General features: G+C 74.4%; 40 protein-coding genes (1 of these 40 only partly in view). 16 read left to right on the top strand and 24 right to left on the bottom strand.

The window, feature by feature from the left end; translation table 11 throughout:
* Positions 1 to 433: 433 nt before the first annotated feature.
* Positions 434 to 1441, bottom strand: coding sequence for a stage II sporulation protein M (locus tag LPA54_RS17930; protein ID WP_228978885.1), 1008 nt, complete (start codon positions 1439 to 1441; stop codon positions 434 to 436).
* A gap of 122 nt (positions 1442 to 1563) precedes the next feature.
* Here LPA54_RS17930 and LPA54_RS17925 point away from each other — a divergent pair, with 122 nt between their 5' ends.
* Positions 1564 to 2556: an RDD family protein gene (locus tag LPA54_RS17925; RefSeq protein WP_228978856.1), complete on the top strand. Its 993-nt coding sequence runs from the start codon at positions 1564 to 1566 to the stop codon at positions 2554 to 2556.
* A gap of 55 nt (positions 2557 to 2611) precedes the next feature.
* Here LPA54_RS17925 and LPA54_RS17920 read toward each other — a convergent pair whose 3' ends face one another.
* From LPA54_RS17920 to LPA54_RS17885, 8 genes are all read right to left on the bottom strand, one after another.
* Positions 2612 to 3226 carry a hypothetical protein gene (locus tag LPA54_RS17920; RefSeq protein ID WP_228978854.1) on the bottom strand — a complete coding sequence of 205 codons (615 nt, stop codon included), beginning with the start codon at positions 3224 to 3226 and terminating at the stop codon, positions 2612 to 2614.
* A 186-nt stretch (positions 3227 to 3412) separates the two neighbouring features.
* A complete protein-coding gene (ahcY, locus tag LPA54_RS17915; protein ID WP_228978852.1) occupies positions 3413 to 4870 on the bottom strand; it encodes an adenosylhomocysteinase in 1458 nt (485 codons plus the stop codon).
* Between the two features lie 463 nt (positions 4871 to 5333).
* Positions 5334 to 6251 (bottom strand): cation diffusion facilitator family transporter, encoded by a 918-nt coding sequence (locus LPA54_RS17910; RefSeq protein WP_228978851.1) that lies wholly within the window; start codon positions 6249 to 6251, stop codon positions 5334 to 5336.
* 96 nt (positions 6252 to 6347) lie between these two features.
* Positions 6348 to 7526 carry a mannose-6-phosphate isomerase, class I gene (manA, locus tag LPA54_RS17905; protein WP_228978849.1) on the bottom strand — a complete coding sequence of 393 codons (1179 nt, stop codon included), beginning with the start codon at positions 7524 to 7526 and terminating at the stop codon, positions 6348 to 6350.
* Positions 7527 to 7750: 224 nt separating this feature from the next.
* Positions 7751 to 8893: an SIS domain-containing protein gene (locus tag LPA54_RS17900; RefSeq protein WP_228978847.1), complete on the bottom strand. Its 1143-nt coding sequence runs from the start codon at positions 8891 to 8893 to the stop codon at positions 7751 to 7753.
* A 54-nt stretch (positions 8894 to 8947) separates the two neighbouring features.
* Positions 8948 to 9130 carry a Trm112 family protein gene (locus LPA54_RS17895; protein ID WP_228978845.1) on the bottom strand — a complete coding sequence of 61 codons (183 nt, stop codon included), beginning with the start codon at positions 9128 to 9130 and terminating at the stop codon, positions 8948 to 8950.
* A gap of 364 nt (positions 9131 to 9494) precedes the next feature.
* Positions 9495 to 10859: a phosphomannomutase/phosphoglucomutase gene (locus LPA54_RS17890; RefSeq protein ID WP_228978843.1), complete on the bottom strand. Its 1365-nt coding sequence runs from the start codon at positions 10857 to 10859 to the stop codon at positions 9495 to 9497.
* Between the two features lie 153 nt (positions 10860 to 11012).
* Entirely contained in the window at positions 11013 to 11441 is a 429-nt protein-coding gene (locus LPA54_RS17885; RefSeq protein WP_228978841.1) for a DUF3499 domain-containing protein, read from the bottom strand.
* 292 nt (positions 11442 to 11733) lie between these two features.
* Between LPA54_RS17885 and LPA54_RS17880 the strand changes: the two genes are divergently transcribed.
* Positions 11734 to 12162 carry a metallopeptidase family protein gene (locus LPA54_RS17880; protein ID WP_228978840.1) on the top strand — a complete coding sequence of 143 codons (429 nt, stop codon included), beginning with the start codon at positions 11734 to 11736 and terminating at the stop codon, positions 12160 to 12162.
* Positions 12163 to 12412: 250 nt separating this feature from the next.
* Here LPA54_RS17880 and LPA54_RS17875 read toward each other — a convergent pair whose 3' ends face one another.
* The 3 genes from LPA54_RS17875 to LPA54_RS17865 form a co-directional block, all read right to left on the bottom strand.
* Positions 12413 to 14020: a DUF5719 family protein gene (locus LPA54_RS17875; protein WP_228978838.1), complete on the bottom strand. Its 1608-nt coding sequence runs from the start codon at positions 14018 to 14020 to the stop codon at positions 12413 to 12415.
* The gene (locus tag LPA54_RS17870; RefSeq protein ID WP_228978836.1) at positions 14017 to 17772 is read right to left on the bottom strand and encodes a glycosyltransferase family 2 protein; all 3756 of its coding nucleotides are present in this window, start codon (positions 17770 to 17772) and stop codon (positions 14017 to 14019) included. Before LPA54_RS17870 ends, LPA54_RS17875 begins: the two co-directional genes overlap by 4 nt.
* 654 nt (positions 17773 to 18426) lie before the next feature.
* Positions 18427 to 18690: a WhiB family transcriptional regulator gene (locus LPA54_RS17865; RefSeq protein WP_023588371.1), complete on the bottom strand. Its 264-nt coding sequence runs from the start codon at positions 18688 to 18690 to the stop codon at positions 18427 to 18429.
* Positions 18691 to 19378: 688 nt separating this feature from the next.
* Between LPA54_RS17865 and LPA54_RS17860 the strand changes: the two genes are divergently transcribed.
* Genes LPA54_RS17860 through LPA54_RS17850 form a run of 3 tightly spaced genes read left to right on the top strand, consistent with a single transcriptional unit; the run spans position 19379 to position 22167 of the window.
* Positions 19379 to 19897 carry a cysteine dioxygenase family protein gene (locus tag LPA54_RS17860; RefSeq protein ID WP_228978834.1) on the top strand — a complete coding sequence of 173 codons (519 nt, stop codon included), beginning with the start codon at positions 19379 to 19381 and terminating at the stop codon, positions 19895 to 19897.
* Between the two features lie 12 nt (positions 19898 to 19909).
* Positions 19910 to 20866, top strand: coding sequence for a 2-phospho-L-lactate transferase (gene cofD / locus LPA54_RS17855; RefSeq protein ID WP_228978832.1), 957 nt, complete (start codon positions 19910 to 19912; stop codon positions 20864 to 20866).
* Positions 20863 to 22167: a coenzyme F420-0:L-glutamate ligase gene (locus tag LPA54_RS17850; protein WP_228978831.1), complete on the top strand. Its 1305-nt coding sequence runs from the start codon at positions 20863 to 20865 to the stop codon at positions 22165 to 22167. Before cofD ends, LPA54_RS17850 begins: the two co-directional genes overlap by 4 nt.
* Before the next feature lie 106 nt (positions 22168 to 22273).
* Here LPA54_RS17850 and LPA54_RS17845 read toward each other — a convergent pair whose 3' ends face one another.
* From LPA54_RS17845 to LPA54_RS17835, 3 genes are all read right to left on the bottom strand, one after another.
* Entirely contained in the window at positions 22274 to 23149 is an 876-nt protein-coding gene (locus LPA54_RS17845) for a DNA-3-methyladenine glycosylase (protein ID WP_228978883.1), read from the bottom strand.
* A 350-nt stretch (positions 23150 to 23499) separates the two neighbouring features.
* Positions 23500 to 24582: an NDP-sugar synthase gene (locus tag LPA54_RS17840; RefSeq protein ID WP_308112869.1), complete on the bottom strand. Its 1083-nt coding sequence runs from the start codon at positions 24580 to 24582 to the stop codon at positions 23500 to 23502.
* 159 nt (positions 24583 to 24741) lie between these two features.
* Positions 24742 to 26418, bottom strand: a complete 1677-nt coding sequence (locus tag LPA54_RS17835) for an N-acetylmuramoyl-L-alanine amidase (RefSeq protein WP_228978829.1) — start codon at positions 26416 to 26418, stop codon at positions 24742 to 24744.
* Between the two features lie 149 nt (positions 26419 to 26567).
* On the opposite strand from LPA54_RS17835, the gene LPA54_RS17830 reads away from it, so the two are divergent.
* The 4 genes from LPA54_RS17830 to LPA54_RS17815 all read left to right on the top strand — a co-directional run bounded on the left by LPA54_RS17830 (position 26568) and on the right by LPA54_RS17815 (position 32951).
* The gene (locus LPA54_RS17830; RefSeq protein WP_228978827.1) at positions 26568 to 27341 is read left to right on the top strand and encodes a TIGR03089 family protein; all 774 of its coding nucleotides are present in this window, start codon (positions 26568 to 26570) and stop codon (positions 27339 to 27341) included.
* Positions 27342 to 27382: 41 nt separating this feature from the next.
* Positions 27383 to 28852, top strand: a complete 1470-nt coding sequence (locus LPA54_RS17825) for an LCP family protein (protein WP_228978879.1) — start codon at positions 27383 to 27385, stop codon at positions 28850 to 28852.
* Between the two features lie 269 nt (positions 28853 to 29121).
* Positions 29122 to 31020, top strand: coding sequence for an LCP family protein (locus LPA54_RS17820; RefSeq protein WP_228978826.1), 1899 nt, complete (start codon positions 29122 to 29124; stop codon positions 31018 to 31020).
* Positions 31021 to 31049: 29 nt separating this feature from the next.
* On the top strand, positions 31050 to 32951 hold the full coding sequence (locus LPA54_RS17815) for an LCP family protein (protein WP_228978824.1): 1902 nt from the start codon (positions 31050 to 31052) through the stop codon (positions 32949 to 32951).
* Between the two features lie 12 nt (positions 32952 to 32963).
* Here the strand turns inward: LPA54_RS17815 and LPA54_RS17810 are convergent, their stop codons facing one another.
* Positions 32964 to 34235 carry an LCP family protein gene (locus LPA54_RS17810; protein ID WP_228978821.1) on the bottom strand — a complete coding sequence of 424 codons (1272 nt, stop codon included), beginning with the start codon at positions 34233 to 34235 and terminating at the stop codon, positions 32964 to 32966.
* 119 nt (positions 34236 to 34354) lie between these two features.
* On the opposite strand from LPA54_RS17810, the gene LPA54_RS17805 reads away from it, so the two are divergent.
* Positions 34355 to 34888, top strand: a complete 534-nt coding sequence (locus tag LPA54_RS17805) for an acyl-CoA thioesterase (protein WP_228978820.1) — start codon at positions 34355 to 34357, stop codon at positions 34886 to 34888.
* Positions 34889 to 35038: 150 nt separating this feature from the next.
* On the opposite strand, the gene LPA54_RS17800 is transcribed toward LPA54_RS17805, so the two are convergent.
* The gene (locus tag LPA54_RS17800) at positions 35039 to 36676 is read right to left on the bottom strand and encodes an LCP family protein (protein ID WP_228978817.1); all 1638 of its coding nucleotides are present in this window, start codon (positions 36674 to 36676) and stop codon (positions 35039 to 35041) included.
* Positions 36677 to 36832: 156 nt separating this feature from the next.
* On the opposite strand from LPA54_RS17800, the gene LPA54_RS17795 reads away from it, so the two are divergent.
* Positions 36833 to 37843 (top strand): glycosyltransferase family 2 protein, encoded by a 1011-nt coding sequence (locus tag LPA54_RS17795; RefSeq protein ID WP_228978815.1) that lies wholly within the window; start codon positions 36833 to 36835, stop codon positions 37841 to 37843.
* A gap of 26 nt (positions 37844 to 37869) precedes the next feature.
* On the opposite strand, the gene LPA54_RS17790 is transcribed toward LPA54_RS17795, so the two are convergent.
* Together LPA54_RS17790 and LPA54_RS17785 are read right to left on the bottom strand one after the other, a co-directional pair.
* Positions 37870 to 38046 (bottom strand): DUF397 domain-containing protein, encoded by a 177-nt coding sequence (locus LPA54_RS17790; protein ID WP_228978813.1) that lies wholly within the window; start codon positions 38044 to 38046, stop codon positions 37870 to 37872.
* Position 38047: 1 nt separating this feature from the next.
* On the bottom strand, positions 38048 to 38965 hold the full coding sequence (locus tag LPA54_RS17785; protein WP_228978812.1) for a Scr1 family TA system antitoxin-like transcriptional regulator: 918 nt from the start codon (positions 38963 to 38965) through the stop codon (positions 38048 to 38050).
* A 133-nt stretch (positions 38966 to 39098) separates the two neighbouring features.
* Here LPA54_RS17785 and LPA54_RS17780 point away from each other — a divergent pair, with 133 nt between their 5' ends.
* From LPA54_RS17780 to LPA54_RS17770, 3 genes are all read left to right on the top strand, one after another.
* Positions 39099 to 39539, top strand: a complete 441-nt coding sequence (locus tag LPA54_RS17780) for an ATP-binding protein (RefSeq protein WP_228978810.1) — start codon at positions 39099 to 39101, stop codon at positions 39537 to 39539.
* A 277-nt stretch (positions 39540 to 39816) separates the two neighbouring features.
* Entirely contained in the window at positions 39817 to 40680 is an 864-nt protein-coding gene (locus LPA54_RS17775; protein ID WP_228978808.1) for a helix-turn-helix domain-containing protein, read from the top strand.
* 52 nt (positions 40681 to 40732) lie between these two features.
* Positions 40733 to 41329, top strand: coding sequence for a Uma2 family endonuclease (locus LPA54_RS17770; RefSeq protein ID WP_228978806.1), 597 nt, complete (start codon positions 40733 to 40735; stop codon positions 41327 to 41329).
* A 67-nt stretch (positions 41330 to 41396) separates the two neighbouring features.
* On the opposite strand, the gene LPA54_RS17765 is transcribed toward LPA54_RS17770, so the two are convergent.
* Both LPA54_RS17765 and LPA54_RS17760 read right to left on the bottom strand, forming a co-directional pair.
* Positions 41397 to 42044, bottom strand: a complete 648-nt coding sequence (locus tag LPA54_RS17765; protein ID WP_228978804.1) for a hypothetical protein — start codon at positions 42042 to 42044, stop codon at positions 41397 to 41399.
* A gap of 122 nt (positions 42045 to 42166) precedes the next feature.
* Positions 42167 to 43324, bottom strand: coding sequence for an acyl-CoA dehydrogenase (locus tag LPA54_RS17760; RefSeq protein WP_228978802.1), 1158 nt, complete (start codon positions 43322 to 43324; stop codon positions 42167 to 42169).
* Positions 43325 to 43520: 196 nt separating this feature from the next.
* On the opposite strand from LPA54_RS17760, the gene LPA54_RS17755 reads away from it, so the two are divergent.
* Entirely contained in the window at positions 43521 to 44864 is a 1344-nt protein-coding gene (locus LPA54_RS17755; RefSeq protein ID WP_228978800.1) for a UDP-glucose/GDP-mannose dehydrogenase family protein, read from the top strand.
* Positions 44865 to 45174: 310 nt separating this feature from the next.
* Here LPA54_RS17755 and LPA54_RS17750 read toward each other — a convergent pair whose 3' ends face one another.
* Genes LPA54_RS17750 through LPA54_RS17740 form a run of 3 tightly spaced genes read right to left on the bottom strand, consistent with a single transcriptional unit; the run spans position 45175 to position 48069 of the window.
* On the bottom strand, positions 45175 to 46371 hold the full coding sequence (locus tag LPA54_RS17750; RefSeq protein ID WP_228978797.1) for a dipeptidase: 1197 nt from the start codon (positions 46369 to 46371) through the stop codon (positions 45175 to 45177).
* Positions 46368 to 46901, bottom strand: coding sequence for a 5-(carboxyamino)imidazole ribonucleotide mutase (gene purE / locus LPA54_RS17745; RefSeq protein ID WP_228978796.1), 534 nt, complete (start codon positions 46899 to 46901; stop codon positions 46368 to 46370). Before purE ends, LPA54_RS17750 begins: the two co-directional genes overlap by 4 nt.
* Positions 46894 to 48069 carry a 5-(carboxyamino)imidazole ribonucleotide synthase gene (locus LPA54_RS17740; protein ID WP_308112868.1) on the bottom strand — a complete coding sequence of 392 codons (1176 nt, stop codon included), beginning with the start codon at positions 48067 to 48069 and terminating at the stop codon, positions 46894 to 46896. Before LPA54_RS17740 ends, purE begins: the two co-directional genes overlap by 8 nt.
* A gap of 126 nt (positions 48070 to 48195) precedes the next feature.
* Between LPA54_RS17740 and LPA54_RS17735 the strand changes: the two genes are divergently transcribed.
* A protein-coding gene (locus LPA54_RS17735; protein ID WP_228978793.1) for a GtrA family protein crosses the window boundary here: on the top strand, position 48196 shows a 1-nt sliver of it. It continues 554 nt past the right edge of the window; a 1-nt sliver of its 555-nt coding sequence is all that appears in the window; only part of the start codon is in view: it crosses the right edge, with 1 base visible at position 48196; the stop codon falls past the right edge of the window.

Genomic DNA, 48196 nt, shown 5'->3' with positions numbered 1-48196 from the left:
CTTCGGTCTTTCGTGTCTCCAGCCTAGCAGATCCGATTTCCTTCTCTGCCACCCGCTGGAGCGGGCTGCCGGGCCGTTCTCCGCTTTCGCGTTTCCCTTTCCGGCGATTCCGACTCTATCAGATCCGTTTTCCGTTCCGTTTCCGGTCCGGATTCTGTTTCCGATGGCCATCGGGGGCCTTTTGCCTTTCGGCTTGATCCGACTTTATCAGACTGATCTCCGCCGATTTCACGGCCGGGATCCGGATAAAGGGAATCGATTAGCTCCGGCGAGAACCTGACCGGTTCCGTCTCGAAGCAAGAGAGAATCTACCCGCTGCGCTCGAACTTGTCCAGTCCGACGCAACCGTTTGAATCTACCTCCCCACCGCTCCTGTGTCAACAGGTTTGGCGGGCGAAGAGGACAGTAGCAGGTCGGCGGGGTGCGACGCACATCAGGCGGCGGTCGGCAGCTCCGCGCTGCGGTCGGCGGCCTCCACGTCGCCCGCCTCACCGGCCCTGGCCGCGCGGCCGCCGAGGACGTACACGTACAGGAGGAACGCGGCCTCGGCGGCGACGCCGATGGCGATGCGGGCCCAGGTGGGCAGGCCGGAGGGGGTGACGAAGCCTTCGATGACGCCGGCCACGAGCAGGACCAGGGCCAGGCCGACGGCCATGCCGACGGCGGCCCTGCCCTGTCGGGCGACGGCCGTGCGGCGGGAGTACGGGCCCGGGTCGATGAGCGTCCAACCCAGGCGCAGGCCGGTCCCGGCGGCGACGAAGACGGCGGTGAGCTCCAGCAGGCCGTGCGGGAGGACCAGGCCGAGGAAGGTGTCGAGGCGGCCCGCGGACGCCATGAGGCCGATGCCGACGCCCAGGTTCAGCATGTTGACGAAGAGGATCCACAGCACGGGGAGGCAGAGGAAGGCTCCCAGGACGAGGCACAGGGCGGCGGCGCGGGCGTTGTTCGTCCACACCTGGGCGGCGAAGGAGGCCGCGGGGTGGCTGGAGTAGTAGGTCTCGTAATCGCCACCGGGGCGGGTCATCTGGCGGAGTTCGTCGGGGGCCGCGATGGCGGACTGCACCTCGGGGTGGGCGCCGATCCACCAGCCGATGAGTGCGGCGAGCAGGGTGGAGAGGACGGCCGTGGGGATCCACCAGTGGCGCGAGAGGTAGACGGCGGCGGGGAAGCCGGCGGTCAGGAAGTGCGCGGCGTCGCGCCAGGAGGCCCGGCGGGTTCCCGTGACGGTGGCGCGGGCACGCGCCACGAGCTGGGTGAGCCGTGCGGTGAGCGCGGGGTCCGGCGCCGTGGTCTGGATGACGGAGAGGTGGGTGGCGGTGCGCTGGTAGAGCGCGACGAGTTCGTCCGCTTCGGCGCCGGTGAGGCGGCGGCCGCGGCCCAGGAGGTGGTCCAGGCGGTCCCACTCGGCTCGGTGGGCGGTGACGTAGACGTCGAGGTCCATGATCGGCTGCGGCTCCTGGGCACGGGGGTGCATACGGTGCGTACTCCTGCGGCGCGTTGTCGGCCAGCTTGGCAGACTGGCGTGGGGAGCGGTCGGGCGAGGTCGGAGAAGGGGTGGGCGGCGTGAGTGAGGTCGTGACGGGGGACGCGGTCGTCCTGGGTTTGCGGCCGGCGCGGCTGCCGAGCCGGGCGTTGGCCCTGCTCGTCGACCTCGTGGTGGTGTGGGTGGCGTTCCTGCTGGTGTCCATCGGTCTCGCGTTCGCCACGGCGTCGCTGGACGAGGCGGCGGCGATGGCGGTGTCGGTCGCGTCGTTCCTGCTGGTTCTGGTGGGCGGGCCGATAGCCGTGGAGACGTTGAGTCACGGGCGGTCGCTGGGGAAGCTGGCGTGCGGGTTGCGCGTGGTGCGGGATGACGGGGGGCCCATCCGGTTCCGGCACGCGCTGGTGCGGGGGTTGATCGGGATGGTGGAGATCCTGATGAGCTTCGGGGTGATCGCGTGTATCGCCTCGCTGGTGTCGGCGCGCGGGCGGCGGGTGGGTGACGTGTTCGCGGGGACGCTGGTGGTGCGGGAGCGCGTGCCGGTGGGGCGTACGGCGCCGGTGCCTCCTCCGCCGCCGTGGCTGGTGGGGCGGTTCTCGCAGCTCGACCTGTCGGCGGTGCCGGATTCCCTGTGGCTGGGGATACGGCAGTACCTGACGCGGATGGGGCAGTTGGACCCGGCGGCGGGGCGGGTGCTGGCCGAGCGGTTGGCGGACGAGCTCGTGGCGCGTACGGGGGCGCCTCCGCCGCCGGGGGTGCCGGCTGCGGCGTTTCTGGCGGCCGTGGTGCACGAGCGGCAGGCGCGGGACGCGCGGCGTGTGGCGCCTGCGGCGGGTGTGGGTGTCGGGGCGGCAGCGGGTGTAGGGCCGGCGGTGGGTGCGGGGGTTGCCGGGTCGGGTGGTTCGGGGTTTGGCGGTGCCAGCGGGTTTGGCGGTGCCAGCGGCTTTGGTGGTGCCGGTGGGATTGATGGTGCCGGTGGTGTGGGGGTGACTGCGGCCGGGCGCGGGGCGGGTGGCGGTACGGGGCGGGGGGCGTCTTCGTCCTCGTCCTCCAGCGGGTTCGCGCCGCCCTCGTAGGTCGGTTCCCGGCAGGCGGGGCGGGCAGCGCGGGCTTCGGCGGCCTCGGGGCGGGTCAGGCGAAGGTGGAGGGCGGGCTCTGCAGGTCCTCCAACTCGATGCCGGGAGCGGCGAGGACGACGTCGCCGGCGATGTGGACGGCGTGCCGTTCACCGGTGTCGAGGGTGGTGACCTGGTACTCGTCCACTGTCAGGGGGCCGTTGTCAGTGGGGTGCGCTTCACTTCTCAGCAGTGCCCAGGACTGGTCGACGGTGAGGGGGGCGAGGACCGGGTCCGTGAGGGCGACGAGGCGGACGCGGGTGGCGCCGGACCCGGGGGCGAGGCGCAGCAGCCGTGTCAGGGCGACGAGGAAGGCCGGGGAGGTGCCGGTGAAGGCGTGGGCGGGGACGTTGCCTTCTGTGGCGTGGGTGCCGGTGGGGTCGGTGCGGACCCAGGTGACGCCGTCGAGTGCGGCGCCTCGTACCTGCCAGCCGCCTGCGTGCATTTCGAGGCGGAGGGGGCGGCCGAGGGCGTCGAGGGTGAGGTCGACGGAGCCGGCGTGGTCGCCGGAGGGGGTGGTGGTCTGGGCGACGTAGCGCCAGCCGGAGGGGCCGGGCGCGCAGTGGAAGTGTTCTTCGCCGAGGGGGGTGTGGTCGTGCGGGTCGTGGAGCGAATAGCGGCCGCGGGGCATGGGTCCTCGGGGTTCTGGTCGGGGTCGCGGCGCCGGCGGTGACGGCGGGGGCAGTGGCCGGGTCGGCGCCGGGTCGGCCGGGTACGGGGCAGGCCCCCGGCACGGGGGTGCGGGGGCCTGCCTGTCCATCTGCTGCTGCGGGCGCGGCCGTGGGTGGCCGCGGTGTCGGGCCGGGGCCCGGACGGGTCAGTAGCGGTAGTGGTCCGGCTTGAAGGGGCCTTCGACCTGGACGCCGATGTAGTCGGCCTGCTCGGGGCGGAGCGTGGTGAGCTTGACGCCGAGCGCGTCGAGGTGGAGCCGGGCGACCTTCTCGTCGAGGTGCTTGGGCAGCACGTAGACGTCGGTCGGGTACTGCTCGGGCTTCGTGTACAGCTCGATCTGGGCCAGGGTCTGGTCCGCGAAGGAGTTGGACATCACGAAGGACGGGTGGCCGGTGGCGTTGCCCAGGTTCAGCAGGCGGCCCTCGGAGAGGACGATGATCTTCTTGCCGTCGGGGAAGGTCCAGGTGTGGACCTGCGGCTTGACCTCGTCCTTGACGATGCCGGGGATGCGGGCGAGGCCGGCCATGTCGATCTCGTTGTCGAAGTGGCCGATGTTGCCGACGATCGCCTGGTGCTTCATCTTGACCATGTCGGTGGCCATGATGATGTCGCGGTTGCCGGTGGTGGTGATGAAGATGTCGGCCGTCTCGACGACCTCGTCGAGGGTCGTGACCTGGTAGCCGTCCATCGCGGCCTGAAGGGCGCAGATGGGGTCGATCTCGGTGACGATGACGCGGGCGCCCTGGCCGCGGAGGGACTCGGCGCAGCCCTTGCCGACGTCGCCGTAGCCGCAGACGACGGCGACCTTGCCGCCGATGAGGACGTCGGTGGCGCGGTTGATGCCGTCGATGAGGGAGTGGCGGCAGCCGTACTTGTTGTCGAACTTCGACTTGGTGACGGCGTCGTTGACGTTGATCGCCGGGAAGAGGAGGGTGCCGTCGCGGTGCATCTCGTACAGGCGGTGGACGCCCGTGGTGGTCTCCTCGGTGACGCCGCGGATCTCGGAGGCGAGGCGGGTCCACTTCTGCGGGTTCTCGCCGAGGGTGCGGTTGAGGAGGCTCAGGATGTGGGCGTACTCCTCGCTGTCCGCGGTGGAGGGGTCCGGGGCCTCGCCGATCTTCTCGAACTCGACGCCCTTGTGGACGAGGAGGGTGGCGTCACCACCGTCGTCGAGGATCATGTTGGGGCCGCCAGTGGGGGCGTCCGGCCAGGTCAGAGCCTGCTCGGTGCACCACCAGTACTCCTCCAGGGTCTCGCCCTTCCAGGCGAAGACGGGGATGCCCCGCGGGTCGTCGGGGGTGCCGTCGGGGCCCACGGCGATGGCGGCCGCGGCGTGGTCCTGGGTGGAGAAGATGTTGCAGGAGGCCCAGCGGACCCGGGCGCCGAGGGCGACGAGGGTCTCGATGAGGACGGCGGTCTGCACGGTCATGTGCAGGGAGCCGGTGATGCGGGCGCCGGCCAGGGGCTGGGACGCGGCGTACTCCTCGCGGATCGCCATGAGGCCGGGCATCTCGTGCTCGGCGAGGGAGATCTCCTTGCGGCCGAACTCGGCCAGGGAGAGGTCGGCGACCTTGAAGTCCTGCCGGTTGTCGACAGTCGTCATTTCGGGCTGCTCCTCGTGGTACGGGTCGAGGTGGGTACGGCTGGCTCCGCCGTGGCGGACACACGGATGCCCGGACACGTGCGGTGCAGTCGTCGGAGGCCCTCTCTCCCTCGGCCGGTCCGTCGGGACCGCCCGACCGCCATCAGCAGCGACGTCTGGCTCTTTTCGAATCTACACCGACGGGGTGCGCGGGCTTCAAGTCCGTCGGGGCGGGTTCCGGTCGGCCGGCCGCCGGGGTGTCCGGGCGTCGGGGTGTCCGGGCGTCGGGGCGGGGGTGAGGGGGTGAGGGCTCGGGTGGGCGTGGGTGGGGACGGGGAAGGCCCCGGGGGTGGGGCCGGGGCCTTCGGGTGCCGGGTGGGCCGGCGGCGGTCGTCGCGCGGCCGGTGGCGGTCGGCGCTGGTGGCGGGGCGGGCGCCGGTGGTGGCGGGGCGGGCGCCGGTGGGTCGGCGGCCGGCCCCGGCGGTCAGCGGGTGGCCTTGAGGATGTCCGGCTCCAGGTAGATGACCCGGGCGATCGGGACGGCGGCGCGGATGCGCGCCTCCGCGGCGTCGATGGCGGCGGCCACCTCGGACGCGGTGTCGTCGTGCTGCACGGCGATCTTCGCGGCGACGAGGAGTTCCTCGGGGCCGAGGTGGAGGGTGCGCATGTGGATGATGCCGGTGACGGTGGTGCCGTCGACGACGGCGTTCTCGATCTTGCGGACCTCCTCGATGCCGGCGGACTCGCCGAGGAGGAGGGACTTGGTCTCGACGGCGAGGACGATCGCGATGAGGATCAGCAGCGCGCCGATGCAGAGGGTGCCGATGCCGTCCCAGACGCCGTCGCCGGTGATGAGGGCGAGGCTGACGCCGACGAGGGCGAGGATCAGGCCGACGAGGGCGCCGAGGTCCTCCAGGAGGACGACGGGCAGTTCGGGCGCCTTCGCGGTACGGACGAAGTCCTTCCAGGAGCGCTTGCCGCGGACCTCGTTGGACTCCTTGATGGCGGTGCGGAAGGAGAACGTCTCGGCGATGATCGCGAAGACGAGGACGCCGACGGGCCAGTACCAGGCCGTGATCTCGTGCGGGTGCTTGATCTTCTCGTAGCCCTCGTAGAGGGCGAACATGCCGCCGACCGAGAAGAGGACGATGGAGACGAGGAAGGCGTAGATGTACCGCTCGCGGCCGTAGCCGAAGGGGTGCTGCGGTGTCGCGTCCCGCTTCGCCTTCTTGCCGCCGAGCAGGAGGAGTCCCTGGTTCCCGGAGTCGGCGAGCGAGTGCACCGACTCGGCGAGCATCGATGACGAACCACTGAAGAGGAACGCCACGAACTTGCTCACCGCGATCGCCAGATTGGCGACGAGTGCCGCCACGATCGCCTTGGTTCCGCCTGACGCGCTCATGCGTGTCCTGTCCCTTCGCTGGTCCCCGGTGGGCTCTTGGATTCGGCCTGATCTTTACGGCGGGTCATTGTCGCAGCCCTGGGAAGCGGGGATCACTCAGGCCACCACGGTGGCCCGGAAGAGGGTCCCGGCACCGGACAGTTCGACGGGTTCGCCGGCCGGGACGAACACGGACCCGCCCGGGGCGAGGGTGAGGTCGCCGACGCGGGGCGTGCCCGCGGTGGCGAGGAGGATCTGCGGGGTGCGGGCGGTGAGGTCCACGGGCGCGGCGCCCTCGGGGCGGGCGTAGCGGGAGAGGCGGAACTCCTCGACGGGGGTCTCGTAGACCTCCTCGCCGGTGGGGGACGCCTCGGGGCGCAGGATCCCGGGGTCGCCGGCGGTGAAGCGGACGACGCGCAGGAGTTCGGGGACGTCCACGTGCTTGGGGGTGAGGCCGCACCGCAGGACGTTGTCGGAGTTGGCCATGACCTCCACGCCCAGTCCGCTGACGTAGGCGTGCGGGACGCCCGCGGGGAGGTAGAGGCCCTCGCCGGGCTGGAGCAGGACGTGGTTGAGGAGGAGCGCGGCGAGGACGCCGGGGTCGCCGGGGTGGTGGTGGGCGAGGGCGGCGTACGGGGCGTGGGCGCCGCCGAGGCGTTCGCAGGCGGCCGCGGTCTCGGTGACGGTGGCGGCCATGGCGTCGGGGTCGGCGGTGAGGACGGCGGTGAGGACCTCGCGCAGGGCGGCGTCCTCGGGGTGGGCGCGGAGGAGGTCCACGTACGGCTTGAGGGAGTCGACGTCGAGGGCGGCGAGGAAGTCGGCGGTCTCGGCGGGGGCGCGGAAGCCGCAGAACCCTTCGAAGGGGGTGAGGGCGCAGAGCAGTTCGGGCTTGTGGTTGCCGTCGCGGTAGTTGCGGTGGGGGGCGTCGAGGGGGATGCCCGCGCTCTCCTCGGCGGCGTGGCCGGCCCGCGCCTGGTCCTGGTCGGGGTGGACCTGGAGGGAGAGGGGGGCCGCGGCGGCGAGGAGCTTGAGGAGGAAGGGCAGGCGGGGGCCGAAGCGGGCGACGGCGGCGGGGCCGAGTTCCTGCTCCGGGTCGGCGGCGATGACGTCGGTGAGCGGCACCTCCCGCTCGCCGCCGTCGGGGGTGGGGCGGGTGACGCGGGAGGGTGCGCCGGGATGGGCGCCCATCCACATCTCGGCCTGGGGCTCGCCGGTGGGGGCGGTGCCGAGCAGTTCCGCAATGGCCGTCGTGGAGCCCCAGGCGTAGGGGCGGACGGTGTTGGAGAGGCGGTCCATGGGCGGTGCTTTCGTGTGCGTGCCGGGCGGGGCCGGGGCGTGCGTGCCGGGGCGGGGGCCTCCGGGGGCGGGCGGGGGTCGGGCCCGCCGGGTCGGGCGGGGCCGGTGGCTCCGCCGTCGCGCTGCGGTGGCGGGGCTCCGGGTCGACGCCGGTGACCGGGCGTCGGGTGCGGGCGGTGGGGCTTCGGGTGCCGGTGACCGGGGTTCGGGTGCCGGCGGCGGGGTCAGGGGCGTCCGGCGGAGGCCAGGGCCAGGTAGCAGGCGGCGAAGTCGGTCACGGCGAGCAGCTCGGCGAGGGCTTCGAGCGGGCTGCCCTCCTCCGGTTCGAGTTCGCTGATGGCCGTGTCGTGGCCGAGCGCCACTTCCCGGGCGGCGGGGGCGGCGGTCAGGCCGCCGGCGTCGGCGGGCCGGTCGCGCAGGAGGACGACGCGGGCGTGCAGGGCCTGCGGGTCCTCGACGCGGTCGCGGAAGAAGTCGTCGGGGTCGGCGCCCGCGGCGAAGTCCCCGGCGAGGAGGCCGCCGTGGGCGGGCAGCGCCTCGGGCAGCTCGCCGGCGAGGGCCGGGCGGCCGGCGATCTCGGCGAGGACGGCGGCGAAGCGGCGGCCGACGGGGGCGGCGGTGCCCTCGGTCCAGATGAGGGGCAGGGTGTCGGCGAGCTCCGCGGCGAGGGTCTTGGCCGGGTTGCTGTACGTGGCGACGGCGGGGCCGCAGCGTTCGGCGACGCGGTCGAGGCGGTCGGCGACCTTCTCCAGCGCTTCGGCGGGCGCGGTGAACAGGCCGACGCGGTCGAGGAGGGCGAGGAGCGGCGTGAGCAGCGCCCACAGGGCGCCGGGGCCGGGGGCCTGCTGGGCCTCCTCCTCGTACCGTTCGTGGGACGCGGCGGCCATGGGGACGACCAGGCCGTGGGTGCCGTCGACGGCCTCCGCGATCGGTGAGCCCTTGGGGGCGACGGAGACGACGGTGACGCCGCGGCGGTACGCCTGCTCGGCGAGGAGGGCGAGGCCGGGTTCGGAGCCGTCGGTGGTCGGGATGAGCAGCAGGTCCACCGGGCCGGCCCAGCCCGGCAGGGTCCAGCGCAGGGCGCCGGCGGCCGGGGCGACGCCGGTGGGGTGGAGCCGGGTCACGGGCGCGGACGCCCCGGCGAGGGCCGCGATCAGGTCGGCGACGCCGGTGGCGGCCGTACCGGTACCGGCCACGAGGACGGTACGGGGGCGGCCTTCGGCTTCGAGCGCGGTCACCCCGGCCTCCGTGGCGTGCCGGGCCGCGGTGCGTACGAGGGCCCCGGCTCCGGCGGCGCCGCGCAGGAGGCCGCGGCGGTCTGCCCGGGCGAGGGCTTCGGGGTCGTCGAGCAGTGACTCGTCGAGCATGGGCGGGGCCTCCGGTCGCCGTTGCGGGATGTCGCCGGGCAGTGCGCGTCGCGGTCAGGCGGGGTGGCGGGCCTCGTCGACGAGGAGCACCGGGATGCCGTCCCGTACGGGGTAGGCCAGGCCGCAGTCGTCGCCGGTGCACAGCAGCTCGGGCGTCTCGTCGGTGGTGCGGTCGGCGAGGGGGGCGCGGCAGGCCGGGCAGGCGAGGATGTCCAGGAGGCCGGCTTCGAGCGGCATGGGGCGGGTCCCTTCGGGTGCGGCGGCGCCGGGGCGGTGGCCGGTCGGTGCGGCGGCCGGTGGGTCCGGGCGCGGACCGGGTGGCCGGTGCGGCGTCGTGGTGTGCTGCGTCGTGCGGGTGGTGCGTGCGGGTGGTGCGTGCCGCGTCGTGGTGCGGTGGGTGCGCGGCGACGCCAGCCTACCGCCGGGGGGCGGGGCACGGGTGGTGGCGCGGACCCCGGGGTGGCCGGGTGGTGTTGCGCTCGTGCCCCGTACCCCCGGCCCCACACCTCGTGTTCCGTTCCGGGTCCGGGTCCGGGTCCGGGTCCGGGTCCGGGTCCGGGTCGGGGTGGGGAGGCGGGGGCCGGGGCGCGCGGGGCGTGCGTCAGGAGGCGCGGACGAGGGCGAGCACCTCGTCGCGGACCTTCGCCATGGTGGCGTCGTCCTTCGCCTCGACGTTGAGGCGGAGCAGCGGTTCGGTGTTGGACGCCCGCAGGTTGAACCACCAGCCGTCGCCCTGGACGGTCAGGCCGTCGAGTTCGTCGGTGGTGACGCCGTCGCGGCCGGCGAAGGACTCGCGTACGGCGGCGGCGCTGGCGGCCTGGTCGGCGACGGTGGAGTTGATCTCGCCGGACCCGGCGTACCGGTCGTACTCGGCGACGAGCGCGGACAGCGTGCCCTCCTGCCCGCCGAGCGCGGCGAGGACGTGGAGGGCGGCGAGCATGCCCGTGTCGGCGTTCCAGAAGTCGCGGAAGTAGTAGTGCGCCGAGTGCTCACCGCCGAAGATGGCGCCCGTGCGGGCCATCTCCGCCTTGATGAACGAGTGGCCGACGCGGGTGCGGACGGGGGTGCCGCCGTTCTCGCGGACGACCTCGGGCACGGACAGCGACGTGATCAGGTTGTGGATGACCGTGCCGCCGGGGTGCTTGGCCAGCTCGCGGGCGGCGACGAGGGCGGTCACGGCGGACGGGGAGACGGGCTCGCCGCGCTCGTCGACGACGAAGCAGCGGTCGGCGTCGCCGTCGAAGGCCAGGCCGAGGTCGGCGCCCTCGGCGCGGACGCGCTGCTGGAGGTCGACGATGTTGGCCGGGTCGAGGGGGTTGGCCTCGTGGTTGGGGAAGGTGCCGTCCAGTTCGAAGTACATCGGGACGAGCGTGAGGGGCAGGCCCTCGAACACGGTGGGGACGGTGTGGCCGCCCATGCCGTTGCCCGCGTCGACGACGACCTTCAGGGGGCGGATGGACCTGAGGTCCACCAGCGACCTGAGGTACTCCGCGTAGGCGGCGAGGGTGTCGGTCCTGGTCACCTCGCCGGGGGTGGCGGCCGGGGCCGGGGCGCCGGAGTCGCGCCAGCCCTCGACGAGCGCGCGGATCTCGCCGAGGCCGCTGTCCTGGCCGATGGGGGCGGCGCCGGCGCGGCACATCTTGATGCCGTTGTACTGCGCCGGGTTGTGGGACGCGGTGAACATGGCGCCCGGCAGGCCGAGGTGTCCCGACGCGAAGTACAGCTGGTCGGTGGAGCACAGCCCGATCAGGGTGACGTCGGCCCCCTGGGCGGCGGCTCCGCGCGCGAAGGCGCCGGACAGGCCGGGCGACGAGGGGCGCATGTCGTGGCCGACGACGACGGCGTCGGCGCCGGTCACCCGGACGAAGGCGGCGCCGAACAGCTCGGCGAGTACCTCGTCCCACTGATCCGGTACCACTCCGCGGACGTCGTACGCCTTGACGATCTGCGACAGATCAGCAGTCACTGACCAACCTCCTGCGAGCCTGTGTGGGGTACACAAGCTACCCGCCGGTGTGGCGGGGACACGCGGAGGGACGTGCCAGGGGCGTACCGGGCCGTACCGGGGAGGCGGGCCGGGCGGCGGGCGGGCGGTGGCCGGGACGGGCGCGGTGAGGCGTCAGGAGTCCGGGGAGCGCAGGACGCGCAGGTGCCCGCGGCGGCCGACCTCGACGGGGTCCCCGCCGCGGCCGCCGGACTTGCCGCCGGCCTGGGCCGTGCGTTCCTGCGGGCGGGCGGCCTCGCGCACGGCGTTGGCGAGGGCCTCCAGGTCGTCACCGCTGGGGCGCGTGGGGCCGGAGGCGTCGGAGAGGCGGACGACCTCCCAGCCGCGGGGCGCGGTGAGGCGCTCGCTGTGCTCGGCGCACAGGTCGTAGCAGTGGGGTTCGGCGTAGGTGGCGAGCGGGCCGAGGACCGCGGTCGAGTCGGCATAGACGTACGTCAGTGTCGCGACGGCAGGGCGGCCGCACGCGGTGCGCGAACAGCGACGTACAGGGCTCACGACGTTGGACGGTACCGCACTCTTGAGCGGGCCGCGACGACTCTCCACCAGGTCACTCGCCCGTGTCGCGGTGTGACGTCGGGCACAGAGGGGTGCGGGAGGGCCGCCCGGACCTGCGGGGACGGGTGCGCGGGCGGGCGCGGTGGGGCGCGGGGCGGCCGGTCCGCCGGGGGTGCGGGGGGCGGCTCGGGGGGTTCGCGGGTGTGGGCCGATCGGAGGCCGTGCCGGATCGCGCCGGTGCCTGGCCGGATCGCACCCCGGGCGGTGCGGGGGCGGGCCGGGGCGGTGGGGGTGTGCGGGGCCACGCAGCGCGCTCGGGAGGGCTACGCTGCGTCAGGTGATGGACAGTCCCGGAGCATCCCGTCCGACCGAGCCCCGCCCGCGCCGCCGTGACCGCCACGGGCGCGGGATGCGCGGGCCCGTGGCGCCGCCGCAGGTGCCGCTGTCCGCCTCCCGGGGGGACACGTTCCGGGACCTCGTGCAGGACTCCGTGGAGCGGCTGGAGCGGCGGTGGCCGCAGCTCGCCGAGGTGGACTTCATGGTGCTGGAGGTGCCGGCCGCGCCGGACGACTCGGTGCCGCTGGGCAGCTCGGCACCGGCGACGCGCGAGCGGTCCGCGCGCGTGGTCGTCTACCGGCGGCCGGTGGAGCTGCGGGCCAAGAGCCGCGACGAGCGGGCGCTGCTCGTCCACGAGGTGGTCGTCGAGCAGGTCGCCGACCTGCTGGGGCTGGCGCCCGAGTCGGTGGACCCGCGGTACGGGGAGGACTGACCGACGCCCTGCCGGCCGCCGGTCCTCCGCTGGCCCGTCCCCCGGGGCGCCACGCGGCGGCGGGCGACGGTGGGTGGGGTCGGGGCCGCGCCGGGTCACCTCCTCGGGGTCGGCGGCCTCGCGTACCGCGGGAAGTCACCCCCATGACGCCGCCGACCTCTGCGGGGGCGACCCGCCACGGCCCCTCCGCTGCCGTCGGCCGACTGACGGGCGCCGGGGGGCGGGCCTCCCCCGGGGGTGCTCGGCCCGGTCAGTCCTCCAGGACCGACAGGTCCTGTTGCGCGCGCGGGACGGCCACCCTGCCGCGGTCGTCGGCGAGGGTCTGGACGGTGAACATCGCGATGCCGTCCTGCGGCAGGGCCAGCATGCGCGCGGCGTGCACGGGGCCGCCGGAGACGGTCCGGACGGTCAGGGCGTAGGAGCCCTTGAGCCCGGCCGGTACGGGCGGGGTCACGGACAGGGTGGTGCCCGCCTTCACCGTGTACGTCTTGGTCGTGGGCGTGCCGCCCTCCGTCCCGGCGGACGCCGTCACCTCGACCTCGGCGGCCCCGGCGGGCGCGGTGAGGGAGAGGGTGGTGCCCTTGGCGCGGTTGTCGGCGACGGTCGCCTGCTCCCCCACCGGGCCGGTCGCCGGGATGAACGCGACCTCCTGCTTCTCACCGGAGCCCCGGATCACGCGCAGAGCGGCGACGACGGGCGTGGCCCTGCTCTTCTGGGCGGGGGTGAGCAGCAGCGCGCCGGCCTCGCCGTTGGTGAGGCCCTTGAGGTCGGCTGAGGCGGTCATCCGCGACTTGACGCGGATCGTCTCCTGGACGGCGGGGGTGATCGTGCCGGTCGCGCCGACGAGCTGGATCCTCATCTCGGCGTCGTCCTCGCCCGGCGTGTAGGCGATGAGCTGCACGGACGTGGCGTCGGCGGGGATGCCGGGCAGGACGAGCGTGCCGGCCGGGTCGGCGGAGGCGGGCAGCCAGTCGCTGCCGAGCTGGTCGACGGCGGAGCGGACGACGGCGCCGACGCGGCCGCTGCGCGTCGTGACGTGCACGGTGACGTCGGAGGTGGCCGGGTCGGCGGTCAGCGTGGACAGCAGGACCGGGACGCTGGAGCGGGCGGGGACGGGGATGCCGTCGGTGAGCTGCGACTTGAGCGGGCCCTCGGGTCCGAACAGCTCGACGTCGACGACGGCGGCGCTGTCGTCGGGGTTGGTGAGGTGGACGTAGTCGCGCCGGTTCTCGGCGGTGGAGGTGCCGGGGAACCAGAAGGCGGTGTCGGGCGCCGAGCAGCCGACGCCGAGCAGGCCGCGCGCGCCGCCGGCCGGGACGAGCGTCGTCTGCTGGGTGGTCCAGCCGGGGGCGAGGCGGCCGGAGGCGACGCCGATGAGGGCGGGCGCGTCGGCGCCGTCCGCCTGCGCCGCGACGGGCTTGCCGGGCGCGGTGGCGGTGAGGACGGCCTTCTCGGCGGCCGGCGGCTTCTTGGCGGCGGCCGCGTCGGCGGTGTCGGCCGGCTTGTCTGCCTTCCGCGCGTCCGCCTTCCCAGGGGCGGCGGTCGTGTCCTGGACGGCGGCGGACGGCTTCAGCTCGGCGAGGTCCGGCACCTTCGCCCCGCCGGCCCCGCCCGTACCGGGTGCCGTGCCGCCGGGGGCGTCGCCGGCGCCGGGGGTGAAGGAGGTGTACGTCGTCTCGGCGACCTCGGAGGAGCTCGGCGCCGGGCACAGCAGGCTGCTGCGCTCGACGGGCAGCCGGGCGGGCGCCGCGCCGGCGGCGGTGGCGGCGTCGGGGGCGGGCGCGGTGAACGTGGCGACCCCGGTGAGGGCCGCCAGGGCCGTCGCGGCCGCGAGGAGGGAGAGGGTGCTGCGGTTCACTGGTGGCTGCTCCCGTCGGGACGCTGCTCGTTCTCGTGGCCGTACGGGTCGTACCGGTCCTGCGGGTACGGATACCGCGGGTCGTACTGCTGCGGGTCGTGCTGCTGCGGGTCGTACGGGACGCCGTACGCGGAGGGGTCGTACGGCTCGGACGGGTCGTACTGCCGGTACGCGGCGGCGCCGCCGTGGGGCGCCTGGTGGGGTGCCTCCGGCTGCGGGGCGTACGGCTGCCCGTCGTGGGGCTGTCGGGCGTATGACTGCCGGTCGTGCGGCTGCCGGCCGTACGGCTGGGCGTACGGCTCCCCGTAGGGCGAGCCGCCGTGGTCGGGGGCGGCCGGCGGGGCGGGGACGCCGGGGGCGTCGCCCCAGTCGGTGGCGGGGCGGCTGCCGGGGGCCGGCATGGCGTACGGGTCGGCGTCGGCCGCCGGGTCGGGCTCGTGGGCCTCGATCCCGGCGCCGTCGGTGTCGGCGGCGGCGCGCAGCCGGCGGGCGCGGCGGCCGTCGCCGGTGGTGTCCTGGGCGGGCAGGGCGACGGCCTCCTCCGGCAGGTCGTCGTCGACGTCGCGGCGGCGGCCGGGCAGGGCCAGGACGAGCAGGAAGACGGCGAGGGAGCACTGGGCCCAGATCCACGCGGCGTGGGTGAGGGGCGCCCGGTACGTCAGGTCGAGGCGGCCGCCGTGGGTGGGGAGTTCGAAGCCCTGGGCCCAGCCGTCGACGGTGGTCTTCTCCAGGGGCTCACCGTCGAGGGTGGCCCGCCAACCGTCGTCGGCGCGGTCCGCGACGCGCAGGATCCTGCCCGGCCCGCCGGCGGGGATGTCGTCGTGGGCCTCGACCGGGCCGGAGCCGACGGGCTGCGGCTCGCCCCCGCCGGCGGCGGCCCCGGGGACGATGACGACGCGGGCGACCTGGCGGTCGACCCGCCACAGGGCGCTGCCGTCGCGCTGGCTGAGCCGGCTGAGGCCGGGGGTGGCGTCGAGGACGCGGCCCATTTCGCGCGGGGCGCCGTCGCGGACGAGCACGTACCGGATGGCGAAGCCCCTCAGCTCGGCGGTTTGGTCCGCGCCGGAGCCGGCGACGAGGTGCGCGACGACCTTGTCGAGGCGCGGGTCGCCGCCGGCCGTGGCGGTCAGCTCGGCGTCGCCGAGGCGGGCGCCGGAGCCGCGCACGAGGGCGTAACCGACCTGGGCGGTGGAGGGGCCGTCGAGGACGAGGGTGCGCGGCTGGTCGCGGGTGCCGCTCTCCTCGGCGACGAACGCCGGGACCTGCGTGGGGTCGCGGCGCTCCAGCGGTCCGGCGGCGCCGCCGATCATCCACGTCACGGCGGAGACGAGGGGGCCGACGGCGGCGGCGAGGGCGATGAGCGCGGCGACGGGCTGGCGCCAGCCGAAGCTCTGGGCGGCGACGCGGGTGCGGCCGCCCTCGGCGCCGAGCATGCCGGCGGCGAGCAGGGCGAGGCCGTACACGAGGGTGGCGGGGCCGGCCCAGCCGGTGCCGTGCTCGCCGGAGCCGTTGGTGAGGACGGCGAAGAGGAGGGCGACGAGGGCGACGGCCCAGGCGCAGTGGACGGCGAAGCGCCGCTCGGCGCGGAGCAGGGCGGCGAGGGCGGCGAGGACGAGGCCGATCAGGACGAGGCCGCCGACCGTGCGGGGGCCGCCGGGGCTGGTGCCGAGGAGGTCGAGCGCGGAGGCCGGGCCGGTGCGGATCCGCGTGCCGGCCTCCGTCAGGAAGGCGGCCGGGTCGGTCAGCAGGGTCAGCGACCAGGGGGCGAGGAGCAGCAGCGGCGTGCCGGCGACGGCGACGAGGCGCAGCCCGTAGGCGGTGATGTCGTCGCGGCGCAGGGCGAGGGCGGCGACGCCGAGGACGACGGCGAGCGGCCACACGACGGGCGTGAACGCCATCGTGAAGGTGAGCAGGAAGGTGTACGCCCAGGTGGCGCGCCAGCTGCCGCGGGGGGCGCCGCGGCCGCCGCCGCGCAGCCCGTAGGCGGCGACGGCGGCGCGGGCCACCAGGGGCAGGACGATCGCGAGGACGGCCGTGCCGAGGCGGCCGGTGGCGAGGGCGCCGGTGGCGGCGGGCAGGAAGGCGTAGGCGACGGCGCCCCACGCGCGCAGGAGCCGGGACTCGACGAGGGAGCGCGAGGCGAAGTAGGCGGTGAAGCCGGCGAGCGGCACCGAGCAGACGAGCAGCACCGTCAGGGCGAAGCCGGTGGAGCCGAGGAAGAGCCCGGACAGGCCGGCGAGGAGGGCGAGGTAGGGCGGGGCGCTCTGGGTGCCGCCGGTGCCCAGGGGGTGCCAGGCGTCGGCGTACCGGCCCCACAGCTCGCCGACGGTGTCGGGGACGGGCAGGAGGGCGCCGCCGGCGAGGGAGCCGCCGCCGAAGAGGCCGCGGCAGGCGACGAGGGAGACGAGGAGGAGCAGGGCGAAGAGGACCGGGCCCGGCTTGCGGGCGATCTTCTTGAGCCGGGCGAACTGCTCGATCTCCAGGTAGTCGGCGTCGTCGCCGCCGGGGCCGGACTCGACGGCGCCGTGCCGCGAGCCGCCCGCGTCGGCGTCGCCGCCGCCCATGTTGGAGGCGACCTGTTCGACGGTGGCGCGGACGGTGGCGCCCGGGGGCGGGAAGAGGGGCCGCAGTTCGGCGGCGTCGACGGCGCGGGAGGCGCGTCTGCGGCGGGCGGCGAGGATCCGCCCGGGGCGGAGCAGGACGCCGAAGAGGCCCATGACCTCGTCGACGGCCTGGACGGGTGCCTTGCCCACGAGGTAGGCCAGGGTGCGCAGCAGGGTGCCGAGCAGGAGCCGGACGAAGACGTACGGCAGGGCGGCTCCGCGCGCGTTGGCGAGGAGGGTGTAGACGGCTCCGGCCTTGTCGACGCGGTGCGGGTTGGCGACGGAGCGGCCGGCGCAGTCGACGGTGCGGCGCTCGCGGGAGGCCGCCTCGGCGTGGCGGACGACGGCGTCGGGGGCGACGAGGACGCGGTGGCCCGCGGTGTGGACGCGCCAGCACAGGTCGACGTCGTCGCGCATGAGGGGCAGGCGGCGGTCGAAGCCGCCGAGCTCCTCGAAGACGTCGCGGCGCACGAGCATGCCGGCGCTGGAGACGGACAGGACGGGGCGGATCTGGTCGTGCTGGCCCTGGTCCTGCTCGCGGCGGTCGAGGCCGGTCCAGCGGCGGCCGCTGTTGGCGATGGAGACGCCGACTTCGAGGAGCTGCTTGCGGTCGTACCAGCCGAGGAGCTTGGGGCCGACGACGGCGGCGTACGCGTCGGAGTCGGCGACGCGGAGCAGTTCGGCGAGGGCGTCGGGGGCGGGGGCGCAGTCGTCGTGGAGGAGCCACAGCCACTGGACCGGTTCGCCGTGGGGCAGCTCCGGCTGGTCGTAGGCGTCGTCGCGCCAGGTCCTGCTGGCGGGGTCCCAGCCGCTGGGCCGCTTCAGGTACGGCAGGTCGTCGGGGCCGAGGACGGGTGCGGAGCGCACGGCCTCGTCGACGGCGGCGCCGAAGCCGGTCCGGCGGGCGAGGTGCAGCACCCGCTCGTCGCCGAGGGCCTCGCCGACGAGACGGGCGGAGTCGTCGGCGCTGCCGGTGTCGGCGGCGACGGCGTACTGCACGGGCCGCTCCTGACCGAGGAGTCCGGCGAGGGCGTCCGGCAGCCAGCGGGCCCCGTCGTGGGAGACGAGCACGGCGGTGACGACGTGCCGCGGGAACTCGGGCTGCTGCGGCGGGGATGCGGCGGAAAACGCGGCTGTGGTGGCGGACATCGAGGTACGGGCCCTCCGGCCGGGGGGTCGCCCGCGTCGCGGGGCGTCGGAGCGTCTTTGACGGGGCTCCACACTAATGGCTGGCACGACAGCGGTCCGCCGCCTGTGGACAGACCACGGGCGGCGGGCGGTCGGCGGGGTGCGGGGCGGTCGTCGTCCGCGGTGGGGAGGGCCGTCGGCGGCCGACGGCCCGGGGTCGGCGGGCGCCGGGCCCGGTGGCCGGGGGCGGTTGCCGAGGGCGGTTGCCGGGGAAGACGGCCGAGGCCCGGTGGGCCAGGGCGGCGGCCGGGCCGGTGGGCCAGGACGGCGGCCGGAGGGGGCCTGCGCGCTGGTCGGCGGAGTCCGCCCCCTGGTCAGGCGGGCGCCGTGGCGGCGCGGCCGACGACGGCGGGCCGGCGCGGGCGGTGGTGGTCCGGGTACGTACGGCGGCGCGCATCCCGGGCCGGGGTGGCGCTGCGGCGGCCCCCAGGGGGCGGCCCGGGGCCCCTGGCGGGGCTGCCCGCGTACTGCCGCGGCGCTGCGCGCGGGGCGGCGGCCTGCCCGGGTCGGCTGGGCGGCCCGCCCGAGGTGGCGGGGCCTGAGGCGGGCGGGTGGCCACGGGTGCGGGCCCCGTACCCGCCGGCGCGGTCCCCACGGGGCCGCGGTCCGGGAGGGTCAGACGGCCGCCTTCTTCAGACGGCGGCGCTCACGCTCGGAGAGGCCGCCCCAGATTCCGAATCTCTCGTCATTGGCCAGTGCGTATTCGAGGCATTCCGAACGGACTTCACAGGCAAGGCATACCTTCTTTGCCTCGCGCGTGGATCCGCCCTTCTCGGGGAAGAAGGACTCGGGGTCGGTCTGGGCGCACAACGCGCGCTCCTGCCAGCCGAGTTCCTCGTCCGCGTCCTCGACCAGCAGCTCCTGGAACAACTCGGTCATGTGCGCCCCTCGTCTGTCATCAACATCCCCGTGATGCCGCCGTTTCCCTTTTTTCCGGCCGAACGACACGAGTGAAATTACAAGTGTGTAGCTCCGGGGCAGTCAAGCTGGGATCTGCTATTGGGCCCGGTATTCACTCTGCGGAACCAAAGGTATGCGGTAAGTGTTCATATCGGTAAAAATGAGACACCCGCCGCTCCTTCCGCGCTCCGTCCATGACGTCTCTCCCGTGGAGGACGTCCCTAACGTCGGCCGTGTTGCGGCCGGTTCGCCGAAGCGATCCGGATCACAGTCAGGTCACGACCGCTCGGGGGCGTTTGCGCGGGCGGTTCCTGCGCCATGTGTCCCCGACTCCCGCCGCACAAACCTTTCTCCCGGCCCAGTAACCGGATGAGGTGAAACATTGCGGCCAAACCGGGCATCGGGTTGACAGAGGATTCGCGCCAGGCCACCTTTGAGGGCATGCCAGCGACCACAGCGCCCTTCGCGACCCACGATGCCCGTGGGTTCCGCCGCGCTGTCCACGCGCGCTGTTGCTGTTCCTGCTGTTGATGCCCTAGCGCTCCAGCCCCCTCCCCGGCGCGTCCCACGCCGCACGCGCGCACGTCCCGGTCCCCCGGACCCCGCGCGCAGCCGCACCCGCACCGCCCTCCCGCCGACCACGCTCAGCCGAGGACACATCCCAGCCATGAACAGCGACAGCGACCTCCAGATCGCCGGCGACATCCTCGCCGTCCAGCACCTCCTCCAGCCGGAGAAGGAGCACCCCGACACCGTCGCCGAGTACGCCGGGCTCGCCCGCTCCATCGCCGCCGACCGCTCCCGGTGGGCGCACCTCGTCGCGTACGACGCCACCACCCGCTGGTACCACCGGCTGCGCACCGGCCCCGGCTACGAGGTGTGGCTGCTGTCCTGGCTGCCCGGCCAGGGCACCGGCGGCACCCACGACCACGGCAGGTCGTCCGGCGTGCTGACCGTGCTGGACGGCGAGCTGACGGAACGTACGGCGACGGGCGTGCGGACGCTCCGCCGGGGCGCGCAGCGGGTGTTCGCGCCCGGCTACGCGCACGGGATCGTCAACGATTCGCTCGAACCGGCCGTCAGCCTGCACGTCTACTACCCGGGTCTGACCGAGATGCCGATGCACGGCGGCCCCGCGGTCGTCCACAGTTCCGCCCCGCGTGCCCGGAGCGGGTCCTCCGCCTGACAAACTGCCCGTATGCGCATGGTGGTTCTGGCCGGTGGCATCGGCGGTGCCCGTTTCCTGCGCGGCCTCAAGCGGGCCGCGCCCGACGCGGACATCACGGTCATCGGCAACACGGGTGACGACATCCATCTGTTCGGGCTGAAGGTCTGCCCCGACCTCGACACGGTGATGTACACCCTCGGCGGTGGCATCGACGAGGAACAGGGCTGGGGGCGGGCCGACGAGACGTTCCAGGTGAAGGCGGAACTCGCGGCGTACGGGGTGGGACCCGAGTGGTTCGGCCTCGGCGACCGGGACTTCGCCACGCACATCGTCCGCACGCAGATGCTGGGCGCCGGCTACCCGCTGAGCGCCGTCACCGAGGCGCTGTGCGACCGGTGGCGGCCGGGCGTGCGGCTGCTGCCGATGTCCGACGACCGGGTGGAGACGCACATCGCGGTCGAGCTGGACGGCGAGCGGCGGGCCGTGCACTTCCAGGAGTACTGGGTGCGGCTGCGCGCCTCCGTCGACGCGCACGCGGTCGTGCCCGTCGGCGCCGAGCAGGCCAAGCCGGCGCCCGGCGTGCTGGAGGCGATCGCCGAGGCGGACGTCGTGCTCTTCCCGCCGTCCAACCCGGTGGTGAGCGTCGGCACGATCCTCGCGGTGCCCGGCATCCGGGAGGCGGTCGCCGAGGCCGGCGTGCCGGTCGTCGGGCTGTCGCCGATCGTCGGGAACGCCCCGGTGCGCGGCATGGCCGACAAGGTCCTCGCCGCGGTCGGCGTCGAGGCGACGGCCGCGGCGGTCGCCCGGCACTACGGCTCGGGCCTCCTCGACGGCTGGCTCGTCGACACCGTCGACGCGGACGCGGTGGCCGAGGTGGAGGCCGCGGGCATCCGCTGCCGGGCCGTCCCGCTGATGATGACCGACGTGGACGCCGCCGCGGCGATGGCACGCGAGGCACTCGCCCTCGCCGAGGAGGTACGCGGGTGACGGCCGGCTACCGGGTCTGGGCGCCGGCCGGGATACCGGAGGTCGCGCAGGGCGACGACCTCGCGGAGCTGATCGCCGCCGTCGAGCCGGACCTGGCCGACGGCGACGTCGTCATCGTCACCTCCAAGATCGTGAGCAAGGCGGAGGGCCGCGTCGTCGCCGCCGCGGACCGCGAGGCCGCCATCGACGCCGAGACGGTCCGCGTCGTCGCCCGGCGCGGCTCCCTGCGGATCGTCGAGAACCGCAACGGCCTCGTCATGGCCGCCGCCGGCGTCGACGCGTCGAACACCCCGGCCGGGACGGTCCTGCTGCTGCCCGAGGACCCCGACGCCTCGGCGCGGGCGATCCGCGCGGGGCTGCGGGCCCGGCTCGGCGTCGACGTCGGCGTCGTCGTCACCGACACGTTCGGGCGACCCTGGCGCAGCGGCCTGACGGACGTGGCGATCGGGGCGGCCGGGGTGCGGGTCCTGGACGACCTGCGCGGCGGCACCGACGCCCACGGCAACCCGCTCGTCGCGACGGTCGTGGCCAGCGCCGACGAGCTGGCCGCCGCCGGGGACCTGGTGAAGGGCAAGACCGCCGGGCGGCCCGTCGCCGTCGTACGCGGCCTGCCTCACCTGGTGGCCGGGGACGGCGAGGACGTGCGCGGGGCGCGGGCCCTGGTGCGCGGCGCGGACGGCGACATGTTCCGGCTCGGCACGTCCGAGGCGGTGCGCGAGGCCGTCACCCAGCGCCGTACCGTACGGGCCTTCACCGGCGACCCGGTCGACCCCGGCGCCGTGCGGCGGGCGGTCGCCGCGGCGGTGACGGCGCCCGCCCCGCACCACACCACGCCGTGGCGGTTCGTGCTGCTGGAGTCCGCCGAGTCGCGGGTGCGGCTGCTGGACGCGATGCGGGACGCGTGGGTCGCCGACCTGCGGGCCGACGGGCTCGGCGAGGAGGCCGTCGCCCGGCGCGTCCGCCGCGGGGACGTGCTGCGCGACGCGCCGTACCTGGTGGTGCCCTGCCTGGTGGCGGACGGCGCCCACGCCTACCCGGACGAGCGCCGGGCCGCGGCGGAGCGGGAGATGTTCGTCGTCGCGGCGGGGGCCGGCGTGCAGAACCTGCTGGTGGCGCTGGCGGGCGAGCGGCTCGGCTCGGCGTGGGTGTCGTCCACGATGTTCTGCCGCGACGTCGTACGGCGCGTGCTGGACCTGCCGGAGGAGTGGGACCCGATGGGCGCCGTCGCCGTCGGCCGGCCGGCGCAGCCGCCGCGGCCCCGGCCCGCGCGGGACCCGGAGGCGTTCCTCACGGTGCGGTGAGGCCCGGCCGCGCCGGCGGGACGGGGCCCGGCGCGGGCCGGTCCCGGCCGGCCGGTGCGCGCCCCGGCCGTCGAGCCGTGGGGTACGCGAGCGGGAAGCGTCCCGGTCAGAGCGGGGCGATGTCGCGCGGCGTCATGCGCGGGGCGCGGCGGGGCGGCGTGCGCCCGCTGAGCAGGACCAGCCGGGCGGCGCGGTGGCGCTGGCCCGCGTACGGCTCCAGCAGCTCCAGCATCCGCGCGTCGTCGGCGTCCCGTTGGTCGGCCAGGGCGTGGCCGATGACGCCCGGCAGGTGGTAGTCGCCGGTCGACACCGCGTCCGGGGCCCCGTTGCTGCGCTGGACGGTCTCCGCCGACGTCCACGGGCCGATGCCCGGGACCAGCTCCAGGCGGCGCCGGGCCTCCTCGGGCTCCATGCCGGCCGCCTCCTCCAGACGGCCCGCCACCCGTACCGCGCGCAGCACGGTCGCCGAGCGCTTGCCGTCGACACCCGCGCGGTGCCACTCCCACGACGGGACGAGCGCCCAGGTCCGCGGCTCGGGCACCACGGCCAGCCGCAGCTCGGCCGGGGCGCCCGGCGCGGGCTCGCCGTACCCGCGCACCAGCAGCCGCCAGGCCCGGTACGCCTCGTCGGTGGTGACCTTCTGCTCCAGGATCGAGGGGATGAGCGACTCCAGCACCAGCCCGGTGCGCAGCAGCCGCAGGCCGGGGCGGCGCTGCCGGGTCACGGCGAGCAGCCGGTGGCGGGGGGTGAACGCGTCCGGCTCGTCCAGGGCGCCGAGCAGCACCGGGAGCCGGTCGAGGAGCCAGTCGGCGCCGGCGCCCCACGCGTCCGCCTCGACGGTGCCGCCCCGCGCGGCGACCCGGAGCGTGCCGGGGCCCTCCGGCGTCCGGCAGGTGCGCCAGAACGCGCCGTCGGGTGTCGCCCGGTACGTGGGGTCGGCCGGGCCGCGGCGCAGCGGGCCGAGGGTGAGGCCGAGGTCCAGGGGCCAGGGCGGGGCCCACGTGCGGTGGCGGGGGCTGTGCCGCCCGCCGGCCTGCGGGGGGACGACGGGCCGCCGGTCGCCCGCGCCCCGCCCGGCCGGCTCATTGGCGGCGGCCACCCCGCCGGAAGCGACGGCCCCGCCGGCCGGGAGCGCCCCACCGGGCCCGCGGCCTCCGGGTACGCCGGCGGCGCCGCGCGCGGTCGTGCGCGGGGGGCGGGGGGCGTAGCGGCCGGCCACGGGGGCTCCTGCGGTGGGGTCGCGGAGGTCCGGGGATGCGGAAGTCCGCCAGTCGTCGGGTGCGGGGTCCCGAACAGGGTAGTCCCGCACCGCCCGACTGTCCCGGCGGGCGCCTACTGGTCGGAGGAGAAGCGCACCGCGCCGGCGGGCAGCCGGGCGCCGCACCAGACGCGCACGCCGTCGCGCAGCTCGTTGTCCGCGCCGACGTGGGCGCCGTCGCCGATCACCGCGCCGTGCAGGACGGCCCGGGCACCGATCCGGGCGCCCTCGCCGACGAGCGAGTCCGTGACGACCGCGCCGGGCTCGACGACGGCGCCGGCCATGACGGCGCTGCCGTCGATCCGCGCGCCCTCGCCGACGACGGCGCCGGCGCAGACGACGGTGCCGCCCGTGAGCTTGGCGTCGGCGGCGACCTCGGCGCCGTCCACGACGAGCCGGTCACCGCAGCGGCCCGGCACGGCCGGGGACGGGGCGCGGCCGAGGACGAGGTCGGCGGAGCCGCGGACGAACGCCTGCGGGGTGCCGAGGTCCAGCCAGTACGTGGAGTCGACCATGCCCTGGAGGTGGGCTCCGTCGGCGAGGAGGCCGGGGAACGTCTCGCGCTCCACCGAGACCGGCCGGCCGGCCGGGATGGAGTCGATGACCGACCGGCGGAAGACGTAGGCGCCGGCGTTGATCTGGTCGGTGACGATCTCCTCGGGCGTCTGCGGCTTCTCCAGGAATGCCGTGACCCGCCCCGTGGGGTCGGTGGGCACGAGCCCGAACGCCCGCGGGTCCTCGACCCGGGTCAGGTGCAGGGAGACGTCGGCGCCGGACGTCTCGTGGGTGTCGACCAGGGCGCGGATGTCGAGGCCGGTGAGGATGTCCCCGTTGAAGATGAGGACCGGCTCGTCCGGCCCCGACGTCAGCCGCTCCGCGACGTTGCGTATCGCGCCGCCGGTGCCCAGGGGTTCCACCTCGGTGACGTACTCCAGGTGGAGGCCGAGGGACGAGCCGTCGCCGAAGTACGGCTCGAAGACCTCCGCCAGGTACGAGGTCGCCAGGACGATGTGCTCGACGCCGGCCGCGCGGGCCCGGGCGAGCTGGTGCGTGAGGAAGGGCACACCCGCCGCGGGCACCATCGGCTTCGGCGTGTTCACCGTCATCGGTCGCAGCCTGGTTCCCTTGCCGCCGACCAGGAGGATCGCTTCTGTCACCTGTCGTCTCTGCTTCCTGCTGGGCCGGTCGTCGGAGTGGTGGCCCGATCGGGCGGGCCGACCTTCTCGGAGATCGGATCGCTCAAATGATCGGCACGACCAGGCAGTGTAGGCAGATCCTAGGCAGACCTGGACAGACGGTTCGACACGGCCTTCGGGTCAGGACCTCCCCTGGTACTTGGCCGCCGCGGTGCGGATCGTGCCGAGCTTGCCGTAGAGCTTGGCGCCCGGGCACTGGGTGGAGTAGCCGTCCCGGTGGCCCGAGATGGTGTTCAGCTTCACCTTCGTGCCCTTCTTGTACCGGTTTCCGCCGCCCGACACCAGGGTGCTCTTGCCCTTCGGGTCCTTGCCGTAGAGGCCGAGCTTCCAGGCCGTCAGCTTGGCGACGCCCGTGACGGCCTTGGCCGCCGGGGTCGTGCTGCCAAACGAGCCGAGGACCGCGATGCCGGTGCTGTTGCTGTTGAAGCCGAGGGTGTGGGCGCCCTGGACGGGCTTCGCCACGCCGCCGGCGCGGCCTTCGTAGATCTTGCCGCACTTGTCGACGGCGAAGTTGTAGCCGAGGTCTCGCCATCCCATGCTCTTGACGTGGTAGCGGTAGATACCGCGCAGGACGGAGGGGGCCTGGGCACAGGTGTAGTTGTTGCCGGTGGCGCTGTGGTGGACGAAGGCCACCTGGACGGACTTGGTGTAGAGGAACGACGGTTCGCGGATGCTCTCGTCGGCGCCCCAGCCCTTGCGCGTGACGATGGCCGGCCGGGGGGCGGTGTGCGCGGCGGGGGCGGCGGCCTCCGCCTCCTCCAGGGCGAGTTCGGGCAGCTCCAGGGCGCCCAGGGAGGCGCCCAGCTCGGAGTTGGCCGCCGAGGCGGCGGTCTCCTGCGGGGAGAGCGCGGCGCCCGAGACGGGGGCGACGGCGTCGAGGTCGATGGAGTGGTCCGCGCTCTCCTCCACCTCGGTGGGCGCGTCGACGGCCCCGTCGGGGACCTCGCCGACGACCTCGCCGATGCCCTCGTCGGCGCCTTCCTCGGCGCCTTCCTCAGCGCTCTGGTCGGCGTCGGCTTCGGCTTCGGCTTCGCCTTCGGCCTCCGTCTCGGTTTCCGTCTCGGTCTCGGTCTCGGTCTCGACATCGGCGTCGGCGTCGGCGGCCGAGCCGGTCGCCGGGCCGGTCGCCGGGTCCGTGTCGGCGGTCGCGCCCTGGCCGGTGCTCACATCGGCAGCGGGGTCCGGCGCGTCCTGGGCGGTCGGGTCGTCCGCGCCCGGCTCCGGCTCCGGGTCATCGCCCGGGTCCACCAGCTCCGCGTGCAGCCCGGCCGGCAGCGCGGGCGCCCGTCCCGCGCGGTCCTCGGCCGGCTCGGGCAGGACCCGCACCTCCACACCGTCCGAGTCGCCCACCCACAGCGGGGCCGTACCGCCGCGGACCGCGGTCGAGCGGGCCTCCGCCGAACCGGGGTCGGCGCCGTGGTCGTGCTGATGGGTCCCCAGCTCCTGCCAGGGCGACCACGCGCCGGTCCCGGTGGCGCGGGTACGCACCTGGACGGTGCCGTGCAGGTCGGCGTCGGGGTCGTCCCACACCACGCCGACCATCGAGAACGGGGTGACCTCCTGGCGCGGCAGGCCCCGGACGGCACCACCGCCGGGAGCCGTGCTGCGCTCGTCGCCGGGCAGCGGGACGAGCGGCAGGGATCGGGTGGCACCCGGGTCCGGCGTGTCGTCCTGCGCCGTCCCGGAAGGCGGGGCGGTCGAGGAGGCGGGGGCCCGGGTGGCCGCGTGGGCCGGGGAGAGGGGCATCGCGAGGGCGGGCGAGGAGGCGGTGGTGACCGCGACCGCTACGCCGATCAAGGGAATACGAATGGAACGCATAGCCAGATACTGGACATTTGCCCCGAGTTGCGCTTCTTGGTTTCCCTGACGGCCCATCGGTCCGTACGGAGTACCGCGTCACCCGCTCGGCCCTCCCCCGGCCACCCCGCCCGCGTACCCTTGCGCGGGTGAACGCCAGCGACCGCACCCCTGCCGACCTGCTGCGATCCGCGCTCGCCGCGGACCCGGCCCGCCCCCTGGTCACGTACTACGACGACGCCACCGGTGAGCGCGTCGAACTCTCGGTGGCCACCTTCGCCAACTGGGTGGCCAAGACGGCGAACCTGCTCCAGGACGGGCTCTCCGCCGAGCCCGGCGAGCGGGTCGCGCTGCTGCTGCCCGCGCACTGGCAGACCGCCGTGTGGCTGCTCGCCTGCGCGTCGGTCGGCGTGGTGGCCGACCTGGACGGCGACCCGGCCGCCGCCGACCACGTCGTGGCCGGGCCCGACCGGCTCGACGAGGGCCTGGCCTGCACCGGCAGCCGCCTCGCCCTGTCGCTCGCCCCGCTGGGCCGCCGCTTCCCCGCACCGCCCGCCGGGTACGACGACTACGCCGTGGAGGTCCCGAGCCAGGGCGACCGCTTCGCCCCGTACGCCCCGGTGGACCCCGACGCGCCGGCCCTCGCCGTGCCGGGTGCCGCGGGCGGCCGTACCGAGCTGACCGGCGCCGACCTGGTCGCCCGGGCCCGCAGGGACGCGGCGGGGCGCGGGCTCGCGCCCGGGTCCCGGCTGCTGTCCGGGCTGCCGTGGCGGGACTGGGAGGGCGTGTCGGCCGGGCTGTACGCCCCGCTGGCGGCAGGCGGGTCCGTCGTCCTGTGCCGCCACCTCGACCGGCTGTCCCCCGAGGAGCTGGACCGGCGGATCGCCGCCGAACGCGTCACCGACCGGGCCGACACCGCCTGACGGCACGGGCCCGGCCGACCCCCGGGCCCGAGGTCCCGGGCCTGGCGGCCCGGGCCCACGCCCGCCGCCCGGACCCCCCGCGGCCCGGGCCCAGGCCCGCCGCCCCGGCGGCCCGTGCCCCGGGGTCCCCGGGCCCCGGCCACCCGTCCGGTGGACCGCGTGCCGAGTCCGCCGGGTTCCCGGGCCCGTCCGGTACATCATCGGCGGAGCGCACCCCCGTGCGCGCAACCCCGCGCGGGGCTCGACCGTCTCACCAGGCGACGGCGGCCCCGAAAGGCCGCCGACGCCCCGAAGGACGGACAGACGACGTGACGGACACCGCCGGCACTCCCCCGGACGACCCGGACACCGCGGCCGGCAACCGGCCGTCGTGGCTGCGCTGGGCGGCGGTCGGCTCCTCCCTCGTCGTCCTGGTCGCGGGGGGCTGCGGCTGGTGGCTCTACCGCCAGCTCGACGCGAACATCACCACCGACGACAGGGCGGTCGCCGAACTCAAGCGGTACGAGAGGGACCGCCCCGCGCCCGTCCCGCGCGGCGGCAAGAACGTCCTGCTGATCGGCTCGGACACGCGCGCCGGGGAAGGCAACGAGGAGTACGGCCAGGACCAGGGCACGCAGCGGTCGGACACCGCGATCCTGCTGCACCTCTCGGCGCGCCGGCACGGCGTGACGGCGGTGTCCGTCCCGCGCGACCTGATGGTGCGGATCCCCGACTGCCGCACCGGCGGCGGGCAGCGGGCCGAAGCCCGGCTCGCCCCGTTCAACACCGCCTTCCAGATCGGCGGGACGGCCTGCACCGTCCGGACCCTGGAGAAGCTGACCGGGATCCGCGTCGACCACCACATGGTGATCGACTTCCAGGGCTTCAAGGACATGGTCGACGCGGTCGGCGGCGTGCGCGTCTGCGTCCGCCGGCCCATCGACGACCCGGACGCCCACCTGAAGCTGGCGGCCGGGCCGCAGACGCTCGACGGCGAGCAGGCGCTCGGCTACGTACGGGCCCGCAAGTCGCTGGGCGGGGGCAGCGACACCGAACGCATGAACCGCCAGCAGGAGTTCCTCGGCGCGCTGGTCACCAAGGTGCAGAGCAACGGCGTCCTGCTCAACCCGACGCGGCTCTACCCGGTCCTGGACGCGGCCACCAAGTCGCTCACCACCGACCCGGGGCTGGACTCCCTCAAGGACCTGTACGACCTGGCCCGGCGGCTGCGCAGCGTGCCGACGGAGAAGGTGCAGTTCCTCACAGTGCCGCGCAAGCCGCACCACGCCGACCCGAACCGGGACGAACTGGTACAGCCGGCCGCCGACCGGCTCTTCAGGCGGCTGCGCGCCGACGCCCCGGTCCTCGTCGTGCCGGACGGCGAGCGGAACGGCGCGACCACCCCGCCGCCCGACAGGGAACCGACGGCGGGGACAAGCCCGTCACCAGGGATGACGCCGGACGGCCGGGGCAGCCCGTCGCCGGCTCCGACGTACACCGGCACCAACGCCGCGGCGAGCGCGTGCCCGTAGGCGGGCGCCGGACGGCCGGGGCGGGACGGGCAGGGGTGGACCGTGTGAGGAAAGAGCGTGACAGAGGTGGCGGTGTATGAACTTTGGGCAGTATGCCCGGTTGTAAGGGGCGTGGAATTTGTCACGGACGTCGCCCCACGCTGAACTGGGCGGATAGTGTGACGCGATCCGGTGCGGGCGACCCCGTGGGACGCGCACCGTGGATCGAGAGACCGAGCGCCTGACGGGGGAGGCGCCTCGCGTGGCACCGACGGAGGACTCAGGCAACCGTGGACGCGCACAGCCGTGGAGGGGCGGAGGACATCGACCCCGCCGACCAGTGGGTACTGAACCCGCAGACCGGTAACTACGAACTGCGACTGGACCATTCCACTGGGCAGTCACCGGCCTCCGCTCCCCGCGCCGCCACCGCGGCGAGACCGCCCGCCCAGGGGGACCGCTCCGCCCGCACGCCGTCAGCGCCGTCCGCGTCCCCGGCACCGTCCGCGCCGTCCACCGCGGGCAAGGGCACCGGCACCGGCACGGGCCGCAGGGGCAAGGCCGCCGAGTCGCCGGCGGGCGCCGAGGCGTCGACCGGTTCGCGCCGCCGCGCCCCGGAGGTACCCGGCCAGCGGCGCCGCCGCACCGCCGAACCGCCCGGTCAGGGCGGGGGCGGCCGTCGCGCGGCGGCCCCGGCGAGTGCCGGCCGGCGGCGGGGGAAGGCCAAGCCGCGCAAGGCCCGTACGAAGAAGGTCCTCATGTGGACCGGCGGGGTCACCGCCTTCGCCCTGGTCGCCTCCGGCGCGGTCGCGTACTACCTGTACGAGCGGCTCGACGGGAACCTCAGCACCATCGACGTCGCGGGCGCCGGCGGCGGCTCCGGCTTCAAGAAGGACCAGGCCATCAACATCCTGGTCATCGGCACCGACAAGCGGACCGGCGACGGCAACTCCGGCTACGGCGACAAGAACAGCCCCGGCCACGCCGACACGACGATCCTGCTGCACGTCGCGAAGGACCGGACGAACGCCACGGCGCTGTCCATCCCCCGTGACCTGATCACCGACATCCCGAGCTGCGAGGCCACGCTCCCCGACGGCACGAAGAAGAAGATCCCGGCGGAGAGCGGGGTGCGGTTCAACACCAGCCTCGGCCAGCTGGACCGGGACCCCGGCTGCACCATGGCGACCGTCCACGAACTCACCGGCCTGCCCGTCGACCACTTCATGATGGTCGACTTCAACGCCGTGAAGACGCTGTCCACGGCGGTCGGCGGGGTCGACGTGTGCGTCGAGCGGCCGGTGAAGGACAAGAAGTCGGGGCTGGAACTGCCGGCGGGCACGAGCACCATCGAGGGCGAGCAGGCCCTCGCCTTCGTCCGCACCCGGCAGGCGTTCGGCAACAAGAGCGACCTGAGCCGGATCGAGACGCAGCAGCAGTTCATGGCCTCGATGTTCCGCAAGATGAAGTCGAGCGACACCCTCACCAGCCCGTCGAAACTGCTGGACCTCGCCGACGCGGCGACGAAGGCGCTCACCGTCGACTCCGGCATAGGGAGCGTCAAGAAGCTCCAGGAACTGGGCATGGAGGTCGCCAAGGTCGACCCGAAGAACATCACCTTCGCGACGCTCCCGGTCCTCGACAATCCCGCCGAGCGGGTCAAGGCGACCGTCGTCCTCGACGAGGCGAAAGCCGACCCGCTCTTCTCCATCCTCCGCAACGACATCTCGCTCACCGAGGTCGAGAAGAAGGAGAAGGACGCGAAGAACGCCGACAAGGCCGCGCAGGCGGCGCTCCTCAAGGGGCCCCGCGCGCAGGCGTCGGAGGTGCGCGTCGACGTGTACAACGGCAGCGGCGTCCGCGGCGGCGCCCAGTCGACGATCAGCTGGCTGCAGAACCAGGCCGGCGTGCCGAAGTCGACCAACAAGGCCAACGCGCCGTCCGACATCGCGAAGACGACGCTGGAGTACGCGCCGAACCAGGCCGACCAGGCCCGCAAGCTCGCGGACCTGATGGGGCTGCCGGCGTCGGCGCTCAAGCAGGGGACGTCCGACGCCGGGGAGCGCGAGCCGATGACGCTCACCCTCGGCGAGGACTTCAGGGGAGCGGGCGTCCCCCTCACCGGTCCGGCGAAGGCGCCGGAGGGTGTGCAGAAGGTAGAGGCGGACAAGCAGGTGTGCGCGAAGTGACGCGGACCTGATCACCAGGGGAGACGTGGGTGGGACACAGCAGCGTGCGTGGGGAGGGGACGCGGGAGAGCGTCCCGCACGCCCGGGACGCCCGTGACCGCGGCCGCGGCGACACCGCAGACGGTGCCGCCGCCTCGGGCGGGAACGACGACCGAGGGGGCAGCGGCGGCGGGGCCGCCGGCGGCGGTACGGGAGCGGAGGCGTCGGGCACCGGTGCCCGCGCCCGGCGCGGGGGCGCCCGGGGCGCGGACGCCGGCGGACCGGACGCCGGCGGACCGGACGCCGACGGACCGGACGGCGACGACGACGGCGGCGCGGGCAGCGCCGGCACCGGCGGCGGATCCGGGCGCCGGGTCCGGCCCGCTCCGCGCGGCGCGGGAGCCGGGCGGCGCCGGGCCGGCCGCCGGCCGAGCCGGCGCGCCCGCGGCGGCAAGCGGCGCGTGTTCCGCTGGATCGCGTCCGTGCTGTCGCTGCTCATACTCGGCACCGCCGGCGCCGGGTACCTCTACATCGAGCACCTGAACGGCAACATCCGCAGCGGGAGCCGCAGCGGCGGCGAAAGCGGCGTGCAGAAGGCGAAGCCCGACGCCTTCGGCAACACCCCGCTGAACATCCTGCTGATCGGCGCCGACGGACGTAACTCCAAGGAGAACCTCGCCCTCGGCGGCGCCAAGGACACCGTGGGCGACAAGCCCCGCGGCGACGTGCAGATGCTGCTCCACGTCTCCAAGGACCGCAGGAGCGCCGCCGTCGTGAGCATCCCGCGCGACACCCGGGTCGACATACCGGCCTGCCAGGACGCGGACACCGGCGAGAAGTTCCCCGCCACCAACCGCATCATCACCCAGTCGCTCCAGCGCGGCGGCCCCGGCTGCACCCTCACCACCTGGGAGAAGCTGACCGGCGTGTACATCGACCACTGGATGATGGTCGACTTCGCCGGCGTCGTGCGGATGGCGGACGCGGTCGGCGGCGTCCCGGTGTGCGTCCGGCAGAACGTCCACGACCGGCCCACCGCGCAGGTCAAGGGCGGCTCCGGGCTGAAGCTGCGGCAGGGCACGACGTACGTGAAGGGCGAGCAGGCCCTCCAGTGGCTGCGCACCCGGCACGCCTTCTTCAACGACCAGGGCCGCGCCAAGGCGCAGCACATGTACATGAACGCGATGCTGCGCCAGCTGAAGCACCAGAACGCCTTCACCGACGCCGGGCGCATCACGGACCTCGCCGAGGCCGGGACGAAGGCGCTCCAGGTCTCCGAGGAGCTCGACTCCGTGGACCGGCTCTTCGCCCTGGCCATGGAGTTGAAGGACGTCCCCACCGACCGCATCACCATGACGACGCTGCCCACCGTCGAGGACCCCGCGAACCGCGCGCACCTGCTGCCGGTGCGGAGCTCCGCGGAGCGGATCTGGCGGATGCTCCGCGAGGACGTCCCCTTCGACAGCAACGGCAAGGCGGCGGACGCGAAGCCGTCCGCCGCGCCGAAGGAGACCGGCCCGGCCGCGGCCGCCCCGGCGTCCCTGGCCGTCACGGTCGTCAACGGCACCGGCGCGGACGGGCAGTACCCGGTGAAGGGCCGGGCCGGCGGGGTCGCCGAGACCCTGCGCGGCAAGGGCTTCACCCGGGCCGACTCCTCACAGGCCGCCGCCTCGGCGGCGCAGACGCGCCTGGAGTACCCGAAGGCGTCCGGCGCGCAAGGCAGGGCGGACGCGCTGTCCGTGGCGAAGGCGGTCGGCATCCCGGCCACCGCGGTACGGGCCGCCGACGGGGTGGCCGGGCTGACGCTCACGGTCGGCGCCGACTGGCGCGAGGGCGACGCCTTCCCCCGGCAGGAGGCCCCGAAGGCCGGCGACCTCCCGGACGACGCGGAGAACTCCAACGGCGCGGACACGGAGGCGTGCATGGAGGTCTACAAGCCGTACCGCTGGTAGCCCGCCGGCCGGTCAGTTCGAGGTGACCGTGACCTTCTCGTCGTTCTGGATCTGGCGGACCAGCTCGCGGACCTTCGCCTTGTCCCAGACGAGGTTCGCCCCGCGGGTGCCCGAGACGGGCATGTTCATCGACGTGCCGTCGCCGCCGTTGACGCCCTTCATCGCGAAGAACATCTCCGCCAGGTCGAACAGCGACATGTCCTTGTCGACGATCAGCGTGTCCAGACCGGCGCCCAGCGTCGGGTAGAGCGCGAAGGGGTTCAGGACCGTGCCGGGCGTGGCGGCCTGGTCGGCGAGGGCGGCGAGGAACTTCTGCTGGTTCTTCGTCCGCGCGAGGTCCGACTCGGCGAAGGCGTACCGGGTGCGGACGAAGGCGAGGGCCTGCTCGCCGTCGAGGGTCTGCTTGCCCGCCTGGAAGTCGGCGCCGGACTTCTTGTCCTTGAAGCCCTTGTCGATGGTGATCTCGACCCCGCCGAGCGCGTCGACGATGTTGGCGAAGCCGGCGAAGCCGATCTCCGCGTAGTGGTCGATGCGCAGCCCCGTGTTGTGCTCGACGGTGCGCACGAGCAGCTCCGGGCCGTCCTCCGCGTACGCCGCGTTCAGCTTCACGCGGCGGCCGGTGCCCTTGAAGGTCTTGCCGGACTGGGAGCCGACGAACGTGGGGATCTCCACGTCCGAGTCACGGGGCAGGGAGATCATGGTGTTCCCGCTGCCGCACGCGGCGAGGATCATCATGGAGTCCGTGCGCTTGCCGTCGGCGGAGCCGGTGTGCAGCCGCTTCTTGTCCTCGGCGGTCATGCCCTCGCGGCTGTCGGAGCCCACGATCAGGTACGTCGTGCAGTCGCCTTCCTGCGGGCGCTCGATGACCTTGGAGAGGTCGACCTCGCGCCGCATCCGCCCGTCGGCCCAGAAGTACGTGCCGATGGACGTGGCGAGGACGACCACGGCGAGGGTGATCGCGCCGACCTTGACGCGGCGGCCCCAGTCCGGCGCGGGGCGCGCGCCGCCACCGGGGGCCGGCGCGTACGGGGAGCCGGGGCCCCGCCCGCCGCCGCCCGGGCCCTGGGCGCCGCGCGGCATGCCGTAGACCTGGCCCGTGTTGTAGCCGCTGTCGAATCCGGGGGCGCTGCGGGGCGCGTCGTCGTAGCCCGGCCGCTGCTGCGGCGGGACGGATCCGGGCCGCACGTGCGGCATGACGCGGGCGCCCTCGGGCTGGGCGTCGGCGCCGCCGCGGCCGTAGCGCGCGTTGCGGTCGTGGGACCGCCCTTCAGGCCAGTCATTCATGCCGAACAGTGTGCCGCGCGGCACGGCGGCCCTCACAGGGCGGGTGGGGAATCGGGGCGGCGCTGTATCCAACCTGATGCAATGCGGACGTGTCCGACTCCGGGCATATGGTGGAGGGCATGACAGACCAGTCCATGCTCGAGGGCAAGCCGACCTCGGCGTCCCGCACCACGCTCAGCCACATCATGACCGGCAGTGACACCAACCTGCTCGGCACGGTGCACGGTGGTGTGATCATGAAGTTGGTGGACGACGCGGCGGGCGCCGTCGCCGGACGCCACTCCGGGGGGCCCGCGGTGACCGCCTCCATGGACGAGATGGTCTTCCTGGAGCCGGTGCGCGTCGGTGACCTCGTCCATGTGAAGGCGCAGGTCAACTGGACCGGCCGGTCCTCCATGGAGGTCGGCGTCCGGGTCCTGGCCGAGCGGTGGAACGAGTCGACGCCGGCCACGCAGGTCGGCTCGGCGTACCTGGTGTTCGCCGCCGTGGACGCCGACGGCAAGCCGCGGGCCGTGCCGCCGGTCGTCCCCGAGACGGAGCGGGACGAGCGGCGCTACCAGGAGGCGCAGATCCGCCGCACGCACCGGCTGGCCCGCCGGCGGGCCATCAAGGAGCTGCGGGAGCGGCGGGCCGCGGAGGGCTTCGACGACTGATCCGGCGACGGGGCGGTGATCCGCCCGGCCCGCCGCGCGGATCACCTGCGGGCCCGGTCGCGGTCGCGGCAGGCCCCCCGGCCACGGCGCCGGTGAGCCCGGCCACGGTCCCGGTGAGCCCGGTCGGGGTCCTGGCGGGCCCGGTCGTGGTCAGGGGCAGACCACCTGGTCGCCCGTGACGGCCGCCGGTACGCCGCCGGCCTGCCGCGCCGGGGCGGGCGTCTCGGCGCGGACGGGTTGGACGGCCCGGTAGTCCTCGCCGGCCGTGACCTTCAGCACGGGCCCCTGGCCCGGCACCGCGCGCAGCTCGCTGCCGGGGAGCGCCGCGGCGAGGGACATCGCGGAGCGGTCCCAGCGCGGGTCGTACGCGATGAGGGTGCGGGCCGTGTCGCGCCGGCCGGCGTTGAACGGCGTGCCGGTGGTCAGGAAGCCGGTGGCGCGCAGCGCGGCGTCCACGCGGGCGCCGAGCCCGTGCTGCCGGGTGCCGTTGTAGACCTGGACGCGCACCTCGCGGGGCGCGACTTCGACGGGCTTGCGGCGCGGGGCCGCCTTGGCCGGGCGGGCGGCGAGCGGCCGGTCCGCGCGGATCGCGTCGAAGACCCGCTTGGCGCCCGCCGCGTCCCACTTCACCGTCGACCCGATGCCCTTGACCCGTACGCCGACGGCGCCGACGGGGACGGAGGTGAACTCGGACGAGGCCGTCGTGAAGCCGCGCATCGCCTTGGCCAGCGTCAGCATCTCCTCGGTGCCGAAGCCGCGGTCGGCGCGGACGGAGCCGGCCATCGCGTCGAGGACCTTGCGGAAGCGCACCGGGTGGAGCAGTTCGCCGTTGCTCGTCGCCCGGTCGATGAGCGCGGCGACGAACCGCTGCTGGCGCTGCATCCGCCCGAGGTCGGACGCCCCGTCGACGTGGCGGGAGCGGACGTACTGGAGCGCCATCCCGCCGTCGAGGGTGTGGGTGCCCGCGGGCAGGGCGAGGCCGGTGTACGCGTCGTGCATGGGGCGGGCGGTGCAGATCTGCACGCCGCCCATGGCGTCGACGGTGCGCATGAAGCTGGTGAAGTCGACCTCCAGATAGTGGTCGATCTTGACGCCGGTCATCCGCTCGACGGTGCGCACGGTGAGGTTGGGGCCGCCCTCCGCGTAGGCGGCGTTCAGCTTGACGGGGTGCCGGCCGTGCTTCTTGCCGGTGGTGGCGTCGGTGTGCTCGGGCAGTTCGGCGTACGAGTCGCGGGGCAGCGACACCAGGCTGGCCCGCTTCCGGTCCTCCGAGACGTGCACCAGCATGATCGTGTCGGTGCAGTGGCAGGGGGCGCCGCCGAGCCGGTAGCGGACCTTCTCCGCCATCGTGATCTTGTCGCGGCCGTCGGTGCCGACGAGCAGGATGTTCGTGCCGGTGCCCGCGCGGGGCCGGTTCTTCATGTCCTTGAAGGCGTCCACCCGGCCGATGCCGGTGTCGAAGCTGGTGACGACGGCGTGGCCGATGCCGCCGGCGCCGAGCACCAGGACCGACAGGGTCGTCGCCACCCGCGCCCCCCAGCGGGACCGCCGCCGGCCCCCCGGAGCCTGCCGCGGCGCCGCCGGTGCCTGCCGCCCGGCCCGTGCCTGCCCGCGCGCTCCCGGTGCCTGCCCGCGCGCCCCCGGAGCCTGCCCCCGGGCCGCCGGTGCCTGCCGGCTCGCCCCTCGGGCGGGCGGCCGGGGCACCGGGCGGTCGGGACGGCGGGGCGGCACGGGCACGGGGGACACCTCCGCGGGCACTGGGGCGGACCGTGAGCACAGTAGGCCCATACGATCAGCGACCTGCCGTGCGGCCCGGGCGGCGCGCACCGGGGTCCCCCGTTCGCGGTAACGTGGCGGGCGATACCGCCGTCCCGCCGGGGCTCGCCCCGGCTCCCCGAGGCCGCTGTCCGCCCGGGGACGAACCTTCGTACCTCCCGAGGAGCCATGTCCCTGCCCCCGGTCTCCGTGATCATGCCGGTCCTCAACGAGGAGCGGCACCTGCGCGACGCGGTCCGCCACATCCTCGAACAGGAGTACGAGGGTGAGATGGAGGTGGTGATCGCGCTCGGCCCGTCCACGGACCGCACCGACGAGATCGCCGCCGAGCTGGTCCGCGAGGACCCGCGCGTGCACACCGTCCCCAACCCGACGGGCCGCACCCCCGCCGCGCTGAACGCCGCGATCAAGGCGTCGCGCCACCCCGTCGTCGTACGCGTCGACGGGCACGGCATGCTGTCGCCGGACTACATCGCGACGGCCGTTCGACTGCTGGAGGAGACGGGCGCGCAGAACGTCGGCGGCATCATGCACGCCGAGGGCGAGAACGCCTGGGAGGACGCCGTCGCGGCCGCGATGACGTCCCGGATCGGCGTGGGCAACGCCGCCTTCCACACCGGCGGCGAGGCGGGCCCGGCCGAGACGGTGTACCTGGGCGTGTTCCGGCGCGAGGCGCTGGAGCAGCAGGGCGGGTACAACGAGGAGTTCATCCGCGCGCAGGACTGGGAGCTGAACTTCCGCATCCGCGAGGCGGGCGGGCTGATCTGGTTCTCCCCGGAGCTGCGGGTGCGGTACCGGCCCCGGCCGAGCGTGCGGGCGCTGGCGAAGCAGTACAAGGACTACGGGCGCTGGCGCCACGTCGTGGCCCGCTACCACCAGGGCTCCATCAACCTCCGCTACCTGGCCCCGCCGGTCGCGGTCTGCGCCATCGCCGCGGGCGTCGTGGTCGGCGCGACGCTGACGCCGCTCGGCTTCGTCGTCCCCGGCGGATACCTGGCCGCGATCACCGCAGGCTCGATCCCGGCCGGCAAGGGCCTGCCGCTGAAGGCCCGCGTGCGCATCCCGGTGGCGCTGGCGACGATGCACATGTCGTGGGGGTACGGCTTCCTGACGAGCCCCCGCTCCCTGGCCCGCAAGGTCATCGCCAGCCGCCGCCCGGCGGTCCGCACGGCGGCCTGACCCAGCGGCTGGCCGCCGCCGGTGGGTCAGCTTCGGGACGCGTAGGCCAGGAAGTCGACCCAGGCCCCGGGCGTGAAGCCGAGCCGGGGGCCGGGGGCGTTCTTGGAGTCGCGGACGTGGACGGTGTCGTCGGCGGCCGCGACCTCGACGCACTCAGGGCCGTCGGCCCCGCTGTAGCTGCTCTTGACCCAGGTCAGCTGCACGTCAGGACCCGGAGGCGTAGGTCACGAAGTCGGCCCAGGCGTCGGGCGCGAAGCCGAGCTGCGGGCCGGGGACGTTCTTGGAGTCGCGGACGTGGACGGTGTCGGGAGCGGCGGCGACCTCGACGCATTGAGGGCCGTCATTGGTGCTGTAGCTGCTCTTGACCCAGGTCAGCTCGGCGTTCATGTCTCTCCCAGCAGTTTCTCGATGAAGGTCCTGCGCTTCGCTGTGCCCCACCGACGTGCCGTCGCTCAGCTTAAGCACTTGATGAGAGCCCCCCAGCCCCGCGTGCTCCTCCGTCTCCGTGGGCATGACCTGGATCTCGATATGCCTCAACGAGCCCAACTCTAAAAGGCGTTCGAGCTGGCGGCGCAACACCATTCTGCCCCCGATCGGGCGCCTGAGCGTCGCCTCTTCCTGGACAAAGACCAGGAGAGGCGCGGGCTGCCGCTCGAAGACGGACTGCCGAGCCATTCGGGCCGCCACCAAGCGCTCCACCTGGTCCCCGGAGAACGCGGGTCGCCGCTCCCCGTACAGCGCGCGGGCGTACTCCTCGGTCTGAAGCAGCCCGTGCACCACTCCGTTTTCATACGCGCCCAGCTCGACCGCGTCCGCCTCCAACCTCGCCAGGTCCCGGACCTTCTTCGGGTACCTCGCCTCCGCGACGTCCTTCTTCATCGCCGCGAGCTTGCCGCCCGCGCCCAGGACCTCGTCCGCCCTGTCCAGGAACTCCGGCTTGGGGATGCGCTTGCCGGCCTCCACCTTGTACACCTGGTTCTCGCCGTACCCGATCGCGGCGCCGAGGTCCGCCGCGCGCATCCTCGCGGCCTCGCGCCACAGCCTGACCTGCCGGCCGACCGCCGCGATCACCGCGCCCGAGTCGTCCTCCAGGTCGATGTCCTGTTCCGGTTCGTCCGTCATACGACACCCGCCTCCGCCGTGTCCGCCCTCGACGCCGTACCGGATGGACAGAGCCGCAGACCACCTGGACAGTCACTGTCCGTACACGCGTCAGTCTGGTCAGCGTAAGTCCCGGACGGCCACGCTGAGTCACGTGAACCTGGAAATCACCCGAATCGAACCTTCCGCTCCTGCCCGGAAGTTCACCGTGCTGCTCTCCCCCACCCGCCGTGGCGCCCGGCTCGCCCGGCTGCTGACCTCGGCCCAACTGGCCGCCTGGGGACTCCCGTCCGAGTCGGCCGCGCAGATCGTCGCCGAGCTGGCGGCCAACGCACGGGCGCACGGCCGCGTCCCGGGCCGGGACTTCCGCCTGGACCTCGCCGTCGAGCGCGGGGGCACGTGCCTGCGGATCGCCGTCACCGATACGCGCGGGGACCGGCTTCCACCCGACCCCGGCGCCGTCACCCCACCCGCTCCCGACTCCGAGGGCGGGCGCGGTCTGCTGATCGTCGAGGCGCTCGCCGACCGGTGGGGCGTCACGGCGGGGCCCGTGCCCCGGAAGACCGTCTGGGCGGAACTCGACCTCGTACCGTGACCGGTCGCACCGGGTCGCGGGCGTCCACGACCCGGTGGTCCGCGACGCGGTGACGCACGACGTAAAAAATCAAAGAACGTCTGTGAGGAACGGGAGAACCACCCGACCCACCCCACCCCGTCCGCTCACTCTCCCGGGTGACCTTGCCCAATCGGGCTGGATTTCGGGCGGGTTGGCAGGCATATGCTCGCGGCGACAACCACAGACATACGTCGGCCCCCGGCCGGGACGGCAATCCCGATCGAGGGCCTGACCATCAAGGAAGAGCCCCTTCCCGATGGATACACAGCAGATTAACGCGCCCTCACGCGCCACGTCCCGTCTTCCCGGACGCGTCACCGGTTCCGGTGTCCGCCACGTCAGGGCACGCCACACCAGCCGCTTCACGGTCGTCGGCAACCACCTCGCCCAGCACGGCGAGCTGTCCCTCACCGCGATCGGGCTCGCCGTGCACATCCAGTCGCTGCCCGACGGGGCGAGGATCAGCATCAAAACGCTGGCCGACCGGTTCCCGGAGAGCGAGGCCCGGATCGCCGCCGCGCTGCGGGAGCTGGAGGCACACCGGTACCTGGAGCGCACCCGGGTCCGCCTCCCCGGCGGCAGGCTCGTCACCCGCACGGTCGCGTACGACGCCCCGGGCGCCGCCGCGGCCCCCCGCACGCCCCCGGCAGCGGAACCCGCGCCCCGGCCCGAGGACCGCCCGGCACCCGAGCCCGTGACCGTACGGCCCCCGTCCGCGCCACCCCGCCCGCCGCTCCCCCAGCCGCAGGCGGCCGGCCCGGAGCGCCACCGCGTGGCCGCCGACCTCCTCGCCGGCCTGCGGCGCGACGACCCCCGCCTGCTGCTGGGCGAGGACGACGTCCGCCGCCTCGCCCCCACCGTGGCGGCCTGGCTGGAGCGCGACGCCCACCCCGACGCCGTACGCCACGCACTCACGGCCGCCCTGCCCGACCGGCTGAGACAGCCCGCCGGCCTCCTCGCCCACCGGCTCACCGCGCTCCTGCCACCACCGCTGCCGGCAGCGGCGCCGACGTCCACGAGAGACCCGTTCCAGACCTGCGACGCCTGCGACCGCGCCTTCCGCGCACCGGAGCCGGGCCACTGCCGCGACTGCCGATCCGATCTCCCGGAGGCCGCCTAGCATGAACGTGACGATCCTTGCCCCCGGGCACCGACGACGAGGAGCGCACGCCATGAGCATCGCCCCGGACGACGCGCAGCGGGAGACGCACCACCTGTACCGGACGATGCGGGAGTTCCTGTCGTCGATGGACGACGCCCTTCCCGGCAAGTTCGAGATCACCAAGGAAGGGATCGTTCACGACATGATGTCGCCCGGGAGGCCGCACGAGCTCACCGTGCTACGCGTTCGCAAGCGCCTCGAAAAGGTCATGCCCGACGAACTGGCTGCCCATACGGGGGAACCCGACGTGGAGGACCTGTCCGAGGGCATCATGCGCCATCCCGACGTGATGGTGATCGCCGAGACGGACATGGAAGGGGACGGGGGGTTCGACCCCCGCACGGTCATCGCCGCCATCGAGGTCGTGTCCCGCTCCAACCCCGACAACGACTGGGTCGGCAAGACACGGGACTACGCGCTGCTCGGCATCCCCATCTACGTGATCTTCGACCCCCGCACCGGTTCGGGCGCGGTGATGTCCGACATCCACACCACCCCGTCGGGCCCCCGCTACGCCACGCGCAAGGACTTCGAGTACGGCGAGGACGTCACCATCGGCGAGTGGACGATCCCGACCACGGACCTCCCCCGGTACACCGACGCCTGACCGGCGCCGACCGCGCCGAACGCTGCGACCGCCCTGACCGCTCGGGCCGCCCTGACCGCCCCGCCCGTCAGCCGGCGAACGGGTTCGCGTGCCCCGGCAGCTGCTGCCCCGGGCGCAGGAAGCGCTGCCGCCCCGTCTCGTCCCGTACCGGGGTGAACCCCGCCTGCTGAAGGCGCTGGGCTATGCGCTGCCGACGGAGCTCGCCGATCTTCACGCCGCCCACCAGGAACGCGGCCAGGGCGGCGCCGCCCGCGACGGCGCCGACGTACATCTGGCAGATCAGCAGCGTCACCACCAGGCCCGCCACGCAGAACCAGGCGAAGCCCATCTTCCGCGCCCCGGCCATCTGCGTCATGACGTCGTACCCGATGCGGTCCTTCAGCAGGGCGACCGCCTCCGCCGCCTCGGCGGTCGGCTTGAGCGTCCCGGGCCGGAGGCCGGGCACCGCGCCGCCCATGCCGGCCTGCGGGTGCGCGGCGATCGTGGCCGCCTCGCGGGCGCGGGCCTCGGGCGCGGGGTCGCGGTAGAGATGGACGGCGAGGGTCTGGCTGTTGTGGCCCTCGCGCCGGGTCCCGTCGTACTCGAAACCGTAGTGCTCGACGACGTGCGCGAGCGCGGCGGCCCGCCCGGCGCGGGAGAACTCGTCGGTGACGACCACGACGTCCTGGGTCGCTATCTGCTTGAGCAGTGCGGAGATCTGACGATCCACACTCATGGGGACTCCTGGTGCTGTGCTGTGCTGGGCTGAGCCGTTTGTGCGGCAGCGCAGCGTAACCGCGACGGCCCCCGGCGGATCGCCGGGGGCCGTGCTGTGCGGTCGCGGGGTGTGCCGCGGTGTTACGGCAGGTTGCGGGCCATGACGATGCGCTGGACCTGGTTGGTGCCCTCGTAGATCTGGGTGATCTTGGCGTCGCGCATCATGCGCTCGACCGGGTAGTCGCGGGTGTAGCCGTAGCCGCCGAGGAGCTGGACGGCGTCCGTGGTGACCTCCATGGCGATGTCCGAGGCGAAGCACTTGGCCGCCGCGCCCAGGTACGTCAGGTCGGGGTCGACGCGCTCGGAGGCCGCGGCCGCCTGGTAGGTGAGGGCGCGGGCGGCGGAGATCTTCATCGCCATGTCGGCGAGCATGAACTGCACGCCCTGGAAGTCGGCGATCGGCTTGCCGAACTGCTTGCGCTCCTGGACGTACCCCTTGGCGTAGTCCAGGGCCCCCTGGGCGATGCCGAGGGCCTGGGCCGCGATGGTGATGCGGGTGTGGTCCAGGGTCTTCATCGCGGTGGCGAAGCCGGTGCCCTCCTCACCGATCATGCGGTCGGCGGGGATGCGCACGTTGTCGAGGTAGACCTCGCGGGTCGGGGAGCCCTTGATGCCGAGCTTCTTCTCCGGGGCGCCGAAGGAGACGCCCTCGTCGCCCTTCTCCACGACGAAGGCGCTGATGCCCTTGGAGCGCTTGGTCGGGTCGGTGACGGCCATGACCGTGTAGTACTCGGAGACGCCGGCGTTGGTGATCCAGCGCTTGACGCCGTTGAGGACCCAGAAGTCGCCGTCGCGGACGGCCTTGGTCTTCATGCCGGCGGCGTCGGAGCCGGCGTCCGGCTCGGAGAGGCAGTACGAGAACATCGCGTCGCCCTTGGCGAGCGGGCCCAGGTACTTCTTCTTCAGCTCCTCGGAGCCGGAGAGGATCACCGGGAGGGAGCCGAGCTTGTTCACGGCCGGGATCAGCGAGGACGACGCGCAGACGCGGGCGACCTCCTCGATGACGATCACGGTCGCGAGGGCGTCGGCGCCCGCGCCGCCGTACGTCTCGGGGACGTGCACGGCCTGGAGGTCGGAGGAGACGAGGGCGTCCAGCGCCTCCTGCGGGAAGCGGGCCTCCTCGTCGACGGCGGCGGCGTGCGGCGCGATCTTCGCCTCGGCGAGCGAGCGGACGGTGTCCCGGAGCATGTCGTGCTCCTCGGACGGGCGGTACAGGTCGAAGTCAGGCGTTCCCGCCATGTCTGCGTCACTCCCCAGGGCTGCGTGCTAACTACCGTTAAGTAACCCGAATTTTAGTGGTCCGCCACGGGCTCGGCATATGTGAGGATCACGTGAGCTTGCCGACAGCGGCAGCACCGCCGGAACCATGCCCCGGCCGCCGCCCGACTATGCTCGGGCACGCATTCCCGGCCCGTACAGCACTGGAGCAGCACTCATGGCCCTGAAGATCACGGTGATCGGCACCGGCTACCTCGGCGCCACCCACGCAGCGGCCATGGCGGAACTCGGCTTCGACGTCCTCGGGCTCGACGTCGTCCCCGAGAAGATCGAGATGCTGGCCTCGGGACGGGTCCCCATGTACGAGCCGGGGCTGGAGGACCTGCTGCGGCGGCACGTCGTCGGCATGGAGGGCTCCACCGGGCGGCTGCGCTTCACCACCTCCTGGGAGGAGGTCGGCGACTTCGGCGACGTCCACTTCGTCTGCGTGAACACTCCGCAGAAGCACGGCGAGTACGGCTGCGACATGAGCTACGTCGACGCGGCGTTCGGCGCGCTCGCCCCGCACCTGAAGAAGCCCGCCCTCGTCGTCGGCAAGTCGACCGTGCCGGTCGGCAGCGCCGAGCGGCTCTCCCGGCTCCTCGCCGAGCGGGCCCCCGCGGGCGCGGACGTGGAGCTGGCCTGGAACCCGGAGTTCCTGCGCGAGGGCTTCGCCGTGAACGACACCCTGCACCCGGACCGGATCGTCGTCGGCGTGGAGAGCGGCCGCGCCGAGAAGCTGCTGCGCGAGGTGTACGCGGTGCCGGTCGGCGAGGGCGCGCCGTTCGTCGTGACCGACTTCCCCACGGCCGAGCTGGTGAAGACGGCCGCGAACTCCTTCCTCGCGACGAAGATCTCCTTCATCAACGCGATGGCGGAGGTCTGCGAGGCCGCCGGCGGCGACGTCGCCAAGCTCGCGGAGGCCATCGGCCACGACGAGCGGATCGGCGCCAAGTTCCTCCGCGCCGGCATCGGCTTCGGCGGCGGCTGCCTGCCCAAGGACATCCGGGCCTTCATGGCACGCGCCGGCGAGCTGGGCGCCGACCAGGCGCTCACCTTCCTGCGCGAGATCGACTCGATCAACATGCGGCGGCGCGGCCAGATGGTCGGCATGGCGCGCGAGGCGCTCGGCGACGGAACGTTCCTCGGCAAGCGGGTGGCGGTCCTCGGCGCCGCGTTCAAGCCCGACTCGGACGACGTGCGCGACTCGCCCGCCCTCAACGTCGCCGGGCAGATCCACCTCCAGGGCGGCCAGGTCACCGTGTACGACCCGAAGGGCATGGACAACGCCCGCCGCGTCTTCCCGACCCTCGGCTACGCCGACAGCGTCCTGGAGGCCGTGCGCGGCGCGGACGTGGTGCTGCACCTCACCGAGTGGCGCGAGTTCCGCGAGGTCGACCCGGCGGAGCTGGGCGAGGTGGTCAACGCCCGGATCATCCTGGACGGCCGCAACGCCCTGGACGCCGCCCGCTGGCGCGCCGCGGACTGGACGTTCCGCGCGATGGGCCGCCCGCGCGCGTAACCTCCGGCCGGAGCCGACGACACCCGTCACCCGGCCGACGGCGTCGGGAGGGGCCGTGGCGGGTCGCCCCCGCAGGGGCCGGCGGCGTTGCCCGGGTTCCCTCGCGTGGTACCCAGGGCCGCCGGCCCCGAGGAGGTGACCCGCCGCGGCCCCGACCCCACCCACCGTCCCGCCCGGACACGGCGGCGCGGCCACACGACACGGCCGCCACCCACCCGGCGCCACCGCGCGCCCGACGCGGCGGCGCGGCCGCACGTCGCGGCCCCCGGCACACCGCCCGACGCCGCCACGCCCCCGACGGGGCCGCCGCTCAGCCGTCCAGCTCGCCCAGGGTCGCCGTCGAGGGCCCCCGGCGGGACGCCGCGTCGCGGGCGACCGCCTCCGCGTCACGCAGGACCCGCACGGCGTTGCCCCAGGTCACCTTGGCCACGTCGGCGCGGGACCAGCGGCGGGCGAGGAGCTCGGCGACGAGGTTCGGGTACCCCGACACGTCGTCGAGGCCCGACGGGGTGAACGCCGTGCCGTCGTAGTCGCCGCCGATGCCGACGTGGTCGACGCCGGCGACGTCCCGCATGTGGTCCAGGTGGTCGGCGACCGTCGCGACCGTCGCCACGGGGCGCGGGTGCGCCTCCTCGAAGGCCGCGTGCAGCCGCATCGCCTCCGGCGTGGTGTCCAGGTGGTGGAAGCCGTGCGCGCGCAGGTTCTCGTCGGCGCGGGCGGTCCACTCCACCGCGGCGGGCAGGATGAACTTCGGTACGAACGTCGCCATGGCGACGCCGCCGTTGCCGGGCAGCCGCTCCAGCACGTCGTCGGGGACGTTGCGCGGGTGGTCGCAGACCTCGCGGGCCGACGAGTGGGAGAAGACGACCGGCGCCTCGGTGGTGTCCAGGGCGTCGCGCATCGTCGTCGCCGCGACGTGGGAGAGGTCGACGAGCATGCCCAGCCGGTTCATCTCCCGCACCACCTCGCGGCCGAACGCGGACAGCCCGCCGACGCCGGGGACGTCGGTCGCCGAGTCGGCCCAGGCGATGTTGTCGTTGTGCGTGAGCGTCATGTACCGCACGCCGAGCGCGTACAGGGCGCGCAGGGTGGCGAGGGAGTTGTTGATGGAGTGCCCGCCCTCGGCGCCCTTGAGGGACGCGATGCGGCCCTCGGCGCGGGCCGCCTCCACGTCGTCCGCGGTCAGCGCGGGCGCCAGCTCCGCCGGGTGGCGGGCCAGCAGCCGGTCGACGCAGTCGATCTGCTCCAGGGTGGCGCTGACCGCGTCGTCGCCGGCCATGTCGCTGCGTACGTACACCGACCAGAACTGGGCGCCCACCCGGCCCGCGCGCAGCCGCGGCAGGTCGGTGTGGAGCCGGCCGCGCTGGTCGGCGGCGACGTCGAGCCGGTCCAGGTCGTAGCCGGCCTTCTCGCGCAGCGCCCACGGCAGGTCGTTGTGGCCGTCGACGACGGGGTGCTCGGCGAGGAGGTCGAGGGCCTCGCCGAGCAGGCGGGCGGCGGCGCTCACCGGGCGAAGCCGAAGGACGCGGAGCCCTCGACCTTCGACCGCAGCCGCCTGCCCTTCTCCGTCGCCTGGTCGTTCAGGACCTGCTGGAACTCCTTCATCCGGGCCAGCAGGTCCGGGTCGTGCGCGGCGAGCATCCGCACCGCGAGCAGTCCGGCGTTGCGCGCGCCGGCCACGGAGACCGTGGCGACGGGGACGCCGGCCGGCATCTGCACGATCGACAGGAGCGAGTCCATGCCGTCGAGGTACTTCAGCGGCACCGGCACGCCGATCACCGGCAGCGGCGTGACGGAGGCGAGCATGCCCGGCAGGTGCGCGGCGCCGCCGGCTCCCGCGATGACCGCCTTCAGACCGCGGTCGGCGGCGCCCTCGCCGTAGGCGACCATCTCGCGCGGCATGCGGTGCGCGGAGACGACGTCGACCTCGTAGGGGACCTCGAACTCGTCGAGCGCCTGAGCGGCGGCCTCCATGACGGGCCAGTCGGAGTCCGAGCCCATGACGATGCCCACCAGCGGCCCGGGTGCGTTACTCAACGATCGTTCCTCGCAGGTAGCCGGCGGCGTGGGCGGCGCGCTCCAGCACGTCGTCCAGGTCGTCGCCGTGGGTGTTGACGTGGCCCACCTTGCGGCCGGGCTTCACGTCCTTGCCGTACATGTGGATCTTCAGCTGCGGGTCCCTGGCCATGCAGTGCAGGTACGCCTGGTACATGTCCGGGTAGTCGCCGCCGAGGACGTTCGCCATGACCGTCCACCGCGCGCGGGGGCGCGGGTCGCCGAGGGGCAGGTCGAGGACGGCCCGCAGGTGGTTGGCGAACTGGGAGGTGACCGCGCCGTCCTGGGTCCAGTGGCCGGAGTTGTGCGGGCGCATGGCGAGCTCGTTGACGAGGATGCGGCCGTCGCGGGTCTCGAACAGCTCGACGGCGAGGTGGCCGACGACGTCCAGCTCGCGGGCGATGCGCAGCGCGAGCTCCTGGGCCTGGCCGGCCAGCTCGGCGGAGAGGTCGGGCGCGGGCGCGATCACCGTGTCGCAGACGCCGTCGACCTGCCGGGACTCCACGACGGGGTACGCCACGGCCTGGCCGTGCGGGGAGCGGACGACGTTCGCCGCGAGCTCGCGGACGAAGTCGACCTTCTCCTCGGCGAGGACCGGCACGCCGGCGAGGAACGCGTCGCGCGCCTCGTCCCGCGAGCGGACGAACCACACGCCCTTGCCGTCGTACCCGCCGCGGACCGTCTTGAGGATGATCGGGAAGCCGTCGCCCTCCCCGCCGCCCTCCGCCGCGAACGCCGCCGCGTCGGCCGGGTCCGCGACGATGCGGTGGCGCGGGCAGGGCGCGCCGATCGCGTCGAGCTTCGCCCGCATCACGCCCTTGTCCTGGGCGTGCACCAGCGCGTCGGGCCCCGGGCGGACGGGGATGCCGTCCGCCTCCAGGGCCCGCAGGTGCTCGGTGGGCACGTGCTCGTGGTCGAAGGTGATCACGTCACATCCGCGCGCGAACGCGCGCAGCGTGTCCAGGTCGCGGTAGTCGCCGATGACGACGTCGCTCACGACCTGTGCCGCCGAGTCCTGGGGAGTGTCACTGAGAAGCCTGAATCTGATGCCGAGGGGGATGCCCGCCTCGTGGGTCATACGGGCGAGCTGGCCGCCGCCGACCATGCCGACTACCGGGAACGTCACCCTCCCAGGGTATCCGCCGGCCACCGGGACCCGGCACGGTGGGCGGCGCGGGCGGCCGCGCGGCGTCCGCGTCCGCGCGTGGCCGGGCGGGTGATGGTTAGCATGACCGGGTTGACGCATGCGACCGGCGGACGGGATTGAAAGATCATTA

Origin of the sequence: Streptomyces sp. DH12 (genome assembly GCF_020873895.1) — a bacterium.
Classification (GTDB): Bacteria; Actinomycetota; Actinomycetes; order Streptomycetales; family Streptomycetaceae; genus Streptomyces.
Note: the sequence above shows the minus strand (reverse complement) of the source record. Positions and strands in the feature narration are given on the sequence as shown.

What these genes read in the sequence shown, in the direction of transcription:
- LPA54_RS17930 (WP_228978885.1), bottom strand. Translation starts at nt 1,441, where the DNA reads ATGGACCTCGACGTCTACGTCACCGCCCACCGAGCCGAGTGGGACCGC.
- LPA54_RS17920 (WP_228978854.1), bottom strand. Translation starts at nt 3,226, where the DNA reads ATGCCCCGCGGCCGCTATTCGCTCCACGACCCGCACGACCACACCCCC.
- ahcY (WP_228978852.1), bottom strand. Translation starts at nt 4,870, where the DNA reads ATGACGACTGTCGACAACCGGCAGGACTTCAAGGTCGCCGACCTCTCC.
- LPA54_RS17910 (WP_228978851.1), bottom strand. Translation starts at nt 6,251, where the DNA reads ATGAGCGCGTCAGGCGGAACCAAGGCGATCGTGGCGGCACTCGTCGCC.
- manA (WP_228978849.1), bottom strand. Translation starts at nt 7,526, where the DNA reads ATGGACCGCCTCTCCAACACCGTCCGCCCCTACGCCTGGGGCTCCACG.
- LPA54_RS17900 (WP_228978847.1), bottom strand. Translation starts at nt 8,893, where the DNA reads ATGCTCGACGAGTCACTGCTCGACGACCCCGAAGCCCTCGCCCGGGCA.
- LPA54_RS17895 (WP_228978845.1), bottom strand. Translation starts at nt 9,130, where the DNA reads ATGCCGCTCGAAGCCGGCCTCCTGGACATCCTCGCCTGCCCGGCCTGC.
- LPA54_RS17880 (WP_228978840.1), top strand. Translation starts at nt 11,734, where the DNA reads ATGGACAGTCCCGGAGCATCCCGTCCGACCGAGCCCCGCCCGCGCCGC.
- LPA54_RS17870 (WP_228978836.1), bottom strand. Translation starts at nt 17,772, where the DNA reads ATGTCCGCCACCACAGCCGCGTTTTCCGCCGCATCCCCGCCGCAGCAG.
- LPA54_RS17865 (WP_023588371.1), bottom strand. Translation starts at nt 18,690, where the DNA reads ATGACCGAGTTGTTCCAGGAGCTGCTGGTCGAGGACGCGGACGAGGAA.
- LPA54_RS17860 (WP_228978834.1), top strand. Translation starts at nt 19,379, where the DNA reads ATGAACAGCGACAGCGACCTCCAGATCGCCGGCGACATCCTCGCCGTC.
- cofD (WP_228978832.1), top strand. Translation starts at nt 19,910, where the DNA reads ATGCGCATGGTGGTTCTGGCCGGTGGCATCGGCGGTGCCCGTTTCCTG.
- LPA54_RS17810 (WP_228978821.1), bottom strand. Translation starts at nt 34,235, where the DNA reads ATGAATGACTGGCCTGAAGGGCGGTCCCACGACCGCAACGCGCGCTAC.
- LPA54_RS17805 (WP_228978820.1), top strand. Translation starts at nt 34,355, where the DNA reads ATGACAGACCAGTCCATGCTCGAGGGCAAGCCGACCTCGGCGTCCCGC.
- LPA54_RS17800 (WP_228978817.1), bottom strand. Translation starts at nt 36,676, where the DNA reads ATGGGCCTACTGTGCTCACGGTCCGCCCCAGTGCCCGCGGAGGTGTCC.
- LPA54_RS17795 (WP_228978815.1), top strand. Translation starts at nt 36,833, where the DNA reads ATGTCCCTGCCCCCGGTCTCCGTGATCATGCCGGTCCTCAACGAGGAG.
- LPA54_RS17785 (WP_228978812.1), bottom strand. Translation starts at nt 38,965, where the DNA reads ATGACGGACGAACCGGAACAGGACATCGACCTGGAGGACGACTCGGGC.
- LPA54_RS17775 (WP_228978808.1), top strand. Translation starts at nt 39,817, where the DNA reads ATGGATACACAGCAGATTAACGCGCCCTCACGCGCCACGTCCCGTCTT.
- LPA54_RS17770 (WP_228978806.1), top strand. Translation starts at nt 40,733, where the DNA reads ATGAGCATCGCCCCGGACGACGCGCAGCGGGAGACGCACCACCTGTAC.
- LPA54_RS17765 (WP_228978804.1), bottom strand. Translation starts at nt 42,044, where the DNA reads ATGAGTGTGGATCGTCAGATCTCCGCACTGCTCAAGCAGATAGCGACC.
- LPA54_RS17760 (WP_228978802.1), bottom strand. Translation starts at nt 43,324, where the DNA reads ATGGCGGGAACGCCTGACTTCGACCTGTACCGCCCGTCCGAGGAGCAC.
- LPA54_RS17755 (WP_228978800.1), top strand. Translation starts at nt 43,521, where the DNA reads ATGGCCCTGAAGATCACGGTGATCGGCACCGGCTACCTCGGCGCCACC.